At 71.9% G+C, this 57,671-nt stretch carries 46 protein-coding genes (2 of these 46 only partly in view); 26 read left to right on the top strand and 20 right to left on the bottom strand.

The annotated features are described in order from the left end of the window. On the top strand, positions 1-17 hold the 3' end of the coding sequence (locus tag BLA60_RS35550) for a DUF742 domain-containing protein (protein ID WP_075137460.1). 370 nt of this gene lie to the left of the window's left edge; 17 of the gene's 387 nt are visible here — the last part of the coding sequence; the start codon falls outside the window, past its left edge; the stop codon is at positions 15-17. Continuing rightward, positions 1-606: the 3' portion of a GTP-binding protein gene (locus BLA60_RS35545; RefSeq protein ID WP_075137459.1), read on the top strand. It extends 3 nt beyond the left edge of the window; 606 of the gene's 609 nt are visible here — the last part of the coding sequence; the start codon falls outside the window, past its left edge; it ends in the stop codon at positions 604-606. Before BLA60_RS35550 ends, BLA60_RS35545 begins: the two co-directional genes overlap by 20 nt. After that, positions 603-1,844, top strand: coding sequence for a cytochrome P450 (locus BLA60_RS35540; RefSeq protein WP_075137458.1), 1,242 nt, complete (start codon positions 603-605; stop codon positions 1,842-1,844). The genes BLA60_RS35545 and BLA60_RS35540 overlap by 4 nt, the downstream gene beginning before the upstream one ends. Then, on the top strand, positions 1,841-3,079 hold the full coding sequence (locus BLA60_RS35535; protein WP_075137457.1) for a cytochrome P450 family protein: 1,239 nt from the start codon (positions 1,841-1,843) through the stop codon (positions 3,077-3,079). Before BLA60_RS35540 ends, BLA60_RS35535 begins: the two co-directional genes overlap by 4 nt. A gap of 522 nt (positions 3,080-3,601) precedes the next feature. After that, positions 3,602-4,684: a multicopper oxidase domain-containing protein gene (locus BLA60_RS35530; RefSeq protein ID WP_084735803.1), complete on the top strand. Its 1,083-nt coding sequence runs from the start codon at positions 3,602-3,604 to the stop codon at positions 4,682-4,684. 133 nt (positions 4,685-4,817) lie between these two features. Then, the gene (locus BLA60_RS35525) at positions 4,818-8,732 is read left to right on the top strand and encodes a ThuA domain-containing protein (RefSeq protein WP_245812371.1); all 3,915 of its coding nucleotides are present in this window, start codon (positions 4,818-4,820) and stop codon (positions 8,730-8,732) included. A 70-nt stretch (positions 8,733-8,802) separates the two neighbouring features. Then, a complete protein-coding gene (locus tag BLA60_RS35520; protein WP_075137455.1) occupies positions 8,803-10,959 on the top strand; it encodes an OmpL47-type beta-barrel domain-containing protein in 2,157 nt (718 codons plus the stop codon). A gap of 54 nt (positions 10,960-11,013) precedes the next feature. Here BLA60_RS35520 and BLA60_RS35515 read toward each other — a convergent pair whose 3' ends face one another. Then, complete coding sequence (locus tag BLA60_RS35515; RefSeq protein ID WP_075137454.1) at positions 11,014-12,195, bottom strand: cytochrome P450 family protein; 1,182 nt, start codon at positions 12,193-12,195, stop codon at positions 11,014-11,016. Between the two features lie 46 nt (positions 12,196-12,241). Between BLA60_RS35515 and BLA60_RS35510 the strand changes: the two genes are divergently transcribed. Continuing rightward, a complete protein-coding gene (locus BLA60_RS35510) occupies positions 12,242-13,342 on the top strand; it encodes a TetR/AcrR family transcriptional regulator (RefSeq protein ID WP_075137453.1) in 1,101 nt (366 codons plus the stop codon). Here BLA60_RS35510 and BLA60_RS35505 read toward each other — a convergent pair. Continuing rightward, positions 13,313-13,711 carry a hypothetical protein gene (locus tag BLA60_RS35505; protein ID WP_075137452.1) on the bottom strand — a complete coding sequence of 133 codons (399 nt, stop codon included), beginning with the start codon at positions 13,709-13,711 and terminating at the stop codon, positions 13,313-13,315. The genes BLA60_RS35510 and BLA60_RS35505 overlap by 30 nt on opposite strands. A gap of 194 nt (positions 13,712-13,905) precedes the next feature. On the opposite strand from BLA60_RS35505, the gene BLA60_RS35500 reads away from it, so the two are divergent. From BLA60_RS35500 to BLA60_RS35490, 3 genes are read left to right on the top strand one after another with little or no spacing between them, the layout of a single operon-like run. Then, entirely contained in the window at positions 13,906-14,613 is a 708-nt protein-coding gene (locus BLA60_RS35500; protein WP_075137451.1) for a Crp/Fnr family transcriptional regulator, read from the top strand. A gap of 34 nt (positions 14,614-14,647) precedes the next feature. Then, positions 14,648-14,884 carry a hypothetical protein gene (locus tag BLA60_RS35495; RefSeq protein ID WP_075137450.1) on the top strand — a complete coding sequence of 79 codons (237 nt, stop codon included), beginning with the start codon at positions 14,648-14,650 and terminating at the stop codon, positions 14,882-14,884. Further along, entirely contained in the window at positions 14,884-16,701 is a 1,818-nt protein-coding gene (locus tag BLA60_RS35490; RefSeq protein WP_075137449.1) for an HEXXH motif domain-containing protein, read from the top strand. The genes BLA60_RS35495 and BLA60_RS35490 overlap by 1 nt, the downstream gene beginning before the upstream one ends. Here the strand turns inward: BLA60_RS35490 and fxsT are convergent. The 4 genes from fxsT to BLA60_RS35470 all read right to left on the bottom strand — a co-directional run bounded on the left by fxsT (position 16,694) and on the right by BLA60_RS35470 (position 25,279). After that, complete coding sequence (gene fxsT, locus BLA60_RS35485; RefSeq protein WP_154814825.1) at positions 16,694-21,082, bottom strand: FxSxx-COOH system tetratricopeptide repeat protein; 4,389 nt, start codon at positions 21,080-21,082, stop codon at positions 16,694-16,696. The two genes, BLA60_RS35490 and fxsT, sit on opposite strands and share 8 nt — an antisense overlap. Further along, on the bottom strand, positions 21,079-22,167 hold the full coding sequence (locus BLA60_RS35480) for an AAA family ATPase (RefSeq protein WP_075137448.1): 1,089 nt from the start codon (positions 22,165-22,167) through the stop codon (positions 21,079-21,081). The genes fxsT and BLA60_RS35480 overlap by 4 nt, the downstream gene beginning before the upstream one ends. 13 nt (positions 22,168-22,180) lie before the next feature. Then, on the bottom strand, positions 22,181-23,941 hold the full coding sequence (locus BLA60_RS35475) for a VMAP-C domain-containing protein (protein ID WP_075137447.1): 1,761 nt from the start codon (positions 23,939-23,941) through the stop codon (positions 22,181-22,183). A 117-nt stretch (positions 23,942-24,058) separates the two neighbouring features. After that, positions 24,059-25,279, bottom strand: coding sequence for a D-arabinono-1,4-lactone oxidase (locus BLA60_RS35470; protein ID WP_075137446.1), 1,221 nt, complete (start codon positions 25,277-25,279; stop codon positions 24,059-24,061). A gap of 99 nt (positions 25,280-25,378) precedes the next feature. On the opposite strand from BLA60_RS35470, the gene BLA60_RS35465 reads away from it, so the two are divergent. From BLA60_RS35465 to BLA60_RS35430, 8 genes are all read left to right on the top strand, one after another. Then, positions 25,379-26,140 carry a DeoR/GlpR family DNA-binding transcription regulator gene (locus BLA60_RS35465; RefSeq protein ID WP_075137445.1) on the top strand — a complete coding sequence of 254 codons (762 nt, stop codon included), beginning with the start codon at positions 25,379-25,381 and terminating at the stop codon, positions 26,138-26,140. Then, positions 26,137-27,108, top strand: a complete 972-nt coding sequence (gene pfkB / locus BLA60_RS35460) for a 1-phosphofructokinase (protein WP_075137444.1) — start codon at positions 26,137-26,139, stop codon at positions 27,106-27,108. The genes BLA60_RS35465 and pfkB overlap by 4 nt, the downstream gene beginning before the upstream one ends. Next, the gene (locus BLA60_RS35455; RefSeq protein ID WP_211288956.1) at positions 27,105-28,562 is read left to right on the top strand and encodes a PTS mannitol transporter subunit IIBC; all 1,458 of its coding nucleotides are present in this window, start codon (positions 27,105-27,107) and stop codon (positions 28,560-28,562) included. The genes pfkB and BLA60_RS35455 overlap by 4 nt, the downstream gene beginning before the upstream one ends. Further along, positions 28,555-29,007 carry a PTS mannitol transporter subunit IIA gene (locus BLA60_RS35450; protein ID WP_075137509.1) on the top strand — a complete coding sequence of 151 codons (453 nt, stop codon included), beginning with the start codon at positions 28,555-28,557 and terminating at the stop codon, positions 29,005-29,007. The genes BLA60_RS35455 and BLA60_RS35450 overlap by 8 nt, the downstream gene beginning before the upstream one ends. After that, positions 29,004-30,044, top strand: coding sequence for a zinc-dependent dehydrogenase (locus tag BLA60_RS35445; protein WP_075137443.1), 1,041 nt, complete (start codon positions 29,004-29,006; stop codon positions 30,042-30,044). Before BLA60_RS35450 ends, BLA60_RS35445 begins: the two co-directional genes overlap by 4 nt. Positions 30,045-30,089: 45 nt before the next feature. After that, positions 30,090-30,371, top strand: coding sequence for an HPr family phosphocarrier protein (locus BLA60_RS35440; RefSeq protein ID WP_075137442.1), 282 nt, complete (start codon positions 30,090-30,092; stop codon positions 30,369-30,371). After that, entirely contained in the window at positions 30,364-31,998 is a 1,635-nt protein-coding gene (ptsP, locus tag BLA60_RS35435; protein ID WP_075137441.1) for a phosphoenolpyruvate--protein phosphotransferase, read from the top strand. Before BLA60_RS35440 ends, ptsP begins: the two co-directional genes overlap by 8 nt. 81 nt (positions 31,999-32,079) lie before the next feature. Continuing rightward, positions 32,080-32,631: a hypothetical protein gene (locus BLA60_RS35430; RefSeq protein WP_075137440.1), complete on the top strand. Its 552-nt coding sequence runs from the start codon at positions 32,080-32,082 to the stop codon at positions 32,629-32,631. Here BLA60_RS35430 and BLA60_RS35425 read toward each other — a convergent pair. Together BLA60_RS35425 and BLA60_RS35420 are read right to left on the bottom strand one after the other, a co-directional pair. Further along, positions 32,628-33,548 (bottom strand): sulfite exporter TauE/SafE family protein, encoded by a 921-nt coding sequence (locus tag BLA60_RS35425; RefSeq protein WP_075137439.1) that lies wholly within the window; start codon positions 33,546-33,548, stop codon positions 32,628-32,630. The genes BLA60_RS35430 and BLA60_RS35425 overlap by 4 nt on opposite strands. A gap of 154 nt (positions 33,549-33,702) precedes the next feature. Further along, positions 33,703-34,638 carry a hypothetical protein gene (locus tag BLA60_RS35420; RefSeq protein ID WP_245812365.1) on the bottom strand — a complete coding sequence of 312 codons (936 nt, stop codon included), beginning with the start codon at positions 34,636-34,638 and terminating at the stop codon, positions 33,703-33,705. 176 nt (positions 34,639-34,814) lie between these two features. Between BLA60_RS35420 and BLA60_RS35415 the strand changes: the two genes are divergently transcribed. From BLA60_RS35415 to BLA60_RS35405, 3 genes are read left to right on the top strand one after another with little or no spacing between them, the layout of a single operon-like run. Further along, positions 34,815-35,810 (top strand): efflux RND transporter periplasmic adaptor subunit, encoded by a 996-nt coding sequence (locus BLA60_RS35415; RefSeq protein ID WP_075137438.1) that lies wholly within the window; start codon positions 34,815-34,817, stop codon positions 35,808-35,810. Then, positions 35,807-36,478, top strand: a complete 672-nt coding sequence (locus tag BLA60_RS35410) for an ABC transporter ATP-binding protein (RefSeq protein ID WP_075137437.1) — start codon at positions 35,807-35,809, stop codon at positions 36,476-36,478. The genes BLA60_RS35415 and BLA60_RS35410 overlap by 4 nt, the downstream gene beginning before the upstream one ends. Then, on the top strand, positions 36,475-37,788 hold the full coding sequence (locus tag BLA60_RS35405; RefSeq protein ID WP_075137436.1) for an ABC transporter permease: 1,314 nt from the start codon (positions 36,475-36,477) through the stop codon (positions 37,786-37,788). Before BLA60_RS35410 ends, BLA60_RS35405 begins: the two co-directional genes overlap by 4 nt. 50 nt (positions 37,789-37,838) lie before the next feature. Here BLA60_RS35405 and BLA60_RS35400 read toward each other — a convergent pair whose 3' ends face one another. From BLA60_RS35400 to pdxR, 7 genes are all read right to left on the bottom strand, one after another. Continuing rightward, the gene (locus BLA60_RS35400; protein ID WP_075137435.1) at positions 37,839-38,945 is read right to left on the bottom strand and encodes a serine hydrolase domain-containing protein; all 1,107 of its coding nucleotides are present in this window, start codon (positions 38,943-38,945) and stop codon (positions 37,839-37,841) included. A 123-nt stretch (positions 38,946-39,068) separates the two neighbouring features. Beyond that, positions 39,069-39,584 (bottom strand): RICIN domain-containing protein, encoded by a 516-nt coding sequence (locus BLA60_RS35395; protein ID WP_162293060.1) that lies wholly within the window; start codon positions 39,582-39,584, stop codon positions 39,069-39,071. 169 nt (positions 39,585-39,753) lie between these two features. Continuing rightward, the gene (locus BLA60_RS35390) at positions 39,754-40,713 is read right to left on the bottom strand and encodes an AraC-like ligand-binding domain-containing protein (RefSeq protein WP_162293059.1); all 960 of its coding nucleotides are present in this window, start codon (positions 40,711-40,713) and stop codon (positions 39,754-39,756) included. Between the two features lie 180 nt (positions 40,714-40,893). Next, entirely contained in the window at positions 40,894-44,958 is a 4,065-nt protein-coding gene (locus BLA60_RS35385; RefSeq protein WP_075137433.1) for a TIGR02680 family protein, read from the bottom strand. After that, entirely contained in the window at positions 44,955-46,136 is a 1,182-nt protein-coding gene (locus tag BLA60_RS35380) for a TIGR02678 family protein (RefSeq protein WP_075137432.1), read from the bottom strand. The genes BLA60_RS35385 and BLA60_RS35380 overlap by 4 nt, the downstream gene beginning before the upstream one ends. Positions 46,137-46,209: 73 nt before the next feature. Then, on the bottom strand, positions 46,210-47,718 hold the full coding sequence (locus tag BLA60_RS35375; protein ID WP_075137431.1) for a TIGR02677 family protein: 1,509 nt from the start codon (positions 47,716-47,718) through the stop codon (positions 46,210-46,212). An 18-nt stretch (positions 47,719-47,736) separates the two neighbouring features. Then, positions 47,737-49,098: a MocR-like pyridoxine biosynthesis transcription factor PdxR gene (gene pdxR / locus BLA60_RS35370; RefSeq protein WP_075137430.1), complete on the bottom strand. Its 1,362-nt coding sequence runs from the start codon at positions 49,096-49,098 to the stop codon at positions 47,737-47,739. 47 nt (positions 49,099-49,145) lie between these two features. On the opposite strand from pdxR, the gene BLA60_RS35365 reads away from it, so the two are divergent. Next, positions 49,146-49,622, top strand: a complete 477-nt coding sequence (locus BLA60_RS35365) for a carboxymuconolactone decarboxylase family protein (RefSeq protein ID WP_075137429.1) — start codon at positions 49,146-49,148, stop codon at positions 49,620-49,622. Continuing rightward, positions 49,619-50,365: an isocitrate lyase/PEP mutase family protein gene (locus tag BLA60_RS35360; protein ID WP_075137428.1), complete on the top strand. Its 747-nt coding sequence runs from the start codon at positions 49,619-49,621 to the stop codon at positions 50,363-50,365. The genes BLA60_RS35365 and BLA60_RS35360 overlap by 4 nt, the downstream gene beginning before the upstream one ends. On the opposite strand, the gene BLA60_RS35355 is transcribed toward BLA60_RS35360, so the two are convergent. From BLA60_RS35355 to BLA60_RS35335, 5 genes are all read right to left on the bottom strand, one after another. Then, a complete protein-coding gene (locus BLA60_RS35355; protein WP_075137427.1) occupies positions 50,362-51,399 on the bottom strand; it encodes a zinc-binding dehydrogenase in 1,038 nt (345 codons plus the stop codon). The genes BLA60_RS35360 and BLA60_RS35355 overlap by 4 nt on opposite strands. A 48-nt stretch (positions 51,400-51,447) precedes the next feature. After that, a complete protein-coding gene (locus tag BLA60_RS35350) occupies positions 51,448-52,221 on the bottom strand; it encodes a hypothetical protein (RefSeq protein ID WP_075137426.1) in 774 nt (257 codons plus the stop codon). 64 nt (positions 52,222-52,285) lie between these two features. Beyond that, the gene (locus BLA60_RS35345) at positions 52,286-53,515 is read right to left on the bottom strand and encodes a sialidase family protein (RefSeq protein WP_075137425.1); all 1,230 of its coding nucleotides are present in this window, start codon (positions 53,513-53,515) and stop codon (positions 52,286-52,288) included. 49 nt (positions 53,516-53,564) lie between these two features. Continuing rightward, positions 53,565-54,011, bottom strand: a complete 447-nt coding sequence (locus tag BLA60_RS35340; RefSeq protein WP_075137424.1) for a DUF6292 family protein — start codon at positions 54,009-54,011, stop codon at positions 53,565-53,567. A 174-nt stretch (positions 54,012-54,185) separates the two neighbouring features. Beyond that, entirely contained in the window at positions 54,186-55,892 is a 1,707-nt protein-coding gene (locus BLA60_RS35335; RefSeq protein WP_281257507.1) for an IlvD/Edd family dehydratase, read from the bottom strand. Positions 55,893-55,917: 25 nt separating this feature from the next. Here BLA60_RS35335 and BLA60_RS35330 point away from each other — a divergent pair, with 25 nt between their 5' ends. Together BLA60_RS35330 and BLA60_RS35325 are read left to right on the top strand one after the other, a co-directional pair. Beyond that, a complete protein-coding gene (locus BLA60_RS35330) occupies positions 55,918-56,934 on the top strand; it encodes a zinc-dependent alcohol dehydrogenase (RefSeq protein WP_245812363.1) in 1,017 nt (338 codons plus the stop codon). Positions 56,935-57,149: 215 nt separating this feature from the next. Then, positions 57,150-57,434 carry a hypothetical protein gene (locus BLA60_RS35325; RefSeq protein ID WP_075137421.1) on the top strand — a complete coding sequence of 95 codons (285 nt, stop codon included), beginning with the start codon at positions 57,150-57,152 and terminating at the stop codon, positions 57,432-57,434. Positions 57,435-57,671: the final 237 nt, after the last annotated feature.

Here is a 57,671-nt window from a genome sequence, read left to right as displayed (position 1 = left end):
GTCTCCGCAAGCTCTGAACCAACCCCGTACGTGCCGGCCACGGTCGCCCAGTCGGTGAAGATCCTGGTGGTCGGCGCGTTCGGCGTCGGCAAGACGACGCTGATCGGGTCGGTCAGCGAGATCCCGCCGCTGCGCACCGAGGAGACGATGACCGTCGCCAGCGTCGGCGTCGACTCGCTGGCCGGTCTGGACGCCAAGTCGACCACCACGGTCGCGATGGACTTCGGCCGGATCACCGTCAGCGAGGAAGTGGTGCTCTACCTGTTCGGCACGCCGGGCCAGCGCCGCTTCTGGGACCTGTGGGAGGGCCTGGCCGACGGCGCGGTCGGCGCCCTCGTGCTGGTCGACTCGCGCCGGCTGGAGGACAGCTTCGAGGTGTTCGACCAGTTGGAGCTGCGCACGGGCATGCCGTTCGCGGTGGCCATCAACGAGTTCCCGGGCGCCCCCCGCTACGCCACCGGCCAACTGCGCGAGGCGCTGGACCTGTTACCGGACACCCCGATCGTGACCTGTGACGCCCGGTCCCGTGAGTCCTGCGCCGCGGCGCTGAGCACGCTCGTCGACCACGCCATCCGTTTTCCCCTTCCCGCCAAGGCATCCGTATGACCACCACCCGCCGGCACCTGCTCGCCGAGCACACCGAACTGACCCCGCTGATCACCACGACCAACGTCGCCGACCCGCAGGCCGCCTACGGCGCGCTGCGCGAACGCTGGGGCGAGGTCGCGCCCGTCCAGCTTGAGCCGGGCATCAACGCCTGGCTCGTCCTGGGCCACCACGAGCTGTGCCAGGTGGTCCGCAACGAGCAGCTGTTCTCCCGCGACCCCAACAACTGGGGTCTGTTCCGCGACGGCAGGGTGCCGCCGGACTCGGGTCTTGGCCCGATGATGTTCCCCAGGGACAACGCCTACTTCGCCGACGGCGACAAGCACCGCCGGCTGCGCGGCCCGCTCGACGAGGGCCTGGCCGGGCTCGACGAGCACCGGATGAGCCGGTTCATCCGGCGCACCTGTGTCGACCTGGTCAACGGGTTCGCCGGGCAGGGCGAGGCGGACCTGGTCGCCGACTACGCGGCCGTGGTGCCGATGCTGACCGTCGCCGGTCTGTTCGGGCTGCCGACCGCGCAGGGCCACCAGTTGCGCGCGGCGCTGATCGCGCTGTTCTCCTCGGCGGAGGACTCCGCGCCGGCGGCCCAGGAGCTGGAACGGATCCTCACCGGGGTCATGCGTGCCCGCCGCCAGACCCCGGCCGACGACCTGACCACGGCGTTCCTCAACCACCCCAGCCTGCGCGACGACTTCGAGATCCAGCAGTCGATGGTGCTGATGATCTCCGCCGGCTACGAGACCACGACGTCGTGGATCGCGCAGACGCTGCGGCTGATGCTGGCCGACCCCCGGTTCGCCGGGCGGTTGCGCGGCGGGCGGCTGGGGCTGGACGACGCGCTGGACGAGGTGCTCTGGCGGGACCCGCCGATGGCGAACATGCCGGCCCGCTACGCGTTGGTCGACTGTGAGCTGGGCGGGCTGCCGATCCGGCGCGGCGACGCGCTGATCCTCGGCCTGGCCGCCGCGAACGCCGACCCGAGGGTGCACACCGACGACCCGTGGCTGGAGATCGGCAACCGGTCGCACCTGGCGTGGAGTGCCGGTCCGCACTCGTGTCCCGCCCAACGCGCGGGCCGAATGATCACACGGATAGCGGTCGACACGGCCCTGCACCGACTACATGATGTGACGTTGTCGATACCGGCTGACGCGGTGACGCTGCTGCCCTCGCCGTGGACGCGTTGCCCGGCAAGCCTTCCCGTCACGTTCACCAAACCAGGAGGCAGTTCCAGATGACCGACCAGGTCACCGCGCGGGTTCCCGTCATCCACCTCGACCCCATGGGCACCGACCACCACGGTGAGGCGGCGAGAATGCGGGAGCTGGGCCCGGTGGTCCGGGTGGTGCTGCCCGGTGACGTCGGGGTGTGGGCGGTGACCGACCACGCGCTGCTGGCCGACCTGGTGACCGACCCCCGCGTGTCGAAGAACTGGCGCAACTGGAACGCGATCATCTCCGGTGAGGTCACCGACGAGTGGCCGCTGGTCGGCATGATCAAGGTGACCAACATGGTCACCAGTGATGGCGAGTCCCACCAGCGGTTGCGCCGCCCGGTGACCAGGACGTTCACCCGGGGCCGGGTGGAGCGGCTGCGTCCCCGGCTGACCGAGATCGTGCGCGAGCTGCTGGACGCGTTGCCGGCCAACGCCGACGCCGACGGCGTGGTCGACCTGCGTCAGCACTTCGCCTACCCGGTGCCGATGTCGATGATCTGCGAGCTGACCGGGGTGCCGGTCGACTGGCGGCCCCGGCTGCGGGAGCTGGTGGACAGCATCTTCCGCACCAACACCACCGCCGAGGAGGTGGTGGCGACCCAGCGGGACCGCCACGAGCTGCTCAACCGCCTGGTCGACCTGCGGCGCGCGGAGCCGGGGGAGGACCTGACCAGCGCGTTGATCGAGGTCGGCGACCAGGATCACGAGGCGCTGACCACCGAGGAGCTGATCGACACGATCTGGCTGCTGCTGACCGCCGGTCACGAGACGACGTTGAGCCTGGTGGTCAACGGTGTCCGGGCGCTGCTGACCCACCCCGACCAGCTGGAGCTGGCGCGTGGCGGCGGCGAGGAGGTGTGGGCGCGGGTGGTCGAGGAGACGTTGCGCTGGGACGCGCCGATCGGCAACTTCCCCGCCCGGTACCCGTTCGAGGACATCGAGATCGCGGGGGTGCGGATCCCCAAGGGCGAGGCGATCCTGGCGCCCTACAGCGGGGTCGGCCGCGACCAGGCCCACCACGGTGCCGGCGCGGACACCTTCGACATCACCCGTCCCTCGGCCAGGCACCTGGCCTTCGGCGGCGGCCCGCACATCTGTCTGGGGGCGCACCTGGCGCGGTTGGAGGCGCAGGTCGCGCTGCCCGCGCTGTTCGAGCGGTACCCGAACGTCCGGTTGGCAACGGAGGCGGCGACGCTGCCGCCGGTCCCGTCGTTCTTCTCCAACTCCGCGGCGGTGCTCCCGGTTCACCTCGCCTGACTCGTCGCTCCACTGTAGACTTCTCACGAGTCCACAGTGGAGTTTGAGAACCAACGTCCGGTCCGGGGCCGTCATGGTCCTGGCCGGACGTTTTTCGTCTGTCCGGGCACGAGATCAACCCAGCGTGACCGGCTCCGGCGCGTCGGCCGGAATCGCCGGGCTCGCGCGAACACACGGTTACTGATTCGATCAGGGGTCGAACGAACAGCGGGAACAGCAGGGGTCAGGGGGCGGGGGCATGGGAGGTCCGTCACCCCATTGAGCCATTTGGCCCTTAACTTTTGTCGCTGAACGACATAAGTTCGACTCGTTTGATCAGAAGCGGGCTGAAGGGCGTGGCAAGCATGACGACGATGTCATCGCGGCAGGAGCACGGTCGCATTCGTTCTCCGTGCGAGCCGCGCGCATGGTGAGCCCACCCGGCCACGGCGCAATCCCCACCCGGCCCCGACCTGGCGCCCTCCCGGGGCCGACCGGCCATCACCCCCGCTCGCCTGCATTCCCGCCAACTGGAGATCCATGATGGACAATCGCGCACCCTCCCGTCTCACCCGCCGGTCCATGTTGGCCGGCGCCGCCGCCGTGGCCGCCGTCGCGCCGGTCGTGGTCGCCAGCACCGCCGGCTCGACGGCCACCGCCGCCGCCGGCCGCACCCGGCGGGTGACGATCTACGCCGAGGCGCTGCCCGGCGGCATGTTCGGCTACGGCCTGGCCCCCGGCCAGGCCACGATCCCCGGTCCACTGCTGGAGATCTACGAAGGCGACACCCTCGAGATCGAACTGGTCAACAGCACGTCCGAGCGGCTGTCCATCCACCCGCACGGCGTCAACTACGACACCAACTCCGACGGCTCACCGCTCAACAACTCGTTCAACCAACCGGGTGAGACGCGTACCTACGTCTGGCGTACCCAGACCCAGTACCGCACCGGCAGCGGCTTCTACATGCCAGGCAGCGCCGGCTACTGGCACTACCACGACCACGCGCTGGGCACCGACCACGGCACGGTGGGCATCGCGAAGGGCCTCTACGGCGGGCTGATCGTCCGCAAGGCCGGTGACCTGCTGCCCGACCGGCAGCACACCATCGTGTTCAACGAGATGACCATCAACAACAAGGTCGCGCCGGACACGCCGATGCTCGAGGCCCGCCACGGGGAACGGGTCGAGTTCGTCTGCATCGGGCACGGCAACCTGCCGCACACCTTCCACCTGCACGCCCACCGCTGGGCGGACACCCGCACCGGCATGCTGCGCGGCGACAACGACCACTCACCGGTCATCGACAACAAGAACCTCGACCCCGGATCGTCGTTCGGTTTCCAGGTCCTCGCCGGCGAGGCCGTCGGCCCCGGCGCGTGGATGTACCACTGCCACGTCCAGAGCCACTCCGACCCGATGTCCGGGATCTTCCTCGTGCGCAACGCCGACGGCAGCATGCCGGCCGGAGCACAGGAGTCCATCGACCGCTTCCACGGCCACAACCACGGCGCCACCCTGGTCAACCCCACCGGCGACCCGACGGAGAGCACGTCGGTCGACCCGTCGGTCCAGCCGCCGGCACCCGCCACGCCGCCGGCCCCCGGCGCGCACTCCGGCCACTGAGGACATCCAGAGCTATATCGGACAGAGCTGTTTCAGGCACCGGCCCCAACCACCGAAGAAGGAGCAAGGGATGGGACGAAGAGTTCCCACAGGCTTGTCCCGACGCCGTTCCTGGCGAAGCGCCGGGGTGGTGATGATCAGCGCGGCCATGTCCTTCGGGACACTGGTCGCGCCGTCGGTCGTCACCGCGACGGCACCCCAGGCCGCGGCGCAGACCGCGGCACCGGTCAACGTGCTGGTCTTCCACGGACCGGCCGCCGACCAGAAGGACCCCGTGATCCGGGCGACCGACGCGATCGCGGGCCTCGGCCAGAGCAACGGCATGAACGTGGCGGTCACCACCGACCCGGCCGCGTTCACCCCGGCCAACCTCGCCCGCTACCGGGGCGTCGTGATGCTCTCCGCCGAGGGACTCAAGCTCAGCGCCGACCAGGAAGCGGCGTTGCAGAGCTACATCAAGGCCGGCAACGGCTACCTCGGTGTCGCCGACGCCGCCAAGTTCCAGCCCGACTCGGAGTGGTTCACCGGCCTGGTCGGCACCCGTCCGGTCGGCGCGCTGACCCCGCCGCTGCCGGTGGCCGCGGTGACCGCCAGCGCGGAGAACGCGCCGAACGAGACCGCGGTCAAGCTCACCGACAACAAGTCCAACACCAAGTGGCTGGCGTTCGCGAGGACGGCGTGGATCAACTACCGCCTCGACGCCGCCCAGGTGGTGAACAAGTACTCGCTCACCTCCGCCAACGACTTCGAGGGCCGCGACCCCAAGAGCTGGACCCTGCAGGGCAGCGCCGACGGGACGAACTGGACCGATCTGGACACCCAGACCAACCAGGACTTCCCGGAGCGCTTCCAGGCCCGCGAGTTCGAGATCCCGAACACCACGGCCTACCCGCAGTACCGGCTCAACATCACGGCCAACGACGGCGAGCCAGCGACCCAGCTCGCCGACTGGGGCCTCTACACCGCGGAGTCGGCGCCCCCGCCCGAGCCGCAGCCGGTGGAGTCGGTGGTCAACCTGACCGACCGCAAGCACCCGGCCAACGCCGGCCTCGCGCCGACGCTGACCCGCACTGACAAGTGGATCAACTGGGCGCCCAACCCGGTCGGCACGGTGCACACCGTCGCCCAGGTCGAGGAGCGGCACTACAACCCCGGCCAGGGCGCGAACGGCCCGTTCCACCCGGTGTCCTGGTGCCGTGACTACGACGGCGGCCGGTCGTTCTACACCGGCATGGGCCACACCGACGGCAGCTACGGCGAGTCGGCGTTCCGCACCCACCTGCTCGGCGCCCTCAAGTGGACGACCGGCATGGTGCGCGCGGACTGCAAGGCCACGATCGCCGCCAACTACAAGATGGAGCGGCTGACCACGGCCAACCAGGCCGGTCAGCTCGACCAGATCGGTGAGTCGCACGGCCTGACCATCGCCCCCGACGGCAAGGTGTTCTACGTCGGCAAGGCCGCCTGTGCCGGCAACGTCGTCCCCACCCCCAACGACTGGACCAACCCGGACATCGGCAAGGGCTGCGGCACGCTGCACCAGTGGGACCCCGAGACCAAGAAGGTCAAGCTCCTGACCACCCTGGAGGTCATGGGCAACCGGGGCAGCGGCGACGAGCTGGTCAAGAACGAGGAAGGCCTGCTCGGCCTGGTGACCGACCCGAACTGGGCGGACAACGGCTGGCTGTACGTGTACTGGATGCCGCACGAGTCGATCGACCGGGACAACCGGATCGGCAAGCGCACGGTCTCCCGCTTCACCTACGACCACGCCGCCCAGACGCTGGACCTGTCCTCCCGCAAGGACCTGATCAGCTGGGACACCCAGATCCACAGCTGCTGCCACGCCGGTGGCGGCATGTCCTTCGACAAGGCCGGCAACCTCTACGTCGGCTCGGGTGACAGCAACTCCTCGCAGGGCTCCAGCGGCTACTCCGGCAACAACTGGACCGCCGAGTACAAGGGCACCTCGTTCCAGGACGCGCGGCGCACCTCCGGCAACACCAACGACCTCAACGGCAAGATCATCCGCATCCACCCGGAGACGGACGGCACGTACACCATCCCCGAGGGGAACCTGTTCCCCGAGGGCACGGCCAAGACCCGGCCGGAGATCTACGTGATGGGCGTGCGCAACATCTCGCGCCTGCAGGTCGACCCGGAGACCGACTGGCTCACCGCCGCGTGGGTCGGCCCGGACGCCGGCTCGCCGAACCCGGACCTTGGCCCGGCGAAGTACGAGACGGCGACCATCATCACCGAGGCCGGCAACCACGGCTGGCCGTACTGCATGGGTAACCGCCAGCCCTACCGCGACCGCAGCAACAACGACGCGACCGTGCTGACCGGCTGGTACGACTGCGACAACCCGATCAACTCCTCGCCGCGCAACACCGGCCTGGTGACGTTGCCCCCGATCAAGGACAACATGATCTGGTACTCGCCCGACGGTGGCGGCCCGGTGTTCCCGAACCGGCCCGGCTCCAACATCCCCACCTACAACGCCGCCGACGCCACCTACACCCAGCCGTACCTGACCGGCGGCGGGCAGGCGGTCATGACCGGTCCGACCTACCACTACGACCGCGTGGACACCGACAGCGGTGTCGCCTGGCCGGAGTACTGGGACGACAAGTGGTTCATCGGTGACCAGTCCAACGCCAGCAACCGGGTCGCGGTGACCGTCGACCCCGAGGGCGTGCCGACGGCGGAGCCCCCGCTGTTCGCCGAGACCATCCTGCCGATCGTGCGCAACGGTGCCGGCGACGACCGCCTGCAGAGCTGGATGGACGCCAAGTTCGGTCCCGACGGCGCGCTCTACCTGCTCGACTACGGCGGCGGGTTCTTCAGCGTGCACCCGAACCAGAAGCTGGTCCGGGTGACCTACACCGGCGGTGGCCCCACCCCGGCGACCACCACCTCGTCGGTGGCGGTGCAGGACAAGGCGCTGACCCACCGCTTCAACGGCCAGAAGGCCGGCGGCGTGTCCTGGGCGTGGGACTTCGGTGACGGCACCACCTCCACCGAGGCCAACCCGACGCACACCTACAAGCGGGTCGGCCCGTACACCGCCAAGCTGACCGTGACCTACGCGGACGGCGAGACGGCGGTCGTGCGGACCAACGTCAACGTCGGCTGTGTGGTGTCCGATCCGAACACCACGGTGACCTTCCTGGACGTCAACACCACCGTGGCGAACAAGAACGTCGGCGGCGGGTGCAAGGTCGACGACCTGATCGACGACGAGATCACCTGGGTGGGTCACACCAAGTTCGTCAACCACGTCAAGGCGGTCACCAAGCAGCTGCGGCAGTTGGGAATCCTCAACGCCAACCAGAAGGCCAAGCTGGACACCGCCGCGGCGGAGTCGAACATCGGCCGGGCCGGCGTGAAGGGCTACGACGCGCTGTACAACGGGATGCCGGAGTCGCTGCACGCGTGGCAGCAGGCGCCGGGCGGGTCGTTCTCGATCCAGTCCGACGGCTCGCTGCGCTCCAGCGGCGGCCTTGGCATGCTGTGGTACGCGGGTAAGCCGTTCGGTGACTTCTCGGTCAAGGCGCAGTTCCGGGACATATCGCCGGAAGGAAACCGCGCCAACAGCGGGATCTTCACCCGGTTCCCCGACCCGAGGACGCCGCTCGCACAGCGCCCGCCGGGAAGCTGTGGCACCGTCGGTTCGGCACGCACCTCGCAGGCGTGGGTCGCGATCTACTGTGGACAGGAGATCCAGATCTATGACGGGGACACCGGTGAGCCGCAGAAGACCGGGTCGGTCTACAACTTCGACCCGGTGGCACTCGACGGCGCCAACCCGACGGACAAGGGCGTCTGGAACGAGTACGAGGTCCGGGTCGTGGGTCAGCACTACACGATGACCCGCAACGGTGTGGTGATCAACGAGTTCGACAACACCCCGGGCAAGGAGTCCTCGCGCGCGGGTGACCCGCCGACGGATCTGCGGCAGTTCCTCAGTGGCTTCATCGGCCTGCAGAACCACGGCAACAACGATCTGATCGAGTTCCGCAACATCCGGGTGCGGGAGCTGTGACGCGTGGGCCGGCCGGTGCACCGCGCGCCGGCCGGCCCGCCTTCCCCCGCCCACTTGGAGGCACCCTGACATGTTCCGACCACTTGCCGCCGCGACCACCGCGGCGCTGATAATGCTGGGGCTGACCGCGCTGCCGGCCTCGGCGTCCCCGGAGGCGGCGCTGCCGGAGGCGGCGGCGCCCCGGCCCGCCAAGCCGGCGCCGAACGCCCCCCAGGTGGCGGCCGCGGCGCAGACGCTCACCTGGACGGCCGACGACCGCATCGACGCCTACGCCTCGGCGCCGACCACCGCGACGCCGGGCGAGACCACGATCGTGTTCGAGAACAGTGAGGCGACCGGCAACACCACGTTCATGACCCACACGTTGACCTTCGACACGTCGACGCCGGGTTACAACCACGACGTCCCGGTGAACATCACCGCCAACCCGCTGGACGCCAACGGCGGTCGGTGGGAGCAGACGGTCAACCTCACCCCGGGCAAGTACCTGTTCCACTGCACGGTTCCCGGCCACAGCACGATGAAGGGCGAGTTGATCGTCAGCGCCGGTGGGGACGACACCACCCCGCCGACGGTGACCGCGCGGATCACCGGCGAGCAGAACGCCGATGGCGCCTACCTCGGCTCGGCGACGGCCACCCTGGAGGCCACCGACGCCGGGTCAGGTGTGGGCACCGTCGAGTACCAGTTGGACGGTGGGGCGTGGACCGCTTACACCGCACCGGTCACGGTGAACACGGTCGGTGACCACATGCTGCACTACCGGGCGACCGACAACGCCGGCAACACCTCGCCGGAGGGCATGGAGTCGTTCACCGTCGTCGAGGACGGCGGCGGGGAGGACACCACGCCGCCGGAGGTCGGCGCGGAGATCACCGGTGAGCGGGACGCCGAGGGCAGATTCCTCGGCACCGCCACGATCACCGTGACCGCCACCGACGTCGGCTCCGGCGTGGAGCTGGTGGAGTACGAGATCGACGACACCGGCTTCAAGCCCTACACCGCCCCGGTCCAGGTCACCGCCGTGGGTGACCACGCGGTGCAGTACCGGGCGACCGACGCCGCCGGCAACGCCTCGGAGACCGGCTCGACGCCGTTCTCGATCGTCGAGGGTGGCGGTGGCGAGGACACCACGCCGCCGGAGGTGACCGCCGAGGTCACCGGTGAGCAGGACGGTGACGGCAACTACGTCGACGCCGCCGTGGTGACCGTCTCGGCCACCGACGCGGGGTCCGGTGTGGACTCCGTGGAGTACAAATTAGACAGCGGCGAGTGGACCGCCTACAGCGCTCCGGTCACGGTGAACGCGCCGGGTGACCACGTGCTGGCCTACCGGGCGACCGACGTCGCCGGCAACACCTCGCCGGAGGGCTCGGAGTCGTTCTCCGTGGTGGAGCAGGACACCACCGCGCCGACCGCGTCCGCCACGGTCGTCGGTGAGCAGGACCCCGACGGCAACTTCCTCGGCAGTGCGGTGGTCACCGTCACCGCCGAGGACGAGGGGTCCGGCGTGGACACCATCGAGTACTCGTTGGACGGTGGCGAGTGGACCGTCTACACGGCGGCGGTCCAGGTCCGGGAGCCGGGCGAGCACACCTTCGCCTACCGGGCGAGTGACCTGGCCGGCAACGTGTCCGAGGAGGGCTCGGAGTCGTTCACGGTGGTGGCCGACCCCGACCAGGACGTCACGCCGCCGAGCGTGTCGGCCATGGTGACCGGCAACCAGGACTCTGGCTGGAACTACCTGGACAACGCGACGGTCACGCTCACCGCGCTCGACCTCGACTCCGGGGTCGCGCTCGTCGAGTACAAGCTGGACGACGGGGACTGGGCCGAGTACACCGCGCCGTTGCAGGTCGGGGCCGGTGAGCACACGGTCTGGTACCGGGCGACCGACAACGCCGGCAACACCTCGGTGGAGCAGTCCGGTTCGTTCCGGGTGATCGAGGTCAGCACCGACCAGTGCCCGGACTCCGACACCCGCGACACGGTGTGGATCGGCTCGGAGAACACCTACGTGCCCAACAAGGACACCGGTGACGGCTGCACGATCAGCGACCTGATCGCGCAGGACGACGACTACCCGACGCACACCGCGTTCGTCCGGCACGTCCGACAGGTGACCAACGGGTTGGTGACCGAGGGGCTGTTGACCTCGACGCAGCGGGACATCATCGTCCGCGCCGCCACCAGATCGGACGTCGGCATCAGCAGCGCCGCCGTCTGACCCCGGTCAGCGAAGGGGCCCCCGGCACACGCCGGGGGCCCCTTGTCGTCGTGCTCAGCGGGACACGGGTAACGCCGACAGCCGCCAGGTGCCCGGGTCCGGCGCCCGCAGCGCGGCCAGGTCCCCGGCCAGCGCCAGCCGGGGAAACCGGTCGAGCAGCGCGCCGATCGCCACCTCGGTCTGCGTGCGCGCGAGCGCCGCGCCGAGGCAGAAGTGCGGCCCGTGCCCGAAACCGAGGTGGCCGGGTGGGCCGGCCGGGCGGCGCGGGTCGAACCGGTCGGGGTCGGCGTAGGCCCTCGGGTCGCGGTGCGCGGCGGCCACCGACACACAGACCGCCTCGCCCTTGGCGACCGGCGTGCCGTGCAGGTCGAGGTCCTCGGTGGCGTAGCGGGGGATGGTCAGCAGCGTCGGCCCGCACCAGCGGATCAGTTCCTCGACCGCGCCCGGCAGCAGCCCGGGGTCGGCGCGCAGCGCGGCGAGCGCGTCGGGGTCGGTGAGCAGGTGGCCCACGGCGTTGGCGATCAGGTTCGTGGGGGTCTGGCCGGCCAGCATCAGGTTCCAGACCAGCATCACCAGGTCGGTCTCGGCGAGGTCCTCGGTGCCGACCAGGGTGCCCAACACGTCGTCGCCGGGGTCGGCACGGGCCCGTTCGACGGCGGCGATCGCGTCGGCGATGAACCGGGGGACGGCCTCGGCGAAGGCCGGGCCGGCGCCGGAGGCGACCGACGCGCCGTACTCGTGCCAGCGCGGGCGGTCGGCCTCCGGGATGCCGACCAGTTCGCAGATCACCTCGATCGGTAGCGGCCGGGTCAGGTGTGGCACGAGGTCGACCGGGTCACCGTCGGGCAGCGCGTCCAGCAGCCGCCCGACGATCCGCTCGATGACCGGCGCGAGCGAGCGGGCGTGGCGCACCGAGAACGCGGGGCTGACCGTGCGGCGCAGGCGTTTGTGCTCGGCGCCGTTCATCTCGGCCATCGAGCGCATGTAGCGCAGGCAGTGCTCTGGCACGTCCGGGCGCAGGAAGCTGGCCGAAGTCAGCGCGAAGCGCGGGTCGCCGAGCATGGCGCGGGCGTCCTCGTGCCTGGTCAGCACCCACACCGTGCCGATGCCGGGCATCGGCAGCCTGGCGACCGGGCCGGCTTCCCTGGCCCGGCCGTAGGCGGTGAACGGGTCCGCCAGCACCTCGGGGTCGGCAAGGTCGATCTCGTGCACGCGTCCTCCAGATGGTCTGAACATATGATCTCATCATCTGAATGGTGACGGTATCTTGTCAGTGGACCGAATGGCAACGCGAGGGGAGGGCGGGGTGCGACTCACCAGGGCGGAACTGCGCGAACACAACCGGGCGCGGGTGCTGGCCGCCGCCGCCGACGAGTTCGCCGACCGCGGCTTCCGCGCGGCGAAGATCGACGACATCGCCGAGCGCGCCGAGCTGACCCGGGGCGCGGTCTACTCCAACTTCCCCGGCAAACGCGCGCTCTACTTCGCCGTGCTCGCCGACCAGACCCGCCGCCCCGCCACGGTCACCGACCCCGGCGACACCCCCGCCGCCGCCCTGGGCGCCCTGGCCCGCGAATGGGTCGCCCGCCTGCCGCTGGCCACCGACGAGCGCCACGGCCGCCTGACCCGCGACCTGCTGCCCGAGATCCTCGCCGACGAGACCACCCGCCGGCCCTTCGCCCAGCTCATGACGCTCAACGCCACCCTGCTGGGGCTCTCGCTGGAACGGTTGGGCCGGGGCGGCGGACGCGGTGTGCGGGTGGCGGAGGCTGTGTTGACCACCCTGCACGGCGCGGCTCAGCTGGCGGCCGCCGCCCCGGGGTTCGGGGAACCGTTCGGCGTCGTCCGCGCCTGCGAACGGCTCGCGGACCTCGACCTGGACGACCACCTGCTGGCCACCGGCCTGCACCCGGACGCCCGGTCGGTCGACGAGCCGTGGCGCCCGCCCGCCCCGGTGACCGGCCTGGTGGCCGACGAGCCGGTCGACCTGGCCGCCGACGGCGTGCTGACCGTGCTGGGCCTGAACCGGCTCTCGGCGGCCGAGGACGCCGCCCGCGCGGTCGCCCCCGGCACCCGGGTGACCGTCGTGATGGTCACCGGCGACCCCGCGGAACTGGCACCGCTGGCCCGCCTGGCGGTGGCCGACCTGACGGCCTGCCTGCGCCAGGCGGTCCCGCGGCCTTCCTGGCCCCACCTGGAAGTCGTGTGCGACGAGACCGGCGCCGTCGCGGCGGCGGCCGGCGTCGAGACGGTGACCGACACGACCGAGACCGCGATCCGGGTGGCTGGCGGCCGGATCGTCACCCGCGCGACCGGTATCGGCGCCGGCCACACCATGACATCGGCACCGACGTCAGTGCCGGTTGGCCGTCGCGATCACTGAGACCACCATCGCCAGCGGCCAGAGCACGGCCAGCGCCCCCACGCCGGCCACGACCAGCAGGCCGACGCTGGCCGCCCCGGCCAGCACCCCGGCCGCCCTCGACAGGTAGCCCAGCCCGAGCGGGCCGAACAGCAGCGTCAACAGCAACGCGGCCACCGCGGACCTGTCGGCCGGGGCGCCCAGCGGCACCCGCCCGGCGCCGGCGGTCTCCTGGCCGGTGCCGCTGTACCAGCCGCCGGAGGCCAGCGGCGGGTGCGGCGCGAAGACGGCCGGCGTCCGGCTGAACGATTTCGGTGCCCACGGGGTCGGGGCCGCGCTCGGGCGCCGCCGGTCCTCCACCCGCCAGAGCACGTTCTCCGCACTTCGCATGGTGTCCTCCCCAAGTACCGTTCGCCAGGGCCGTGCTGGTGATACGGCCTTTTGCCTGGCACAATTGATGATTGCGGTGGCAACAGTTGGTTTCGTACCTACTGACTATGCTGGCGGCCTGGGGGAGCGAGTGATGCGTCAAATGAAACATCGGGCGAAACCGTGCCCGTCCGTTCAACCGGGGAGGCCGCGAGATGGGCTTCTCGGCCGATGAGAATGGCGAACGCCGAGCCTGGCACCGCCTCACGGCCGCCGAACGCGCGGAGCTGACCGACGCCGGTCACGTCCGGGTGTGGCGGCCCGGCGAGATCCTCGCGCTCCAGGGCAGCCCGCCCGCCAGCATGTTCGTCGTCCTGCGAGGCTGGGTGAAGATCAGCGCCACCAACTACCGGGGCGACGACGCCCCCCTCGCGGCCCGTGGCCCTCACGAGATCGTCGGCGAGATGGCCCCGATCAGCGGCCTGCCAAGAACCGCGACCATCGAGGCCATCGACGAGGTGCACACCCTCGTCGTGGCCCGCGAGAAACTTCTCGGCGTCCTGCGCCGCCGCCCGCACATCGCCGAGGAACTCCTGCGCACCGTGGCGATCCGCCTCCAGCAGTCCGACCGCCTCCGTCTGGAGGCCGGCGGCCCCGACTTCCCCCAACGCCTGGCGGCGGTCCTGCTCGAACTGGCCCTCCAGTACGCCCCGGACTGGGACGAGGGCCACCAGGTCGATCTGCACTTCAACCAGAGCGAGCTGGCCAGCTTCGCCAGGGTCTCCCGCAGCACCCTCGGTCGCGGCCTGGACGAACTGCGCCGCCTCGGCGTGGTCGCCACGGCCCGCCAACGCATCACGATCATGCACCCGGAGACCCTGCGCGAACTCGCCGCCGGCCGCTCACCATCCCCCGGACCCTGATTGGTCTGAACCAGATGGGATCGGGTCGGCTATCATGGAATGTCTGCTCACGGCGGAGGGAATGGATGGCATGAATTCGTTCTCGGCGGATATCGAACCAGGCATCGAATCCGAACTGATCGACCTGGACGCCGTCCCCTTCACCAGGCTCCGTGAACTGGACAGCGAACCGTTGCGCCGCTCCCTGGGCCACGTCGTCGACCGCACCCGCCGCGTCGCCGCCCGCTACCGAAGCTCTAACCAAGGCGGTGGTGGTGAGCGGATCGACTGATGCCCCAGGACGGAGCGGAACGCCCGGCGTTCCATCGCCTGTCCTGGCGGGATCTCGACGATCTGGCTCGGCTCGACGGCAACGCGGGAGTGTTGCGACGGTTGCGCCGTGCCGAACGGAGCCGGCGCAAGTTGTTGCTCCGCGCGCTGATGGAGGAGTCGGCGAAGTCGCCGCGACGGCTGGGACCGTTGCCCCCGCTGGACATCGCCTGGGAACTGCTGGCACGGGTGGAGTCCCGCTCGCCCAAGGCGTTCGACCGGATCCTCACCCACCCCTACACCGGTAGCTGGGCCGGCTACACGACCCGCCTGTGCCGCAACGGAACCGACGGTATCGGTCCACTGTGGATGCACCTCGGTCACTGGCACGCCCTGGCCGCGACGGCCGCCATCCGCGCCGGCCTCGACTTCGCGGCCGAGGTGCCCGCCTGGAACGGTAACGTCATCCTGCCGTCGCTGGGCATGGCCCGGCTGGCCACGACCGAACCCTTCTCGGTCGCCGTCGTGCGCGGCGACCGCGGCCGGTTCACCGTCAGCGACGACACCAGTTCCGTTGTCCTGCCGGAGTCCCCCGGCCTGGACGCCCCCGGCTGGTGGGCCGTGCGGAAGGTGCGGGTGCGGGTCGGTGCCCGCCGCTTCACGGTGCGCCTGGACGATCTCGACCCGTACCGGGGGCTCTACGAGCCGATCCCGCCCCAGCGCCTGCCGGTCGCCGAGGTGCGGGAGTGGCAGCGCCTGATCGACGAGGCCTGCCAGCTGATCGTCACCCACCTGCCGGGGTTCGCCGAGACCATGCCGATCGGCCTCAGTTCGCTCGTTCCCAAACCCCAGGTGCTCTACCGCAACCCGAGTGCCTCGACCGGTGAGGCGTTCGGCAGCGCCGTGGTCGGGCGGCCAACGGACGGTACGTCCCTGGCCAGCACGCTGATCCACGAGTTCCAGCACATCGTGCTCGGTGGCCTGCTGCACCTGATCCGGTTGCACGACAACGACCCGCGCGAACGGTTCTACGTTCCCTGGCGGGACGACCCGCGCCCGGTCAGCGGCGCCGTCCAGGGCCTCTACGCCTTCCTCGGGGTCGTGGCGTTCTGGCGCTCCCTCGCCGCCACCGGTGACCGGCGGGCCGCCTTCGAGTTCGCCTACTGGCGTCAGCAGACCTGGTTCGCGCTGCACGCGCTGGGCGGCGACAGCGCCCTGACCGTTGCCGGGCAACGGTTTCTCGACGGCATGGCCGAGCGGCTCGGCCGCTGGCAGGGGGAGCCGGTCCCCCCGGACGTGGCCGAACTCGCCGACGCGGCGGCGAAGGACCACCGCGCGGGGTGGCGGGTCCGGCACCTGCGCCCGGATCCGGCGGACATCGCCAGGATGGCGGCCGCCTGGACGGCCGGGCGACCACGGCCGCCGGCCATGATCGACGCGAGCGCCACGCCCCCGACCCCGGTCCCCGACGGCCTGTGGTCACCGGCCCGCACGGACCTCGTCCAGCTCCGGACCGGTGGCGTCGGCCTGCCGGAGCTGGACGAGCTGTGGCCGACCGTCCCGGACGCCACCCCGGCCGACCTGGCCTACGCCAGCGGCCGGTTCGCCGACGCCGTCCGGGGATACCGCGCGGAACTGGTCGACGACCCCGATCGGCCGACGTCCCTCGTGGGACTGGGGCTGGCATTGGCGGCGAGCGGCCCTGACCCGGCCGCCCGCGCCCTGCTGGGCTGCCCGGAGGTCGTGCGCGCGGTCCACCGGACACTGCGCCAGAGCCGGACCGCACCCACCCCGGAGGGCCTGGCGGCCTGGATCGGGCAACTCGTCCCCGCTACATGAGGATCGCGTCGATGTCACAGTCGGCTCGGGTGCCGCGCACGGCCGCCTGGGTTCCCGGATGCGCCTCGCCGAGCACCTTGCGGTACCTGGCGACGGTCGGTGCCAGGAAAGGCTTCGCCTCCTCGGCCCGACCGGACGCGTCCAGGTCGAGCCCGAGGTTGAACGCGGCCGCCAGCATGGTCGGGTGGTCGGCCCCGAGTACCCGGGTGCCCCGTTCCAGGGCGTCGCGACCCAGGTCGATCGCCTTGTCGTACTCGCCGAGGGCGGACAGGTCGCTGGCCAGGTTGATCATGGCGACCAATGCGTACGGATGGTCGGGTCCGATCCCGATCCGGTAGTGCTCCAGCGCGCGTTCGTCGAGCACCCGAGCCTGGGACGGCTCACCCATCAGCCGCAGGGTCACCGCGAGGTCGACCGTGGCCGCCAGCGTGTGTGGGTGGTGCTCGCCGAGCGTGTTCCGGTACTTTCCGAACGCGTTCTCGCCCAGTTCCTTCGCGTCGGTGAACTTGCCCGCGTGGCGCAGGTCGATCGAGTGGGCGAGCGAGCAGACGATGGTGTTCGCGTGGTCGTCGCCGTAGCGGAGCCGGGACCGCTCCAGGGCGTCCTTCGACAGCGGCAGAGCCCCGGCGTGGTCGCCGTCCTTGCGGCGGGTCAGGGACAGGATGATGTCCACCATGATCGAGTCCGGGGTCTCGCCGTAGCGGATCCGGAAGGACTCGGCGTGGTTCTCCTGCATGACCCGCGCCTGGCCGTACTCACCGGCCTCCCGGAGGTCGACGATCAGGGCCGCGCGCGTGTTGCTGGTGTGCGGGTGATCGGGGCCGAGAACCTCGACGCGGCGACGGTAGGTCTCCTCGTCCAGTTCGGCGGCGGCCCGGTAGTCGCCGGCCAGACGCAGGCTGATGCCGTGCTGGAAGGCGGCGGCGAGCGCCTCCGGGTCGTCGTTGCCGAACATGCGCCGGGCCTTGTGCAGGACCTCCTCGCTCAGCTTCCCGGCCGCGGCGAAGTCGCCCTGGGCGCGCAGGTCGATGACGATGTTGCGCTGGAGGGCGAAGGTCTCCTCGTTCTCCTCGCCGGAGACCTGCATGCGCAGCGCGAGGGTGCGCTGGTTGAGCTCGGCGGCCTCCGAGTACCTGCCGATCGCCCACAGGTACAGGCCCAGGCGCGACGACACGTCGAGGGTCTGGGGGTGGGTCGGGCCCAGCGTTCGGGTGAAGTGCTCCTTGGCGGTGGTGGCGAGTTTCGCCGCCTCCTCGTGGTCGCGGTACTCGAACAGGTAGCGCATGAGGTTGATGATGAGTTGGCGGGGCCAGTCGTCGTCGCAGTCCATGACGTTGGCGGCGTAGGCGTGGGGGAGCAGCTCGCGGTAGCGGGGCCAGTGGCGGCTCTGCTCGGGGTCGTTGGGGTCGAGGCTGGCGAGCAGTTGGTGGGCGCCGTGTTGCATCTGGGCGTGGATCTGGGGGGCCATGACCCGGTTGCGGAGCACCAACTGGACCAGGCGGTGCAGTTGGAGGGTGTTGTTGCCGTGGTCGATCTTGGCCAGGCCGTAGCGGTTGATGTCGCGGATGGCGCGGGCGAGTTTGATCGGGTCGCGCAGGGCGGCGTCGAGTTCGGGGGAGATCGACACGCGGCTGACGCCGGTGAGCAGGTCGCGGGAAATGGGTTCGGGGGAGAAGAACGCGCAGATGTGCAGGATCTGGTGGGCCGCCGGGTTGCGGTTCTTCAGCTCGTCGAACGACACGTTCCAGGCGGCGGCGACCGACACCTCGTGGTTCGGGGCGGTGGCGGCGTCCAGGATTTCCGCGACGGACTCGTCGAACAGGCGCAGGTACTCCCGGACGGGCATTCCGGTGACCGCGCGCCAGGCCGCCGCCTGTTCGATCGCCAGGGGGAGGTCGCCGAGTTTCTCGGCCAGTTCCTCGGCTTCCGCCACAGTGATTTCCGGGCCGCGTTTGCCGAGCAGCGCGATGCTTTCCTCGCGTTTGAACACGGCCAGTTCCAGCGGCCTGGCTATTCCCGCCCAGTCGGAGTTGCGGGAGGTCACCAGAATCTCACCGGGGCCGTTGCGGGGGAAGAACGGCAGCACCGACTCGGGGCTGTCGGCCGCGTCGAACACCAGCAGCCAGCGGCGGAACGGGCGGCCGGTGCGCAGCGACTCCAGCACCGCCGGCACGGCGACGGTGGTCTCGGCGGCGCCCGGCAGGTTGAGCACCCTGGCCAGGTCGGTCAGGCCCGCCCGGATCTGGGTGACGTGGGCGGCGTCGATCCACCACACCAGGTCGTAGTTCTGCAGGTGCCGGTAGATGTACTCGGCGGCCATCTGGGTCTTGCCGATACCGCCCATGCCGTGCAGCGCCGAGGGCAGCACGGCGGTGGTTCCGCTGGTCAGGCGCTTGCCCAGCTGCTCAAGGAGTTCGCCGCGGCCGGTGAAGTTCGGGTTGCGCGGCGGGACGTTCCCCCACACGGGTGGCGGGTCGTCCGGCTGGCGCCTCGGGTACGGGCGCGGGCCCGGATGGGTCAGCGGTGTGGTGACCGGATCGACCGGATCGGGTTGGCGTTGGCTGCCCGGCCGGCTGTCCGCCGACGCGTAGGTGTCGGAGGTGGGAACGGCCTGCTCGGGCAGCTTCGGCATCGTGGGGCTCGCATGTCGGCTCGTGGCGGGTTCTGGTAGGCCAGCCGGGTGGCTGGCCTGCGCGAGGACGGTGCGCAGCCGGTCCGCCCGACTGAGATAGGGCCCGGAAAGCGCGCGCATGACGGCGCTTTCGAGCTCGACATCGGTTCTGGAATCGGGGGTGAGCTCCAGGTCCGGTGTGTTGTGCGGGTCGGCGATGGCTGCTCGGAGGTGACCGAGAACCGGAATCCGTTCACCGAAGTACTCGGCCGCGACCCCGACGACGCTGGCGGTCTCCGATCGCCGGGCACCGATGAGGAGCAGTTCACGGACTGCCTCAGGAAATGCCAGTTCCCCACCCTTGTCCGAAGTGGACGACCGGCCCCTGGGACCGGGAGCGTACATGATCCCCGAGAGCAGGATCTCGGCGACGTACTCCGGTCCTCCGTCGGGTAGGAAATGCTGCTGGACGAGTTCCGCGAGGTCCAGTCTCGCCGGGAGCGCGGCCAGCAGTGTGGCCAGGCGAAATGCCGGCGGAGATGCGTTGCCGCGGAACCTGGCGACTCTTTCCTGACCGGTGAGGGACTCGTTCGTGGAGATCACCGCGTTGGGCGTGTCGGCGGCGAGAACCACCGTCGCGTCCACTGAACTGGATTCGCCCATGACCAGTCTTGCCCACCAGCTCAACCACCGGGGTTGCAGTTCCAGTACGGGCACCGGGACGGCGCCGGGTGGGGCCACCCGGTCGGGGTCGCGCGCCAGCCACGCCTCCGGCAGCTGGAAGGTCCAGTGCCGGTTGGGTTTCACCGTGCCGCGCGGGTTGAGCGTGGCCCGGTGCAGCTCCAGGCCACCGCGCTGCCACAGCCACTGCGGCACGAGGTTGACGATGCTGACCGGCATCGACCGGCTCCACTGGGCCAACACGGGGTGCAGCAGTTGCCGGCGCCACGGCTCGCCGATGCCGTCGGTGAGCAGCAGTACCACCCTGCGGTGGGAGTGGTCGAGGATCTCGGCCGGGTCGCGGGGCGCGGCGTTCGGTGTCCCGCCACGCAGCACCGCCCGGTCCCCGTCGACCTCCAGCAGCCTGATCTGAATGGACCGGAAAGCACCGAGCTGTTCCAGGAGGGCGGCGAAGTTCGCTATCTTGGACCGCCACAGCCCCATTGTCGGACCGTTGTCGAGAACCAGCGTGAGGTCGAGCCAGCGCTCTTTCCTGGCCCGCACGACCGGCCACCACAATCCGGTTTCGGTGGCCTGCTCGGCGGTCGCCTCCTCGTCCAGGACGACGTCCTCCGGTCGCCGCGAACGGATTTTTCGTTTCAACGGGCGCAGTGCGCGGAAATAGTCCAGGGAATCCCGGACCGCGACCTTCGCGGCACTGCCGCCCTCGCCGGCCAGCATGCGCAGGCCGCGCCACCGGGTGGGCGCCGCCTCGGCCTGCTTCGCCTCGGTCTGCTTCGCCTCGGGGAGCGGTGGCGGCTCGGCGGCCTCAGCGGTCTCGGTGGCCGGCGGGTCCGGCGGCCTCGGTCCGGTCGACGCGAGGGTGGCCTCGGAGTCGTCGAAGGTCGGCACGTCGCGGTCCTCCTCCACTGCCGGCGGTGGTGGCGGTGGGGCGCCGGGACGTTCGATGGCCGAGGCCAGCCAGATGATGTCGCCGACGTCGGTCCAGGTCAGGTCGTCGAGGCGCAGGTGGCGCCGACCGGCGGCCGACGGCTCCGCCCGGGGGGCGGCGGGGTCGGGGGCATCGGCCGGCCGGGCCACGTCACTCACACCGTCAGCCGGCGCCAGAGCGCGTCGACCAGTCGGGGCCAGGCGACCTGGTCCGGTTGGTAGGCGCCCGAGGTGGCCAGGAACACGGCGTCGAGCAGTCGGTCGGCCGGCAGCCCGCCCTCGGCCCGGCTGCGTTCGGCGAACTCGCGGACCAGCCGTTCGCGGTGTTCGCCGGCGGGGTCGAGCAGGTGGTTGGCGACCATCGCGGCGAGCTGTTCGAGGGTGGGTTCGCGGATCTCCAGTTGCAGGCAGCGGCGCAGGAACGCCGGCGGGAACTCGCGTTCGCCGTTGCTGGTCATCACCACGACCGGGAAGGCGTGGCAGGCGACCCGCCCGTCGACCACTCGCGCGGTGCCGTTGGGGTCGGCGGTGTGCACGGTGACCTCGGGGACCCGGCCGCGCACCCTGGCCAGTTCGTGGATCGGGAACTCGCCTTCCTCGAAGATCGACAGCAGGTCGTTGGGCAGGTCGGCCTCGCTCTTGTCCAGCTCGTCGACCAGCAGGACGCGGGGGCGGCGGGTCGGGAGGAACGCGGTGCCCAGGGGGCCGAGCCGCACGAAGTCCCCGATGGGCGGCTCCTCGGCCGGCTCGCCGCCCCGGGTGGCCTGGGCGGTCGCGGCGGCCTGGGCGCGCCCGATGGCGTCGTAGCTGTAGAGGCCGGACTGCAACGTGGTGTGGCTGGTGATCGCCCAGCGCAGCACCCGGCCAAGGCCCAGTTCCCTGGCCAGGCGGTAGGCGGTGCTGGACTTGCCGGTGCCCGGTTTGCCGGTGACCAGCAGCGGGCGGCGCAGGTAGAGCGCGGCGTTGACCAGGTTCAGCTCGTGGAAGTCGATGTCGCGGTCGGACAGGTGGAACTCGGTGCCCAGGCGCCGGTCGGCCTCGCCGTCGTCCGGTGGCGAGGTGTCGGTGCTCTCGTCGGGCAGTGGGCCTCCCCGGAACGCCCGCCACGGCGGAGGCGGCGGCAGTAGCGTGATCGGGTCCAGGTCGTGGGTGGGCCGGCCGCTGCCACGGTAGATCCACCAGGCCGGCGGTTCGACGTGCGCCGCCCGGTCGGTGGGTTCCGTGTCCTGTTCGTTCACGCTCATCCGTGAAAACCCCTTACGGTTCCGTCGGGTCCACCGGTTGATCGAGAACTATTACTCTTTTCGGGTCGTCCCACATTACCACCAAATCGCGAACGAGTGAGTTGTTGTTGACCGTTCCAGAATCGTGCAGCTTTTGTTTCCTCAGGCGGTCCATCAATCCACTTCCGTCGGGCAGCACCTCGGCGATCAACTTCCGGAGATCCTCGGGGCCGGCGTCGGGGTGCCAGAAGATCACCGGCAGCCCGCTGCGGAGCGCGGACATCAGCTCATCCGGCGCGGCGCCCGGTTCTGGTTGGGGGGACGGCGGTTTCGCCATCACCAGCCCAACCCAGTGCGGGTCGCTCAGTACGGCGTCGATGGGATGCTCCTTCGCCGAACCGGAATAGTGCATCCGGTCGGAGGTGGGGTTTTCCAGCATGGAGTCCCATCGTACGTGCCAGGCACGGTGCCAGTGCCTCGTGCGCATCCGCTCGAGCGACCTTATACTGACGCGATAATCGAACGACAGTGGCCGCGGTTTGCCCGAACCGTGCTCCTTGCTCCACCGGCCGACCGGCAGGCTCAGCAATGTGCGGGGCAGCAGGAATTCCACGGCCGCGGAGATGCCCTTGTCGGCCCACGCGCCCTCGGCGTCCAGGATGATCTCGTCGACCCGGTACTCCAACTCGTCCATCTCCACCTCGCGCACCGGGCCGCGCACCGGCGGCCAGCTCAGCGGGTCGTCCTGGCGCCAGGAGGACAGCAGGCAGCGGCTGGGGTCGATCGAGTCCGGCTCGACCATGATCGTCAGGTGCAGGTGCGGTTCGTCGGGCACCGGCGTGCGGGTGACCGGGTGGTCGGCCAACTCCCGGCCGCGCCGTAATCGCCGTGACTGGTCGGCGATCCAGGCGCGCAGCCGCTCGCCGGTGTCGTCGTCGAGTTCGGCCGCGATCAGCTGCAGGAACAGCATCGAGGGCGGAATGCCGTCCACGTCGGCGTTGAAGTCGGACAGGAACTGGAACGCCGCCCAGGCGTCGGGCACGGTCTCGTGGCGGGGCAGCGGAATCACCCCCTGGGCGGCGCGGCCGAGCAGCGTGCTCATCCTGGGCGGGTTCTGGTCATGCAGCAGCGGGCGCAGCGCCTGTTCGTCGGCGGGCCGGACGACGCCGAGGACCTCGGGGCGCGCGGTGGGTTCGGTGGCCGGCCGCGCGGTGACGTCGTGGCCGAGCAGGCGCAGCCACGCGGGTTTGCTGAAGTTCTTGGTGACGGCCTGGACGTGGGTGTAGGACTCGGGCACGGTGCCCGGGTCGCCCTGGATGACGTCGGTGTAGAAGTGGTCGGAGACGATCAGTGCGATCATCCGGTCGGACTCGCGCAGCGCGGTCTTCACGGCGTCGGCGTCGATGATCCGGAAGGTGTCGATGACCGGCTGGCCGGCCCAGCCGGCGCCGTCGCGGCGGATGTCGCCGGAGTGCATCGCCACCCGCAGCCGGAACCGGGAGGTCGGCACCCGGGTGGAGTTGTAGCGGCGCAGCGCGGCGACCAGCCGGTCGGGCAGGCGGTCGGCGATCACGCTCTTGGACACCGTCGGCGGCACCAGCACGAGCACGCCGTCGCCCCGGTCCTCGTGCTCGCAGGAGTCGAAGTCGATGGCCGAGTCGGTGAACGCGGTATTCAGGACGTCGTACATTCCCCCGCGCACGGCGAGGTGGTCGACGCCCAGACGTCCCGAGTCGGTGAATCCCTCGACGTCGACGACGACGATTGTTCGATGGACCGCCGGCGGCAGTGTCACTGGCCATCCTTCCCACGGCACCGACGACGAGGCGGTGCCGTCCGACACTGTCGATTATGCGTCGCCGGAGAAATCCCGGTGCGTCAGATAGGACAGATTGTCGGCGCGGGAAGAACGTCAGACCAGACCCAGCCGGGTCAGGAAGGGATTGGTGAACCGGCCGTCGGGGTCGCGATCGCGGCGCAGCGCGCGGAATTCCGACCAGCGCGGATACCGCCCGGCGAGGTCGCCGGTGGCGAAGACCTTTCCCCAGTGGGGCCGCGCGTCCAGCGTCAGCAGCGCGGCCTCGACCGCCGGCAGCAGGGCGGCGACCTGGGCGGGCAGGTTGCGCCAGGTGAAGTGCACGGCGATCGTCTCGCGGCCGTGGGCGCCGCTGAGCCACAGGTCGTCGGCGGCGACCGAGCGGATCTCGGTCACGTGCAGGACCGGGGCGATCCGGCCGGCCAGGGCGCGCAGCCGGCGCAGCGCCTCGGGGGCGCGGTCGCGGGGCAGCAGGTACTCACTCTGCAGTTCGTCGCCGCTGCTGGGTTTGTGGTCGAGGCGGAAGTGCGGCAGGCGGTCCAGCCACGGCCCCGGCACGCCCAGCTGCGCGGTGACCGCGTCGGTCGACTCGCCGGGGATCATGTGCAGCGCGGTGGTGGCCGGTGCGACGCCGAACAGGTCGGCGGGCGGCTCGCCGGTGGACTTGACCCAGATCTGGCGCAGGTTCTCCCCGGCCCAGTCGGTGAACAGGGAGACGCTGTGGCCGGCGGCCATCAGCTCGTCGAACCCGGCGAGTACGGCCCGCCACGGCACCCTCGGGTACACGGTCTGGCGCAGGTCGAAGGCCGGCACGGTGTCCAGCACGACCGAGACGACCACGCCCAGCGCGCCGAGGGCGACCACCGAGCCGGCGAACTCCGGGTCGTCGCGGGAGATCCTGGTCAGCCGCCCGTCGGCGCCGACGACGTCCAGCGCGGCGACCGAGGTGGCCAGACAGCCGTTGCGGTCGCCGGAGCCGTGGGTGCCGGTGGCGACCCCGCCGGCGACGCTGATGTGCGGCAGCGACGCCAGGTTGGGCAGGGCGCGGCCGTGGGTGTGCAGGGTCGCGGCCAGGTCGCCGTAGCTGGTGGCGGCCGGCACGGTGACCCGGTCGCCGTCGACGGTGACGGTGCCGGGCAGTTCGGCCAGTGACACGAGTACGGCTGGAGTGTCGGCCACGTCGCTGAAGGAGTGGCGCGAGCCGAGGGCGCGGATCCTCGGTGTTTCGGCGACCAGTTGGCGCAGCTCGTCGATGCTGGTCGGGGTCTCGAGGCGGGTCGCGCGGTAGGTGAGGTTGCCGGCCCAGTTGCGTTCCACCGGCCCAGTATCCGCCTCCGCGCTCGGAAATCAGGTGTTGACTCGTCACAGCTGTGACGGTAAATACAGAGGAACACAGAGAAACGGCGGCAAATCAACATGTATGCGGAAGAGCGGCAGCAGCACATCGTCGACCGCGCCCGCCGCGACGGACGGGTGGACGTCGCGGAGTTGTCGGCCGAACTGTCGGTGACCGGTGAGACCATCCGCCGGGACCTGTCGGTGCTCGAACGGCACGGGCTGCTCCGCCGGGTCCACGGCGGCGCGATCCCGGTGGAGCGTCTGGGTTTCGAGCCGGCGCTCGCCGCGCGGGACGCCCTGCTCACCGCCGAGAAGGACCGGATCGCCAAGGCGGCGCTGGCCGAGTTGCCCGACGAGGGCTCGATCCTGCTCGACGCCGGCTCCACCACCGCCAGGCTGGCCGCGATCCTGCCGGTGGACCGCCAGTTCACCGTGTTGACCAACTCCCTGCCGGCCGCCCAGGCGCTGGCCACGCGGACCAACATCACCGTGCTGTTCATCGGCGGCCGGGTACGCGCCCGCACGCTGGCCTGCGTCGACCCGTGGGCCATCGAGGCCCTGGCCCAGAGCTACGTCGACGTCGCCTTCATCGCCACCAACGGCGTGTCCGTGCAGCGCGGGCTGACCACCCCCGACCAGGCCGAGGCCGCGGTGAAGCGCGCGATGATCGCCGCCGCGCGCCGCACGGTCCTGCTCGCCGACCACACCAAGCTCAGCACCGACCACCTGGCCCGGTTCGGCCGGCTCGCCGAGATCGACACGTTCATCACCGACACCGGGCTCGACGAGCGCACCGCGGCCGAGATCGAGTCGCGGGGACCGAGGGTGGTGCGCGTGTGATCGTCACCCTGACGCTCAACCCCAGTCTGGACCGCACGATCGAGGTGGCCAGGCTGTCGCGCGGCGAGCTGAACCGGGCCAGCGCCGCCCGCCTCGACCCCGGCGGCAAGGGCGTCAACGTCTCCCGGGCGCTGGCCGCGCACGGCGTGGCGACGCGCGCGGTGGTGCCCTGCGGTGGGCCGGAGGGCGAGCAGTTGACCGCGCTGCTGCGCCAGGAGGGCATCGACGTCGTCGCGGTCGCGGTCGCCGGGCACACCCGGTCCAACGTCAGCCTGGTCGAGCCGGACGGCACGGTCACCAAGATCAACGAGCCGGGCGGGTCGCTGCTGCCCGACGACCTCGCGCGGGTCGAGGAGGCGGTGCTGGACGCCGCCGCCGGCGCGGACTGGGTGGTGGCCTCGGGCAGCCTGCCGCCGGGCGTGCCGGACGGCTCCTACGCCGGGCTCGGCCGCCGGCTGGGCGAGTTGGGCGTGCGGTTCGCCGTCGACAGCTCGGGCCCGGCGTTGGGCGCGGCGCTGGCGGCGCGGCCGGCGCTGGTGAAGCCCAACCGGGAGGAGTTGGCCGAGTCGGTCGGCTTCGGGATCCACACGGTCGCCGACGCGATCGAGGCGGCGCACCGGATGCGCGCGGCGGGGGCGGCGACGGTGCTGGCCAGCCTGGGGGCCGACGGCGCCGTGCTGGTCGACGGGCGCGGGGTGCGCTGGGGTGAGTCGCCCGTCGACCGGGGCCGCAGCACGGTCGGCGCGGGTGACGCGATGCTCGCCGGGTTCCTCGCGGCCGGCGAGACCGGCGCGGACGACCTGACCGAGGCGTTGTCCTGGGGCGCGGCGGCGGTGCGGCTGCCCGGCAGCCGCATGCCCGGACCGTCCGATGTGGACAGAACGGCCGTGCTCGTGCCGGCGACCCCAGACCGCACGCGGCACCTGCGTGGGCCGCTCCAGGATGACCGGACGGAGCAGAGTCGATGACCAACGTGTCCATGACGGAGCTGAAGAACTTATCCGGCAACGGTTTCCGCGCGAGAGTGCAGCGGTTCGGCGGCCACCTCGCCGGCATGATCATGCCCAATATCGGCGCGTTCATCGCCTGGGGCCTGATCACCGCGATGTTCATCCCGACCGGCTGGACGCCCAACGCGACGCTCGCCGGCCTGGTCGACCCGATGATCAAGGTCCTGCTCCCGGTGCTGATCGGCTACACCGGCGGCCGGATGGTCCACGGCCAGCGCGGCGCGGTCGTCGGCGCGGTGGCCACCATGGGCGTGGTCGTCGGCGCCGACCAGCCGATGTTCCTCGGCGCGATGATCATGGGCCCGCTGGCCGCGTTGGCGCTCAAGGGGTTCGACCGGCTGGTGGCCGGGAAGATCAGGTCCGGCTTCGAGATGCTGGTGGACAACTTCTCCGCCGGCATCATCGGCGGCGCGATCGCGCTGGTCGGCGTGCTGGGCATCGGCCCGGTCATGGAGGGCCTGACCACCGCCGCCGGCAACGCCGTGGACTTCCTGGTGGACAACGGTCTGCTGCCACTGGTGTCGATCATCGTCGAGCCGGCCAAGGCGTTGTTCCTGAACAACGCCATCAACCACGGGGTGTTCGGCCCGATCGGCGCCGACCAGTCGGCCGAGGTCGGCCAGTCGCTGATGTTCATGATCGAGACCAACCCCGGGCCTGGCCTGGGCGTGCTGGTCGCGATGTTCCTGTTCGGCCCCCGCAAGATCCGGCCGACCGTGCCGGGCGCGATGATCATCCAGTTCCTCGGCGGCATCCACGAGATCTACTTCCCGTACCTGCTGATGAAGCCGAAGATGATCATCGCGGCGATCGCCGGCGGGATGGCCGGGGTCGGCACCGCCATGATCACCAACTCCGGCCTGGTGTCCACCCCCGCGCCGGGCAGCATCTTCGCCTACCTGGCGGTCACCCCGCGGGGCGGGCACCTGAGCGTGCTGGCCTCGATCGCCGTCGCGGCCGGCGTGGCGTTCGTCGTCGGCGCGGTACTGCTGCGCTTCGGCCGGGGAGCCGACGCCGACGACGCGGCACCGCCGCCGGCCACCCCCGAGGCGACCGACGCCGGCACTGACACCGCCACCGACACCCCCGGGCCGGTGGCGACGCGGCACTCGGTCCTGGCCAGTGAGGTCGACACCCTGCTGGTGGCCTGTGACGCCGGCATGGGCAGCAGCGTCATGCTGGCCAGCCAGCTGCGCACCAGGCTCGAACCGTACGGGGTGACGGTCAAGCACCTGCCGATCAACGAGCTGCCGGCCGACGCGCGGCTCGTGCTGACCCACGCCGACCTGGTGGCGCGGGCGCGGTCGGTGGTTCCCGGCGCGGTGGTCGTCCCGTTCCGGATGTTCCTGGGTGATCCGGTGTTCGACGAGGTCGAGCAGGCGTTCAAGGAAGGTGGCGAGCTCCGTGGCTGAGTCCGGTGTGCTGTCGTTGGAGGCGATCCGGCTGGGCCGGCGCGCCACCGACAAGTGGGACGCGGTGCGCCAGTCCGGCGCGCTGCTCGACGAACTGGGCGCGGTCGAACCCGGCTACGCGGACAGCATGCTCGACCGCGAACGCAGCGTGTCCACCTACATCGGCGAGGGCGTCGCGATCCCGCACGGCACCGACGCGAGCCGCGCGCTGGTGCGGCGCACCACGCTGGGCGTGCTCCAGTTCCCCGACGGCGTCGACTGGGACGGCCAGCGGGTGACCATCTGCGTGGCCATCGCCGCCAAGGGCGACGAGCACGTCTCGGTGCTCTCCGCGCTCGCCCAGATCCTCATGGAACCGGCCCAGGCGGAGCGGCTGCGCTCCTCCGAGGACCCCGGCGAGGTGCACGCACTGCTCGCCACGATCGGAAAGGGAATCGAGGGATGAGGGTCGCGCGTTTCTACGCCCCTGGTGACCTGCGGCTGGAGGACGCCGAGGAGCCCAAGGCCGGGCCGGAGGAGGTGAAGATCCGGGTCCGCAACTGCTCCACCTGCGGCACGGACGTGAAGATCTTCAACCACGGCCACCACCACCTGGTGCCGCCGAGGGTGATCGGTCACGAGATCGCCGGCGAGATCGTCGGAGTCGGCGCGGACGTGTCGGGCTGGTCGCCGGGCGAGCGGGTGCAGGTGATCGCGGCCGTGCCGTGCGGGACGTGCCAGGAGTGCACCACCGGGCACCGCACCGTGTGCCCGAACCAGACCTCGGTCGGCTACCACTACGACGGCGGGTTCGCCGAGTACCTGGTGGTGCCCCGGGCCGTGCTGGCTGTCGACGGGCTCAACCGGGTGCCCGACAACGTCGGGTTCGCCGAGGCGTCGGTCGCCGAGCCGCTCGCGTGTGTCCTCAACGGGCAGGAGCTGGCCAGGGTCGGTGAGGGCGACGACGTGGTCGTGGTCGGCGCCGGGCCGATCGGCTGCCTGCACGTGCGGCTGGCCCGCGCCCGGGGCGCGCGGCGGGTGTTCCTGGTCGAGCTCAACCGCGCCCGGCTGGACATGGCCTCGGCGCTGGTCGCCCCGGACGCGGCGATCTGCGGGGCGGAGACCGACGCGGTCGAGCAGGTCCTGGCGTTGACCGGCGGCCGGGGCGTGGACGTGGTGATCACCGCCGCCGCGTCCGGCGCCGCCCAGGAGGACGGGCTGCGGATGGCCGCGCGGGCCGGGCGGATCAGCTTGTTCGGCGGGTTGCCGAAGGACCGGCCGACGATCACCCTGGACGCGAACCTGGTGCACTACCGGGAGCTGACGGTCGTCGGCGCGAACGGGTCCAGCCCGGACCACAACAAGCGGGCGCTGGAGCTGATCGCGTCCGGACGGGTGCCGGTGACCGACCTGATCACCCACCGGCTGCCGCTGGCGGAGCTGCCCGACGCGATCGAGCTGGTCGCGAGCGGGCGGGCGATCAAGGTGACCATAGAACCGTGACGACAGAACCGTGACCACCGAAACGTGACGAGTGCGGGAGGACCCATGCCGAGCAGGGATGTCGTCGTCGGCTCGAGGATCGGACTGCACGGGCGCCCGGCGGCGACCGTCGTGCGGGTCGCCGCGGCCCAGCCGGTGCTGGTGCGCATCGGGGTCGCCGGCAGACCGCCGGTCGACGCGTCCAGCATCATCGCGGTGCTCTCGCTGGGCGCCAAGGGCGGCGACACGGTCACCGTCGAGGCCGACGGCGAGGGCGCGCAGGCCGCCCTGGACGCCATGGTCGAGGTCCTGGCCACCGACCTGGACGCCGAGCCGGCCGATGCCTGAGCTGGTGGGGATCGGGGTCAGCCCCGGCCGTAGCGCCGGCCCGGTGTTCCGGCTGGCCCCGCCGCCGGCCCTGCCGGAGGTGGCGCCGCCGGTCACCGACCCCGACGCCGAGGTCGCCGCCGCCCGGTCCGCGCTGGCCGGGGTGGCCGCCGCGCTCCGGGCGCGGGCCGCGTCGGTGAGCGGCGCGGCGGCCGAGGTGCTGGAGACCCAGGCGATGATGGCCGCCGACTCGACCCTGGCCACGGCCGTCGCCGCGCGGGTGGCGCGGGGGTCGGCGGCGGCGTGGGCGATCACCGAGGCGATCGCCGAGCAGCGGGAGACCTTCGCCCAGCTCGGCGGGTACTTCGCCGAGCGGGCGGCCGACCTGGCCGACATCGGCGACCGCGCGGTCGCCGACCTGCTTGGCGAGCCGATGCCCGGCCTGCCCAGCCCCGGCGAGCCGTTCGTGTTGACCGCCGAGGACCTCTCGCCGGCCGACACGGCCGTGCTGGACCCGGCCGACGTGCTGGCGATCGTCACCCGGCGCGGCGGCCCGACCAGCCACACCGCCATCCTGGCCAGGGCCATGGGCCTGCCGGCGGTGGTCGGCTGCCCGGACGTGGTCACCCTGGCCGACGCGACGGTGGTGTCCGTCGACGGCACCACCGGCCAGGTCACCGTGATCGACCCGGGCGAGGCCGCCGGGATCCGCGAGCGGGCAGCCGCCGACCGCGCCCGGCTCGCCGCGCTGACCGGTCCCGGCCGCACGGCCGACGGCCACCCGGTCCCGCTGCTGCTCAACGTCGGCGGCGCCGCCGACCTGACCGACGACGCCGAGGGCGTCGGCCTGTTCCGCACCGAGTTCCTGTTCCTCGGCCGCACCTCGGCGCCGACGGTCGCCGAGCAGCAGGCCGCCTACACCGAGCTGTTCGCCGCGCTCGGGCAGCGCCGCGTCGTCGTGCGGACCCTGGACGCCGGCGCCGACAAACCCCTGCCCTACCTGGGGTTGGCGCAGGAGGAGAACCCGGCGCTGGGCGTGCGCGGGCTGCGGGTCGCGCGCGCCAACCCGACGGTGCTCACCGACCAGCTCACCGCCATCGCCGGCGCCGCCTCGGCCACCGACGCCCAGGTCTGGGTGATGGCCCCGATGGTCGCCACCCCGGCCGAGGCCGCCGGGTTCGCCCAGGCGGTGCGGGCCGCCGGGCTGGCGGTGGCCGGCGCGATGGTCGAGGTCCCGGCGGCCGCGCTGCACGCCCGGCGGCTGCTCGACCACGTCGACTTCGTCAGCATCGGCACCAACGACCTCAGCCAGTACACGCTGGCCGCCGACCGGATGAGCAGCGACCTGGCCGACCTGCTCGACCCGTGGCAGCCGGCCGTCCTGGACCTGGTCGCCACCTGCGCGGCCGCCGGCCGTGAGGCCGGCAAACCCGTCGGTGTCTGCGGCGAGGCGGCCGGGGACCCGCTGCTGGCGCTGGTGTTCGTCGGCCTGGGCGTCACCAGCCTGTCCATGTCGGCGCCGAGCGTGCCGGCGGTGCGGGCCAGCCTCGCGGGCGTCACGCTCGAACGGTGCGCCGAGCTGGCCAGGATCGCCGTCGACGCGCCGGACGCCCGAACCGCGCGTCAGGCGGTGGCCGCCACGATCTGAGTACGGTCCGGGTTCGGCCGAACCGGCCCACTCCCGGCCCGCGCCGGCCTACCCTCCCGGAACGGAGCACGGGAGGCGGCTGTGGACGGGAAGACCGACGAGGACCGGGTCAAGGAACTGCGGCACCAGCTGTACGCGCTGGCCGACCGGGTGCACCGGCTGGAGGTGGGCGTGTTCCGGGCGGTGGTGTCGGTCGGCGCGGTCGCCATCGTGCTCGGCTACGTCCTGCCGTTCCTGGTGGCCACCACCGACGAGCCCGACGACTCGATCGCGCTGCTCCCGGCCGCCGTGAGCCTGCGCGAGGGCGGCAACGGCCCGTTCCGCGACGAGGCCGCGATGGCCGCGCTGGTGACGGCGACCTTCGCGCTGGTCATCCTGGTCGCGCTGGTCGCCCTGCTGCGGCTGTTCGCCTCGGACGTCGGGCCGGGCCCGGTGCGCTTCGCCCGGATCTGCGGGACCGTGCTGCTGGTGCTGTGCGCGGTGGCCTGGCTGATGATCCTGGTCCTGGCCGGGCACTTCGATGGCCGGATGAGCGCGTTCTCCCCGGCCACGTTCGCCTTCACCGTCGGCGGGGTGGCCGCCCTGCTCGCGGCCCGGCTGCACCCGGCCGACTGGCGCGGCCAGCCGCGCTAGGCGACACCCTCCGGCTCGGTCTCCTTGTCGCTGGTCGCCGCCCGCTCCTCGCGGCGCTCGGCCAGGTACGCGCGGATCGAGTAGGCCAGCGCCGCCGCCCAGACCAGGAAGATCACGATGTAGAAGATGTTGCGCACGCCGTCGGAGGCGTCGATCCAGTCGCTGCGCAGCAGGGTCCGGGTGTTGGTCAGGATGATGATCCCGCCGACCGCCGACCCGAGGACGCGCGGCGGGACGTGGCGCACCAGCCACGCGGCGATCGGCGCGGCGATCACCCCGCCGATCAGCAGCGCGAACACCCAGCCGGCGTCGATGCCCTCGGACCCCAGTCCGACGAAGAACCCGATGCTCGCGGCGACCGCGACCAGGAACTCGCTGGTGTCGATGGACCCGATGGTCTTGCGCGGCTCCAGCCGGCCGCTGGCCAGGATCGCCGGGGTGCCCACCGGGCCCCAGCCGCCGCCCCCGGTGGAGTCGACGAAGCCGGCGACCAGGCCCAGCGGGGCGAGGAAGCGCTTGCGCAGCGGCTTGCCCAGGTTGTGCTTGGGCAGGCCGAAGCTGGTGAACCGGACCAGGATGTAGAGCCCGAGGCTGAGCAGGATGATCGACATCACCGGGGCGGCGGTCTCGGTCGAGAGCCCGGACAGGAACGTCGCCCCGGCGAACGCCCCGACCGCCCCCGGGATGCCGATCTTGGCGACCACCTTCCAGTCGACGTTGCCGAAGCGCCAGTGGGCCAGGCCGGAGACCAGCGTGGTGCCGATCTCGGCCAGGTGCACCGTCGCGGACGCGGCGGCGGGGTTGGTCCCGATCGCCAGCAGCAGGGTTGTCGATGTCACGCCGTAGGCCATGCCGAGGGCGCCGTCGACGAGCTGGGCGCCGAGGCCCACCAGGGCCAGCAGGACGAGCTGTCGCATCGCTCCACCTTGTCGGGGTCGGGTCGGATCCGGGTTCACCAGATCGTGCACCTTTTTCACGCTGTGGCAAAGGGAGACCACATTGCGGAACGCCTCGGTGGAAGCGTAACCCCGAACTAGCTGAAAGTGAGCAACGATGTGCGTACGGTGTCGCTCAGCGCCACAGCCTCGGATACCAGATGAGGTCGCGGTTGGCCAGCAGCCGCACGTCCCAGTACAGGAACGTGAACACCCCGGCGACGATCAGCCCGGCGGCGGTCAGCACCACCGCGCGATGCGGCCGCGCCCCCAGCCAGCGGGCGATCCGGCCGCCGAACACCGCGGCGACCAGCACCAGCAGCAGCGCCATCACCACCACGTTGCCCACCGACTGGAGGACGAACGCGCCCGCCCCGTACAGCGGGTCACCGCGCTCGGCGGCGTCGCGGAACATGTGCCGGAACAGCGGGAACGGCCGGCCGATCAGGAAACCGCCGACCAGCACGCCCAGGAAGATCATCCGCGCCCGGTCCCGCCCGTCGAACGGGTCGGGCACGATCTTGAGCGCCGCCAGACCCAGGTAGAGCATCGCCAGCCCGATCAGCCCGAACACGATCATCGACTGGACGCTGCGCGCCGACAGCTCACCCGGCACGTTCTGCGCGGTGGAGAACTGCGGCATCGAGGTCCCGACGAACCCGACGATCGCGCCGTAGACCGCCGAGACCGTCACCAGCCCGACGGTCAGCCACAGCAGCGGCCCCATCGTCGCCCGCGTGCGGTCGCGCCACCCCGGTGCCCTGCCCAGGATCGGCGCCATCGTGCCGAACACGGCGATGTTGCACGCGGTGAACGTGCCGGCCAGGCCGGTCACGAACGCGAACGCGATCCCGGCGGCGACCCCGGTGATCTCGGTGTTCTCCGCGTCGTGGCCCAGCAGCGTGTTCGCCACGTTGTCGCCGATCACGCCGTCGACGAACTTCGCCGACCACAGAATGGTCAGCAGGAAACCGGCCAGTGAGGCCAGTCCGACGACCAGCCAACGCCGCGGCGGAACCGTCGGGTCCACACCGGATTTGTCCGGACGCGACTGAATGCTCGATGTGCTCACGCATTTCTCCCGTGGCAGCAGGGAAGGGAAAGCCGGCACCGGTGACCTCGACACTAACCGCCGATTCGGCAGGAGGAGACTCCGTCTGTGCGAAGTCTGCGCAAACAGGCAACGCCTGGTCGGGGCCGGCGTCCTAACGGTCAACACAACTCCTGAGAGATCAGCGGAGGTCTGGGGTGGAGAAACGCGTCCTCGTCCGGTTAGGTGTGGCGGCACTGTGCGCCGTCACCGTGAGTTCCTGTACGTCGCCGGGGCCAGAAGCACAGAACCCGGAGCTCGCGCCGCGCGGCACGGCGATGACCACGGTCCAGCCGAGCCGCCAGGACCTCGCCAACTCGATCACCCTCGACGGCGTGGTGACGATGAACCCGGTCGTCGGCCTGGTCGCCCCCGCCGCCGGCCAGGTCCGGTTCCTCAGCCGCATCGCCGAGCCCGAGCCGCCGACCAAGGCGTTCCGCGTCGGCTCGGTGTGGAAGGACGGCGAGCCGCACTGGTTCGAGGCACCGGCCGGCTCCACGTTCGCCGGGCGGCTGGTCGAGGACAAGGACACGGTCACCGCCGGGATGCCGGTGGCCACCGTCGAACTCGTCGGCTACGGCATCGTCGCCGACATCGACGGCTCGCAGGCCTACCGGATCACCGACGGGCTGGCCTCGGTGCGCGCGCAGATCAAGAACGGCCCCGGGCCGTTCCCCTGCACGGCGCTGGGCACGATCGCCGCCCTGCCCGCCGGCACCGTCCCCGCCCCGCCCGCCCCGCCGGAGCCACCGGCCGGCGAACAACCCGATCCGGGTGCCGGCCCGACCACGTTGCCGCCGCCCGAGCAGGAGCAGGACCCGGGCGCCACCGGCTCGGAGCCGACCGGGATGCGCCTGGTGTGCACCGCGCCGCCCAAGGTCAAGCTGATCAACGGCGCGGCGGTCACCCTCGACGTGGTCACCCAGCAGGCCAAGGACGCGCTCGTCGTCCCGGTCGAGGCGGTCGCCGGCGGACAGGGCAGCGGGCAGGTCGAGGTCGTCGAGGACGACGGCAGCCGCCGGATCGTCGAGGTCGAACTGGGACTCACCGACGGCAAGGTCGTGCAGATCCGCTCGGGCCTGACCGGCACCGAGACCATCACGGTTCCCGGCCCCGACCTGCCGCCCGCGCCGGCCCAGGGGGAGCAGAAGTGACCCTCATCCAGCTCACCGGCGTCACCAAGACGTTGCGGGGCCAGGACGAGGCGCGCACCATCCTGTCCGGGGTCGACCTGACGCTGGAGCCGGGGGAGAGCGTCGCGGTGCTGGGCCGCTCCGGGTCGGGCAAGAGCACGCTGCTGAGCCTGATCGGCCTGTTCGACCGCCCTGACGGCGGCCAGTACCTGTTGGGCGGCAAGGACATCACCCGTGTCCCGGAGCGGCGGGCGGCCGCGCTGCGCAGCGCCGAGTTCGGGTTCGTGTTCCAGCGATTCTTCCTGCTCAAGCACCTCACCGCGCTGCAGAACGTGTCGATGGCACTGGTCAACGGCCAGGGCTGGCTGCCACGTCGCAAACGCCGCACCACCGCGATGGAGGCGTTGGAGCGACTGGAGATCGGCCACCTGGCCCGGCACAAACCGCCGCGCCTGTCCGGCGGGGAGCAGCAGCGGGTGGCGATCGCCCGCGCGCTGGTCCGCCGCCCGAAGATCCTGCTGGCCGACGAGCCGACCGGCGCGCTGGACACCGACACCGGCAACCTCGTGGTGGAGGCGTTGCGCGCCACCACCGACGAGGGCTGCGCGCTGGTGCTGGTCACCCACGACCGGGACCACGCGGCCAAGATGAGCCGGGTCGCCCGGCTGACCGACGGGGTGCTCGCGTGATCCGGCTCTCCGGGCGGCTGCGGTCCTCGCTGATCATCGGCCTGCAGGGCATCCGGGCCCGCAAGCTGCGCACGCTGTTGTCGATGGTCAGCCTGTTCCTCGGGGTGCTCGCGGTGGTGACCGTGCAGGCCGGGTCGGTGATCGCGCAGCGCGCGCTGCTGGCCGACCTGGAGTTGCAGCGCGGCAAGGACGGCACGCTGCTGATGTACCTGCCGTCCGAGCAGGGCGCCTCGGCGATCACCCTGGACGCGGTCGCCGGCCGCGACGACGCGGTCGCCATGACCCGTGCCCAGGCGATCATCGGCGAGCCGGGGCTGCGGCCGGTCAACGAGGGCGGCGTGCCGATCGACCAGGCCGGCTACGGCCCCCCGCCCCAGATGGTCTGCGACGACCACGGCAACTGCGTCGAACAGTCCGAGCAGGACGACGAGCCCAAGCCGGTCGGGCAGGCGGTCGAGCTGAGCCTGATCGGGATCACCGGCGACGTACGCGAGTTCCGGCCCTTCCGGTTGGAGTCCGGCGAGTTCGTCGACTTCGACTCGGCGCCGTCGCTCGCCCCCCGGCTGGTGATCAACAAGCACGCGGCGGAGGCGTTCGCCGCCTACAGCGTGCCGGCGGAGATGCGGATCACCGGGGCGTCGGCCAACCCGACCCCGCTGATCGTCGGCGTGGTCGACGACGGCGGCTGGGGCCCGACGGCCTACGTGCGCGCCGACGAACTGCTGAACTGGACCGAGCCGGCCGGCCTGTCCGACCCGAACTACGGCGGCGGGATCGAACTGCTGGCCTCGCCGACCGCGACCGACCTGGAGCAGATCCTCAGGTCGCGCTTCGCCGCCAACGACATCCCGACCGAGTTCCAGGTCGAGACGATCGACTCGCTCGAACAGATGGGCAGCCAGATCTCGTTGATGCGCTGGATCTTCCTCGGCATGGCGGCGTTGGTGCTGCTGATCGGCGTGGCCGGCATCCTCAACGTCGGGCTGGCCACGGTGGGGGAGCGGGTCGAGGAGTTCGCGCTGCGCCGCGCGGTCGGCACCCCGAGGTTCCTGCTGGCCGGCATCGTGCTGGCCGAGACCCTGCTGACCGGCCTGCTGACCGCCGCGGCGGCGATCGGCGCCGGCGTGGTCGGCCTGGAGGCCGCCAGCCGGCTGTTCGCGTCCCGGGAACCGTTCCTGGCCAACGTCGCCTTCCCGTGGGAGGCGGGCGTGGCCGGGGTGATCGCCGGGCTGGTCGCTGGGATCCTCGGCGGGCTGATCCCGGCGATCCGGGCGGCGCGGATCCCGATCGCCACGGTCATGCGCGCGTGAGCGGGTGGGGCCCTCCCTCCCGAGGGCCCCACCCGTTTCCCCCTTCTTTCTCAGCACAGGGCCGAGTTGACCGCCTCCCGCAGGTCAACCGCGTCACCGGCGGTGTCCCGTCCGTTGGCCACCGCGAAGGCCGACCGGCCGTCCTCGGTGGCGGCGGTGAACGAGTCGTAGCCGACGATGTTGCCGCTGTGCCCCCACGCCTGCTCCCCGCAGGGCGTGGTGTAGCTGACCAGGCCAAGGCCGTACTCGCCGTACTCCACCGGGATGGTGGCCCGCATCTCCTTGAGCAGCTCCGGCGCGAGCACCCTGCCCTCGACCAGCGCCCGCACGAACCGGGTCATGTCCAGCCCGGAGGACACCATGCTGCCGGAGAAGCTGGCCATGCTGGGTTCGAAGTCGGTGATGTCCATGACCGGCTGGCCGGGGAAGGCGAAGTAGCCGTGGGCGTGCGGGCCGCTGATGTGCACGTCGCCGGAGCGGGGCAGTTCGGTCTGGAACAGCCAGTGCGGCTTGACGATCCGGTCGTCGATCTCGTCGCGGGTGCTGTTGCCGGTGATCTTCTCGATCAGCAGGCCGAGCACGACGTAGCCGGTGTTGGAGTAGGCCCAGTCGGTGCCCGGCTCGAACAGCGGCGGGTGGGACAGGCCGAGCGCCACCAGCTCCTCCGGCGCCCACGGCCGGTTGTTGCCGACGGGGTCGGCCATCAGGTCCGCGACGTAGTCGTCCATCCCGCTGGTGTGCTGGAGCAGCTGCCGGACGGTGATCCGGTTGCCGTCGTACCCGTTGCCCGACACCAGGCCGGGCAGGTACCGCTCGATCGGCGCGTCCAGCTCGATCTTCCCCTCGCCGACGAGCTGCAACGTCACCACCGACACGAACATCTTGGTGTTGCTGGCCACCCGCACCCGGTCCCACGGCCGGATCGGGTCGTCGACCCCGAGCCGGCTGGTCCCGCTGGTGACCGACCACGACCGGCGCCCGTCCCTGGCGAACACCATCGCCCCCGGCACGCCCCGGTCGACGTAGCCGTCGATGAGCGCCTGGGTGTCGGCGTGGTCGTCGCGTGGCTGCGCGGCCACGGTCCCGGCACTCACACACCCGAGTCCGATCGCCAACGCCACCGAGCCCGCGACCATCCGGGTCTTCCTCGCACGCATCCGTCATCTCCTTACCTGGTGGGGATCCGGCAAGAAGTTTTCTTCAACGCGGCGGTGCGGAACATCCGGCGCGCCACCGGAAGGGGGGTGGGGCCAGCCCCACCCCCCGCGGCGATCAGCAGGTCACCACTTCTGGTTGTCGCCGCCGTAGCAGCCCCACTGACCGACGGGGGCCCCGTCGGCGGTGGAGTAGTTGAGGATCTCCAGGCACTTGCCGCTGTGCACGTTGATCAGCGCGAAGTAGCCGTCGTCCCACTGCCCGAGAAGCCACCTCTGGTTGTTGCCGCCGTAGCAGTCCCACTGGCCGGCGGGAGCACCGTCGGCCGCGGAGTAGTTGAGGATCTCCAGACATTTGCCGCTGTTGCCGTTGATCAGCGCGAGCGTGCCGTCCGACCACTCGCCGATGACCCAGTGCTGGTTGCCGCCGCCGTAGCAGCCCCACTGACCGGCGGGAGCGCCGTTGGCCGCGGAGTAGTTGAGGATTTCCAGGCACTTGCCGCTGAACTTGTTCACCAGAATGCCTTCGGCGTTCGCGCCGAACAGCGTGTCCGCCGCCGCGGCCACGGGCACGGGCACGGGTTCGTTGGTCGACGCCTGGGCCGCGCCGGGTGCGGCCATCATCGTTGCCATCAACAGCATTCCGAGAACGATCGCCACCCGGCGGCCGGGTCTGGCTCCACGGAGGGAAAGACGCATCGTTGTCTGCCTTTCGTCATGGTTTGACGATCACTGACCAGGACCATGCTTCCGGCCGGCCCACGGTGCTGTCGTTAGCGGGGAGCGCGCCGATTCTTGGGTTCTGGTGCGGTCACCCGTCCCGGCCGACCGCCCGACGGGCCTCGCTGGGCGTGCGGCCGTAGGCGGCGCGAAAAGCCCGGCTGAAGTCCGGCAGGTTCCGGAAACCCCATCGGGCGGCGATCGCGCCGATCGAGCGCTGCCGCAGCCGGGGGTCGGTCAGGTCGGTGTGGCACCCCTCCAGGCGGCGCCGGCGGATCGAGGCGCTCACCGTCTCCCCCTGCTGCCGGTGGAGCGCGTGCAGCGAACGCAGGGAGATGTGGTGGTGGGCCGCGATGGTCGCCGGTTTCAGGTCCGGGTCACCGATGTTGTGGTCGATGAAGGCGTTGACGCGGGCGAGCAGCGCCTGCTGGCGGCTCTCGGCCGGCAGGTCGGCGTAGCAGCCGAGGTGCTGGGCCAGGCAGGCGCCCGCCAGGTCGAGCGCGATCGTGCCCAGACTGGCCAGGTCGCGCTGGTCGCAGTCGGGCCCGTGGGAGTGCAGCGAGCGCAGGAACTGGGCGAGGATCGCGCCCATGCCGGTGTTGGCCGACAGGGGTTGGGCGAGCAGGCGGTGGACCTTGTCGGGGTGCAGCGGCATCTCGGCCCGCGGAATCTGCAGGATGACCACGTCCGCCGGACCCCGGTCCGGCACCCCGCCCTCGAACGGGTAGGACAGGTCGAACAGCACCATGTCCCCGCCGACGAACCCCGAGTCCTGGCGCCGCTGGGAAACCCACAGCTCGCTCCCGGTGACGAAGGCCAACTGGTAGGTGCCGGGGTCGGACCGCCGGATGTCGGCCCAGGTGCGGTCCAGGTCGACGGGCGGGCTGGTGAACCCGCCGACCCGCACGGAACCGAGGTCCAGCACCGAGGCCGACGCGGGGAAGCCCACCGCGCCCGTGCTCTCGTTGAGGGACAGCGGTGCCAGCGCGTCGGCGATCAGCTCACGCCAGAACGGCAGCTGGTCGGCCGGCGGTAGATCGTGGTTGGACACCGTCTGCCACATTCCGCGCCCCCCGCACGAAACGGCCGCCGCGGTGCGCCGGCACCGAAACGGCGGGACCACCGCCCGCCGCACCGCCATCAAAGCAGGCCGACGGCGGCCCGAACAAGACATGCCGGACCGGATCGGCCTTACGGGCCAACGGGTTCGTCCACCGGCCGGTGGACGCGATCAGCCTTGCTCGGCCAGGGTGTTGCCGCTCCAGATGGCGTGGGTGCAGGCGATTCCCCGGCCACCCTTGGGACGCAGCACGTCGTAGATGTGCATCCGGGGGATCTTCTCCGACAGGCCCCAGCCGCTGGGCCAGGTGATGATCCAGTCCATGTCCAGGTCAACCAGCAGGCCCAGCATCCGCGCGATCGTCGGCTCGTCGAGGCGTTCGAAGGCCTCGTCGAGCAGGACCAGGCGAACCGGCGGGCGTTGTGCCCCGGCGCTGACCGCGTCGTAGAACGCCGACGCGGCGGCGAACAGGGTCACGTAGGAGATCAGGCGGGTCTCACCGGAGGACAGCTGGCGCATGCGCCTGGTCCTGGGCGCGCCGTCGGGGCCGTCGTCGCGCACCCGGACGGTGAAGCGGTACCAGGAGCGGTAGTCCAGGGCCCGACCAAGCACCTGCGCGTAGTCGCCGGACTGGCCGTCGCGTTCGGTGGTGATCCGGTCGGTGAGGGCCTGGCGCAGCCGCTCGTCCTCGCCGGGGCCGCGTTTGGCGAACGGGGTGCGGATCAGGGTCAGTGCCTGGCGCATGTCCTCGTCGAGGTCCGGGGCGGGTTGCCACTCCAGCTGGACGTGCACGCCCTGGCTGGAGCGGGCCACGTCCAGGGTGTCGTTCATGCGGCGGCACAGGTCGTCGGCCACCGCCAGCTGGGTGGCGAGCTTGTCGGCCAGGTCGCGCAGCATGAACGCGTCGAAGATCGACTGGTACTCCTCGGACAGCAGGTTCCGTTGCGTGGCAAGGCGTTGCGCCACGTCCCGGGCGGCCTGGGCGACCGGCTGGTGGCCGTGCGCGCCGGTCACCGTGACCGTCAGGATGTCGGCGCCGCGCTGCGCGACGATGTCGTGGCTGCCGGCCAGCGCCGCCTGCAACGCCTGAAGCGTGCCCAGCACGGTGTCCTCGCCGACGACCTCACGCGGGGTCGCGGTCAGCGCGGTGAACGCCTCGGCCGGGTCGGCGGGCGGTTCGGCCGGCTCGGCGACCGCCGCCGCCCACACCCCGTCGGCCGCCAGGGCGTCCTGGAACCGTTGGTGGGCAACGGCCTCACGCTCGGCCAGCTCGGTGGTCCTGGTCTCGCGGGTGTCGATCTGGGTCTGGGTCTTGCCGGCCTTCACCCGCGCGTCGGTCGCCTTGGCCCGGGCGGCCGGCAGGCGTTCACGCACCCCGGCGCGTTCCTGCTCGGCCGCCGCCAGGTCCCGTTGCAGCTGCTCGGCCGCGCCGCCGACGGCCCGCACCCGGTCCTCGTAGCCGGCCGCCTCGTTGGCGTGGTCCAGGCACGCCCGCTCGGTGCCGGCCGCCACCTCCGCCAGCTCCTCGGCCGCCCGCGCGTGGTTGGCGACCGCCTTCGCCAGCGTGTCCACCGCCCCCGCGCAGCGCCGGGTCAGCGCGGTGACCAGGCCCTCGGCGGCGGTCCGCGCCTCCAGCGCGGCCGTTCTGGCCTGCTGCAACGACTCCGGTGACGAGTCAAGGCCGGCGGCGCGCGCGTCGGCGACCAGCTCGTCGGCGCGGGACCGGTGGCGGTCGGCGGCGGCGCTGTGCGTGTCGCGGGTGGCGTAGGCGCGGCCGGCGGCGTCGTCGGCGGTCTGGCCGGCGCCGCGCAGGGTGACGTGCGCGGTCAGCAGCGCCCGGTCGTCGGGGTGGTCGTCGACGTGGCGTTCCCACGCGGCCGCCCGTTCGCGGGCGGCGGCCAGCGCGGCCTCGGCCACGTCCCGTTCGCCGGTGAGCCGGTCGACGGTCTCGGTCAGCTCGCCGATGCGGCGCTGCCGCGCGGACTCGCGCGCCCCGGCGCCGACGAACTCCGCCGCCGGTTTGGCCGACGCGCCGGACAGCACCCCGGCCCGCCAGCGCCCGTCGACCGACACCGCGAGGCCGGTTCCGTTCCCGCCCAACGAGATCCGCGCCAGCAGCCGGTCGACCACCTCGGGGGTGACCGGCGAGTCCGGGGGCACCGCGGCGACCAGGACACCGCTCAGCGCCGGACCGTCGGGCACCGGGCCGTCGGCGAGCGCGGTGAGGTCGGGGTGCGCCGGGTCGGCCAGCGTGCCGTCCGAGCTCACCCACGCGGTCAGCAGCCCGCAGGACTCCAGCGCCGCCTCACAGCCCGCGCGCGCCTCGTCGTCCACATCGGACACGAAGTCGACCAGCCGGTAGAACGCCGCGCCGGCCGACGGGTCCCGCCGTGCGGTGGCGAAGGCCGGCCGGTCGGGCTGGGTGTCCACACCGGACCGCAGGGCGGTCAGCTCGCCGGTGGCGGCGGCGATCCGCCGGTCCAGGTCGGCGACCAGGTCCTTGCCGCGGCCGGCCTCGGCGTGCAGCGCCGGCAGCTGGCCACGCAGCCACGCGTGCGCCCGCTCGGTCGCCGCGCGGGACGCCTCCTGGTCGGCCACCAGCTCGGCCACCGGCGGTGGCGCCAGCTCGGCGGGGGAGTCCGGGACCTGCGCGGCCCAGCGGGTCACCGCGTCGAACCAGGTGTGCGCCACGTCGTCGAGCTGCTGGGCGGCCTCGTTGCGCCGCCCGGCGGCCTCGGTCGCCGCGAGCTGCGCGGCCCGCGCCTCCTGCTGGCGGCGGCCGATGTCGCCGCGTTCGGTCTCCAGCTCGCGGGCGCGTTCCAGCAGCGACAGAGTCTCCGCGCACCGCCGCGCCAGCGCGGCCGCCCCGCGCGTGGCCTGCTCGGCGGCCACCGCCAGCTCGGCGCGCAGCGCGTCGGGGTCCAGCGGCGGCGGCACCCGGCGGGTCAGCTCCACCGGCGCGGCCTCCGGGTCGAGCGTGCCCCGGCCGGTCTCGTGCACCTCGCCGGCCTCGCCCAGCGGCGCGGGCGGCACGCTCGGCGCGAGCCGGGGATCCAGGCCGGCGGCCCGCATCCGCTCGGCGATCGTCACGGCCAGGTCCACCGCCTGGGCGGTGTCGTCGGCGAACCGGGCCAGCTCGGCGGTCACCGAGTCGACCAGCTGCCCGGTGTGCTCGCGCTGGGTGCGCAACTGGCGCAGGGCGCTGACCGCCGCCTGCCGCGCGGCCGACACGACCCGCTTGCGGTCGGCCAGGTCGCGCACGCTGTCGTAGAGCGGGCTGGACTTCAGGTCGTCGATGCGCGACTCCAGCGTGGTCTCCCGCTCCTCCAGCTGGGCGACCTCGGTCTCGGCCTTCTCGGCCGCCGCCTCGTCGTCACGCAGCCGGGTGACCAGCTTGGCGATCTCGGCCCTGGCCGAGGCCAGCTCCCGGGTCGCGTCGGCACTACGGCGCCCGGTGGTGCGCAGCGACCCGTAGGCGTAACCGGCGTAACCGGTGAGGAACCGGCGCAGGGCGGCGTCGGCCGACGCGAGACCCCGGATGTTGTCCCGAATGGACTCCAGGTCCTCGAACGAGCGGGCCAGCTGCTCGACCACCGACGGGTCCAGCGGCGGCAGCGAGTCGGACAGGATCTGCTCCAGCTGCCCCTCCAGGACCTTCAGGCCGACGTCGGGGTTGCGCAGGGTGCGTTGCAGGTGCAGCAGGTCGGCGTAGCGGGCGGCCGGGATCCCGTACACCAGCTCGGAGATCCTGGCGCGGAACGGTTCCTCGTCGTGCAGACAGTCGGCGCCGATCAGCTCGCGCAGCGCGGTCGCGGAGACCGGGGTGCCGTCGAACACCAGCTCGAAGTCGTGCCCGACCCGGCGGTCGGTGACGAACCGCCACGAGTCGTTGATCTGCTGGGAGGTCGCCGAGGCCTTCACCCCGATGCCGCTGGTCAGGTACTCGGCGACGCCGTCGACCTCGCGCCGCAGCTCGATCCACGCGTAGCCGATGCGGTTGGGGCCGCCGGCGTAGTCGTCGAGCATCAGCCGGCGCATGCTGACCGTGTCGTAGCCCTTGGAGCCGATGTGGTGCAGGTCCCCGTCCAGACACAGCGGCGCCAGCAGCTCCAGCGTGCGCGACTTGCCGGAACCGTTGGTGCCCTGGAAGATCGCGCGCCCACCCGACAGGTCGAACACCTCGACCGAGTACTGCCAGATGTTGACGATCCCACCCCGGTGCAGCTGCCATCTCATGTGGGAACCCCCTCGTCGAACAGTGACCAGCGCTCCACCGGCTCCGGCGCCTCCTCCGGCTCACCCTGCCGGGGCGTCGCGTCGGCCGACGGCTGCCAGCGGTGCGCGGCCGGGCTGAGCAGCCAGCCGTCCTCGCCGCGCCTGGCCAGCCCCAGCGCGGCCAGCAGGTGCAGCACGTCGTCGACCAGCCTCGGCACGCTGGTCTGCTTGGACCACGCCGCCGGGTAGGCCTCGAACAGCTCGGCGCACACGGCCGCGACCCGCTCCACGGTCACCGCCACCCAGCCCCGCTCGTCGGCCTGGCCCGACAGCAGCTCCGGCAGGGCCAGCAGCGCGATCCGCGCGACCGTCGACTGCCCGGGGAAGGACAGGTCGGTCAGGTAGTCCTGCGGGTCGGTGACCGCCACGCCCTCCAGCCGGGTCTCGGTGACCAGCCCGAAGCAGCGTTCCAGCAGCCGCGCCTCGGCGCGGGCGCGGCGCCGCAGCCACGCGGCCTGCTCGTCGGTGAGGTCGGCGTAGTGGGTGACCGGGTTCTCCACCAGCCGCCGGCGCACCACGTGCTCGACCCCGCGCGGCCCCGGCCGGGCCGCCAGCCCGACCAGCTCGGTGGCGGTGGTCGCCGTGCCGATCGGGCCCGCGACGAGCTGGCCGAGCAGCGTGGTGTCCACGGTCAGCAACGCCTCGGCGCTCGACTCGGTCGACACGGTCCCCTCGGTCTCGGTCAACACCCCGATGGCCACCAGGTGCCGCAGCGCGGACGCGATGGCCCGCAGGTCGGACAGGTCGTCGCTGACCGCCACCCCGGCCTGCGTCCCGGCGGCGCGGATGTCGGTCACCAGCCGCGACAACAACGTCTGCTGGCCGACGGTGGTCAACGCGGCCAGGGCGAGCGCCAGGTAGGCGTACCCGCGCGGGGTCAGCGTGGGCTCGCCCCGCGTGGGGTCCTGGCCCGGCCCGGTCTTGTAGAGACGGGCGAAGCGCCGCTCCACCACCAGCCGGTACCCCAACAGCCCGGCGAACAGGTCGATCAGCACGGCCCGGTGGCGGTGGACCAGCGGAAGCAGCTCACCGTCCTGACCACCCACCCGCAGCAACGGCCGCCGCAACAACACCCGCGCACACCGCACGACGTCCGCCTGGTCGATCTCCCCCAACTGGTCCAGGGCATCGGCACTCACCGCGCCACCCCGCCAACGGAAGCCTCGACGTGCCGGTGTCGCGGTGGCCCGCTCCGCAGGAGTCCCTGGCCGCTCACCGTGCGCTCACCTCGACCGTGGTGTCGGCGAGGTGCAGGGTGCCGGCGGTGGTGTGGATGGTCTGGGTGTGGCCGGGTTCGGGGCGCACGGTCAGGCGCAGTCCGCCGACCGGGTCGCCGGCCTCGCCCGGGTCGGTGGTGCGTTCGCGCTGGGCCATGGCGTCGGTGAGCAGTCCACAGAGGGTGCCCAGGGCGTCGGGGGACAGGGTCACCCGGTCGAGGCGGCCCCGGGCGGCGGCGAGTTCGGCGAGGGCGTCGGCGTGGCGGGCGTCGGCGTGGCGGGCCTGGGCCAGCAGCTGTTCGCGGCCGAGCGGGTCGTCGAGGATGCGGGAGGTGCGTCCGCGCGCGCCCCGGTCGCCCCGGCCGCGCACGCTGACCGTCACGTCGATCACCGGGCCGTCGGCCCACGGGGTGCGCTCGTCGTCGCCGCCGTCGTGTTCGGGGGCGGGCAGCAGGTTGCGGGCGGAGTAGAGGCCGAAGGCCGCGGCGGCGAGGGTGTGCGCCTGGTCGGGGGTGGACTCGTCGAACCACTTGGCGAGCGTCAGCAGTTCGGCGCGGCGGCCGGGTTCGGGGCCGCCGCCGGAGGTCGCGCGTTTCACCGTCGCCAGCAGGGTGCCGATGGCGCGGGCGGTGGCCTCGCGCAGCGCGGTGACCTGGCTGGGGCGGCCGGGGCGGTCGACGAACCAGTCGGTCAGCTCCACCCAGTCCTCGGCGCGGCGCCCGCGCGCGCGTTCGATGTCCGCGCCGAGCGACTCCGGCGTCAGGATGCGCAGCAGCTCGGTCACCGCGCCGGCGAACTCGTGCCTGGTGAGGATCTCGGCGATCGTCGGCGTGTAGCGCAGCACGTCCTCGACGACCTTCTGGATGTACTCCACCAGCAGGTTGCGGAACCCGGAGATCTCCTCGGCCATCAGGTGGTAGCGGGTGACGACCTGGCCAAGGTAGGCGTAGAAGTCGCGCACGGTCGCCGCCAGCTCGCCGTGTTGCAGGAACAGCGTGGTGACCTGTTCGGCGAGCCGTTCGGTCGCCCGCCGGCCGCCCTGCTCGGTTCCGGCCAGCCGCAGCCGGCGCAGCAGCTCGTCGAGGCCGTTGACGATCGCCGGCAGCAGCTCGCGGGACACCTCGCGCGCGCCCTCGGCGGTGGCCAGCAGCTCGTCGGCCGCGCGCTGCACCCGCACCCCGAGCTTGCTGACCTGGTACCGCACGCTGCCGTGCTGGAACTCGGCGATGCTCGCGGCCACCACCTCACGCCGCCCGGCGACCAGGTTGCCCCACTCGACGAGCTGCTTGAGCCGCACGATCACCGTCTCCACCCGCGCCTCGCCCGGCGGGATCTCGCCGAGGCGCTCGGCGCGGGCCAGCGCGGCGGTGACCTCACCGGCCGACAGGTCGGCGAGCAGCGTCGAGGCGAACAACCGCATGATCGCCAGGTAGGTACGGCGGTGCTCCCGCGCGTCCAGGTAGGCGTACAGCTTGAGCCGACGCGCCTCGTCCGTGGCCGACATGGAACGCCACCCTACCGGTCAGGCCAGGTCGGCCAGCAGCGACGACAGGGCCGACAGCGCTCCGCCGAAGGCGTTGCCGGTGGACGCGCCGTAGCCGATGACCAGCCCGCCGGGCGCGTCGTCGTCGCGCAGCCACAGCGGGCTGAGCCGGGCGATGTCCAGCGAGTGCCGGCGGGCGAGCTCGGGCACCCGCTCCTCGGCCGCCCGGTCCAGGCCGACCACCAGGTGCAGCCCGGCGGAGATGCCGCGCGGGCGCAGCCGCTCCGGCAGGGCGATGACCAGGCGGTCCCGGCGGGAGCGGTACTCCAGGCGGGCGCGGCGCACGTGCCGGTCGTAGGCGCCGGAGCTGATCAGGTCGGCCAGCACCAGCTGCGGCAGCGTCGGCGGGTAGGTGCCGGTGGTTTCCAGCGCGGCCAGCACCGGGTCGACCAGGAACCGGGGCAGGACCAGCCAGGCCAGCCGCAGCGACGGCGACAGGGTCTTGCTGACCGTGCCCGCATAAACCACCCGTTCGGGGTCGAGGGCCTGGAGGGCGCCGACCTGCTGGCGGTCGTAGCGGAACTCCCCGTCGTAGTCGTCCTCGATCACCACGGCGCCGGAGTCGACCAGCGCGGTGCGCCGGGCGGGGGCCAGCGTGTCGCCGACGGGGAACTGGTGGGCCGGTGTGACCACCACCGCCGGACTGTCCAGTTCGGACACGACAATGCCTCGCGAGTCGACCCGGACGCCGGTGATCCGTTGGCCCGCTTGCGACATGATGTCGCGGAAGCGGTCCATCGACGGGTCCTCGAAGGCGGTCGTGGTGATTCCGACCGAGCGCAGCGCGTGGCCGAGCAGGCTGATCCCGTGGCTGAAGCCGGCACACACGACGATCCGCGCCGGGTCGGCCAGCACCCCCCTGGTGCGGCCGACGTAGGCGCTCAGGGTGGCCCGCAGCACCGACGAGCCCTGTGGCTCTCCGTAGTTGAAGACGTCGTTCGGGGCGTGTTGCATCACCCGCCGGGTGGCCGCGAGCCAGGCCCCACGCGGGAACAGTGACGGGTCGGGCCGTCCCGGCGCCAGCGTCCAGCGGTAGGGCGGCGCGTGCGCGGACAGCGGCGGCGCGGACAGCGGTGAGACACCGGCCGTGGCCACCCTGGTCGGCGCGCCCTGGCTGGTCGACAGGTACCCCTCGGCGGCCAGGTCGGCGTACACCCTGGTCACCGTGCCCCTGGCGATCCCCAGGTCGCGGGCCAGCGCGCGGGTCGAGGGCACCATCTCGCCGGCCTTCCACCGCCCGTCGCGGATGGCCGCCCGGATCGCCGAGGCCAGGCCCGCGCGCCCGGACCCCGGGGTCCACCCGAGGTGCGCGTCGAGCGAACTGGACCACGAATCCGTCACGCCACTGGACCATACCCGTGGACAGGTTTGGCGCTAGCGTCGATCACATGACATCCGCGACACTGACGCGTATCCAACCCGGGCCGGCCGTTCCGGCCGCCTACCAGGCGATGCTGTCCCTGGCGGCCGTGGTCGAGAAGGCCGCGACCGACGCCGGCCTTGACCGCCTGCTGGTCAAGCTGGTGAAGCTGCGGGCCTCCCAGCTCAACGGGTGCGCGTTCTGCCTCGACATGCACAGCGCCGAGGCGCTCAAGGCCGGCGAGGACCCGCGCCGGATCTTCGTCCTGGAGGCCTGGCGGGAGACCGACCTGTACTCCGAGCAGGAACGCGCCGCGCTGGACCTGACCGAAGCGATGACCGCCCTCACCGACACCCACGGCGTGTCCGACGAGGTGTACGAGCGGGCCATGGGGGCGTTCACCGAGGCCCAGTACGCGGCCGTGCACTGGGTGATCGTCACGATCAACTCGTGGAACCGGCTGGCGATCCCCGGCCGGCCCGAGCTGCCGGGGTCGGCCCGATGACCGCCGAGACCGTGGCCCGCCTGCGCTCGCTGCACGTGCCGGGCGACCCGCTGATCCTGCCCAACGCCTGGGACGCGGCCAGCGCCAAGGCCGTCGTCAAGGCCGGTTTTCCTGTCGTGGCAACGGGTTCGGCCGCCGTGGCCGACGTCCTGGGCTACCCCGACCACCAGGGGGCCCCGGCGGAGGAGATGTTCGCCGCGATCGCCAGGATGGTCCGCGTGGTCGACGTCCCGGTCACCGCCGACATCGAGGCCGGCTACGGCCTGCCCGCCGGGGAACTGGCCGAGCGGCTGGCCGCGGTCGGCGTCGCCGGCGTCAACCTCGAGGACACCGACCACGCGGGCACCGGCCTGGTCGACACCGCCGAGCAGGCCGGGTACCTCGCCGCCCTGCGTGCCGCGACCGACCTGGTGATCAACGCCAGGGTCGACTCGTTCATCGGCGCGTCGGACCCGCGCGCGGTGCTGCCCGACGCGATCGCCCGCGCCCGCGCCTATCTCGACGCCGGTGCCGACTGCGTCTACCCGATCCTGCTGGCCGACCAGGAGCTGCTCGGCGAGTTCGTCGAGGCCGTCCGCCCGGCCCCGGTCAACGCCGTCTACATGCCCGGCGGTCTGTCGCTGGAGGTGTTGCGCGCCGCCGGTGTCGCCCGGGTCTCCTTCGGGCCAGGCCTGTTCCGGCTCGGCCAGAGCCAGCTGGACAGGACGCTGGCCGACCTGGCGCAGGGCACGACTCCCTACTAGAACGGCCGCAGGATCAACCGGATCGGGTTGTCCCGCTTGGCCTGGAGCTGGGCGACGGCCTGCGCGGCGTCGGCCAGCGGGTAGGTCCCCGAGATCGAGCGGGACAGGTCCAGGCGCCCGTAGCGGGTCAGGTCGACCAGTTGCTCCACCGCGCGCGGCGACGAGCCGTAGTGGCCGATGATCCGCTGGCCACGGAAACTCAGCGGAATGCTGTTCTCGATGGTCAGCGGGTCGGGGGTCAGGCCGACCAGCACCAGCCGCCCGCCCAGGCCGAGGCAGCGCACCGCCTGGTCGCGGACCTGGGCCACGCCGGCCATGTCGAACGCCACGTCCAGGCCGCCGCCGGTCAGCGCCAGCACCTTCGACCGCAGCTCCGGGTCGGCGGAGTCGAACGCGGCGTCGGCACCGAACTCCAGCGCCCGGTCACGGGCAGCGGGCAACGGATCGACGGCCACGATCGGGGCTGCCCCGACCAGGCGAAGCAACTGCACGGCGTGAGCACCGAGGCCGCCGGCTCCCCACACGCCGGCCGCCCGGGCCGGGGCTGTCTGGGCGGTCTCGGTGACCGCGCCCCAGGGCGTGGACACCGCGTCCGGCACGATCGCCGCCTGGTCGTACGGCAACCCGTCGGGGATGGCCACCAGGGTGTGCTGGCTGGCCAGGGCGTACTCGGCCCAGCCGCCGTCGTAGTCGACGCCGCGGGTACGCACGGCAAGGCACGGGTCGCGGAAACGCCGGCAGTTCTGGCAGACGCCACAGCGTTCGCCGGCCTGCAACAGGACCCGGTCGCCCGGCTGCCAGCCCTCGACACCGGGCCCCAGGAGGTCGATCTCACCGGCCACCTCGTGACCGAGGGTGACCTCGGGGGCGTCGAGGAACAGCGGGCTGAGGCTGCCGTCGATCAGGTGCACGTCCGACAGGCACACCCCGGCCGCGCGGACCCGGATCCGGACCTGGCCGGGACCGGGCTCGGGCACCGGTACCTCGCGCACGGCGAACTTCCTGGTCGCGATCTCCAACCGTCCGGCCAGCATCGTGGCGTCCTCCAGCGATCGTGCGTGCTCGTCAGTGCTGTTCGGTGATCATCGTTCTTCGGTGATCATCGTCGGTTCCGTGCGCCCGTGGCGGATCCCCACCTGCCCCGCCCGCAGGGTGATGGTCACCGACCGGACGGCCGCCGTGATCATCAGCAGCACACCGAGGTTCTCACCGAGTTCCTCGGCGTGCAGCACGAGCACGTAGACTGGGCCGCTCTCGCCGGCGGCGACCAGCAGGCCCTGCACCATCTCCATGCCCATCGCCGAGCCGAGCAGCAGCGCCAGCCCGCCGATCATGCACCAGCGGGTCAGCCCGGACAGCCGCCACGCCAGCAGCCCCATGGCCACCGCGATCACCAGGCCGGCGATGATCCCGGGCACCAGCCAGTAGCCGGGGAAGCGTTCGAAGCTCACCCAGCTCTTGCCGATGCGCTCCAGGCGTTCGTGCAGCGAGGTGTGGTCGTCCAGCGACAGCGCGCCGAGCACCGCGGCGCTGACGAACCACGCCCACGCGCCGCGCGTGCGGGCCGCCACCGCCAGCGCGCCGACCACGGCGTGGCTCACCGCCGCCAGCACCAGCAGCGCGACGCTCCACCAGGTCGGCAGGTTGCCCTCGGAGAACACGTCGAAGTAGACCCGGATCTCGCCGCGTTCGGTGGTCAGCGGATGGTCGATGAGCGCGGGGATCGCCATGCTCAGCACGTTGAGCAGCACGCTCACGCCGAGCACCCACCAGCCCAGCTTGCGCAGGCTCACCGCCCGCTCGACCGGCCCGGGGGCCGCCTCGGGTCTGTGAATGTCCTCGATGCCGGCAACCACTGGCCCACCCCCATGCTCGAACGACTGGTGGCGAGCACATTAAGCCATGGCGAACAACCGCGCCTCAGCCGGCGCAGCCGGGTTCCCGCACACCGCCCTGGATCCACGGCAGGTTGACCTTGCGGAAGGCGATCGAGCGGTGCGAGGTCGAGTTGGACCCGGTGTTCTCGTTCACCTCGACCAGGGCGCCGACGTGGTAGTCGGCGGTCTTGGCGATGCTGGCGTAGCCGCCCTCGCGGTAGCCGCCGCCCTCCAGCGGCAGTGGGGCGTCGGCGAAGGGCCGGCTGTAGCTCCAGGTGCGGCCCTCGTCCTCGCTCAGCCGGATCCGCATCTTCGTCCGGGTCTCGGTGCTGGCGGAGTTGACGAACGCCAGCCGCGCGGGGGCGTCGGCGTTGTAGCGCATGGTGGCCGCCTCGTTCTTCGGGTCGAGCAGGCAGCTGGCCGGGGCGAACGGGGTGAAGCCGCCCTCGATGGTGCCGCGCGCGACCCAGCGGCGCTTTCCGTTCTCCCACACCGGGGTGGTGGCCCGGTCGTTGCGGTAGAGGGCGCCGTCGGCCAGTTCCAGCACGGTCGACTCGCCGGTCTGTTCCATGGCCGCGCCGGCCGTGGTGCGCAGCGGCGCCACCTTCCAGGTGGTGCCGTGGTCGTCGCTGTAGATGGTGCGGTGTTGGGCGGGAATCACCAACCGGCCAGGGTTGCGGTAGGTGGTCTGGATGCCGACGCCGGGGCCGACGGCGTCCCAGTTCCAGCTCGACCCGTTGGCCAGCGTGCGCGGCTTGAGGGTGGCCGACAGGTTCACCGGTGCCGTCCAGCTCACGCCGTCGTCGGCGCTGGAGGACACCCAGACCTGGCGGTCGTCCCACGAGTTCACCGTGCCCGAGCCGGGCGGCTGGTGGTTCATGAACAGCCAGATCCGCCCGGTGGTCCGGTCGACGACCGAGGTCGGGTTGCCCCAGGTGCCCTGGCCGGAGCCGATCACCTCCGAGAGCCGCGACCAGGTGGCGCCGTTGTCGGTGGACCGCTTGTACAGCAGGTTGATGTTGCCGAAGTCGGCGTTGTTGGCCGCGCGGCCCTCGACGAACGCGATCAGCGTGTCGTCGGTGGTGCGGACCAGCGACGGGATCCGGTAGGAGTGGTAGCGCAGGCCGTTGAGCTCCTCGCTGCCGCCACCGTCGAAGATGATCTTCTCGGAGTGCGACTGGGCCGCCGCGACGGCTGGCGGGGCGACGGTTCCCGCGACACCGGTCGCGATGGTCAGTCCGATGAGGAGCCCGAGGGTTCGCAACCGGCGCACGGCACACTCGCTTCCAGCCGAGGAAAACCGATTGCGAACCTACCGGGTTTTAGGTGACTTGGTAACCCTTCGTGGGGGTGGTGAGCCAGGACGGCGCGTACCGCGCGATCCGGTCCACCAGGTCGTCCAGGTCGTCCACCTCGCGGAATCCCGGGGGATCGGGCTGACCCGTCCCCCGGCCGGCGACCAGGTCGATGGCGAACCTGGCGACCGTGGGTGGCGGCGGAAGAATGTCCTTGCCGAGATAGGAGACGACGATCAGGTCCTCACCGGAGGCCGTCTCGATCGCGGCGGACCAGCCGTGGCGTTCGTCCCACAGCAACGCGAGATCTCGACTGGGGAAGCCGGGCGCGCGGTCGTCCAACGGGATGTAGCCCGTGGTCGGTGACTCTGTGTGCACCCAGAAGGTGTCCCCGGTCAGGCCGAGCGCCTCGCTGACCAGGCCGGTGTACCGGCGCAGGGCACGCGTGGTGCGGCTCCGAGGGTCCAGCTCCATGGGGTGATCTCCATTCGTGTCAACCGGCCCCGAACGGGGCCGCCCACGAGTACCCGGACCTAAACCTCCGCAGGAAACCACCACATCGGACGGATTCCAGCCCGTAACAGGTCACGCGACCGGCCAGAAACCTGGCTCTCGGTGACGGCTACCCGGTGCTCAGTGCGCCGGCGCTCAGTGCGACTCCCTGGCCACGGCGTGCCCGCTCGACCCGACCAGGAAGTCCAGGTCCGCGCCGGTGTCCGCGCCCCGGACCGTCCGCACGTACAGCTGCTCCCACCCGCGCCGGGGACTGGCGAGGCCCTCGGTCATCGCCGGCGCCGGCTCGCGCGCGGCCAGTTCCTCGGCCGGCACCTCCACGTCCAGCCGCCGCCCCGGCACGTCCAGGCTGATCCAGTCACCGCTGCGCACCCGCGCCAGCGGCCCGCCGGCCGCCGCCTCCGGTGCGACGTGCAGCACGACCGTGCCGTAGGCCGTGCCGCTCATCCGCCCGTCGCACACCCGGACCATGTCGCGCACCCCGGCGCGCAGCAGCTTGGCCGGCAGCGGCAGGTTCGCGACCTCCGGCATGCCCGGATAGCCCCGGGGGCCGCAGCCGCGCAGCACCAGCACCGAGTCGGCGTCCACGTCCAGGTCCTCGTCGTCGATGCGGGCGTGCAGGTCCTCCACCGAGTCGAACACCACCGCCCGGCCACGGTGGGTGAGCAGTTCCGGGGACGCGGCGGCCGGCTTGACGATCGCGCCGTCGGGCGCCAGGTTCCCGCGCAGCACGGCGATGCCCGCGTCCTGGCGCAGCGGGTCCGACCGGGTGCGGATGACCTCACCGTCCCAGATCGGCGTGCCGTCGACGCCCTCGACCAGCGGCCGGCCGGTGACCGTGATCGCCTCAGGGGCGAGCAGGTCCAGGACCTGGGCGAGCACGGCGTGCAGGCCGCCGGCGCGGTGCAGGTCCTCCATCAGGAACCGGCCGGCCGGTTGCAGGTCGACCAGCAGCGGCACCCCGGCGCCGATCCGGTCGAAGTCGGCCAGCGTCAACGGAATCCCGAGCCGCCCGGCGATCGCCAGCAGGTGCACGACGGCGTTGGTGGAGCCGCCGATCGCGGCCAGCGTGACGATCGCGTTGTGGAACGAGGCCGGCGTGAGAACCTGGCTTGGCCGGCGCCCGGCGGCGACCATCTCGACGATCGTGCGGCCGGACTCGTGGGCCTTGGCGAGCAGGCGGCTGTCGGCGGCCGGGATGCCGGCCAGACCGGGCAGGGTCGTGCCGAGGGCCTCGGCGAGCAGCCCCATCGTGGAGGCGGTGCCCATGGTGTTGCAGTGGCCCCGGCTGCGGATCATGGAGGACTCGGACTCCAGGAACGCCTCGCGGGACAGCGTGCCGGCGCGGACCTCCTCCGACAGGCGCCACACGTCGGTGCCGCAGCCCAGCGGCGTGCCCCGGAACGTGCCGGTGAGCATCGGCCCGCCGGGCACGACCAGCGCCGGCAGGTCGACCGAGGCGGCGGCCATCAGCAGGGCGGGGATCGTCTTGTCGCAGCCGCCGAGCAGCACGACGCCGTCGATCGGGTTGGCGCGTAACAGTTCCTCGGTGGCCATCGCGGCGAGGTTGCGCCATAACATGGCGGTCGGCCGGACGTTGGTCTCACCGAGGGAGACGACCGGCAGGTTCAGCGGCACGCCGCCGGCCTCCCAGACGCCGTGCCGCACGCTGTCGGCGACCTCGTTGAGGTGCGCGTTGCACGGGGTGAGGTCGGAGGCGGTGTTGGCGATGGCGATCTGCGGGCGGCCGGTGAAGGCGTCGCCGGGCACGCCGCGGCGCATCCAGGCGCGGTGGATGTAGGCGTTGCGGTCGTCGCCGCTGTACCAGGCGGAACTGCGCACGGGCCCTCCGATCTAGGATCCGGAAATGATGGGCAACGCTACCTCCGCCGCGACCATGCGAGCCTTCGTCGTGACGGGTCCCGCACGGGCCGGGGTGGTCCGGGTGCCGGTGCCGGTGGCCGGGCCGGGGGAGGTCGTGGTCGCGGTCGAGCGGGCCGGGGTGTGCGGCACGGACGCGGAGATCTTCACCGGCGAGATGTCCTACCTGCACACCGGCCAGGCCGCGTACCCGATGCGGATCGGCCACGAGTGGTCCGGTGTGGTGTCGGCCGTCGGCCCCGGCGTCGACGAGACGTGGCGTGGCCGCCGGGTCACCGGCGACACGATGCTCGGCTGCGGTCACTGCGCGCGCTGCGTCGGCGGAAGGCAGCACCTGTGCGCCGACCGGTACGAGATCGGTATCCGCAACGGCTGGCCGGGTGCGCTGGCGGAGTACCTGCCGGTCCCGGTGCGCGCCCTGCACCCCCTTCCGTCCACTGTGGACTTCGTGGCCGGGGCGCTGGTGGAGCCGGCGGCCAACGCGGTGCGTGCCGTCCGGGCCGCCGCCGTCACCGGACGCCTGCTGGTCATCGGCCCCGGCACGATCGGCCTGCTGTGCGCCATGCTCGCCACCGCCGACGGCGTCGACGTGCACGTCCTCGGCGTCGACGAGCCGTCCCTCGCGTTCGCCCGGTCACTGGGGCTCGCCGCCACCAGCGCGCCGCCCGAAGGCCTGTTCGACGCCGTGATCGACGCCTCCGGCGCCGCGTCGGTGCCCGCCAGGGCCGTGGAACTGGTCGAGCCAGGGCGTCGGGTCGTGTTCATCGGCCTCTCCGGCGAGCCGAGCCTGATCGACAGCCGCCAGCTGGTCTTCCGGGACGTCACCGCCGTCGGTGTGCTCAGCGGCTCCGGCGGCCTGACCGGCGCGATCGAGAGCTTCGCCACCATCGACCCCCGCCCCCTGGTCGCCGCGACCGTCGGCCTGGCCGACGTCGCCGATGTTCTGGCTGGCACCGGGCGGTACGGCCCGGCCCCCAAGGTCCAGGTGGATCCCCGCCGCTGACCAGCGTCGCGTGCACAGCGTGACCCTCACCGCCCCGACAGAGCGAACCGGCACCCTAACGAGAGCCATTCCCGGGCCCCCGGAGAAGGGTTCATCCGCTGGGCCTCCGGTGATCATCACTCGATGGGGCGCTGTTCACCGAGTGGCGTTTTGGTGATCCACTGTGGAGGCACTCCGCCGCTATCGATCGACGCTTCAACGGAGAGGCTTGGATCATGGCAATCAAGGACGCGGTTCCGGACATTCGTCCCAGAGCCGGCCACGACCTCCTGGTCGGCATCGACGGCGTACTGCCCAGAATCGGCCAACCGGACGCGGACGGGGACCTGGCCGCCGAAGACCTCATGACAGCCCTGGTTCGCTGCGCCACCTGCGGCGACATCTCGCGAATCCGCGAACAGGCCGCGGCGGTACGGTTGGCCGCCGCGCAACTGCGGGCAGGACTGTTCGAACGCGCGGCCGCCGAACTGCGTCTGGTCCGGGCGGATCTGTTGCCCTGACCCAGGTTGTCGACTCGGGGGGTCTGCCAACGGCGGCAGACCCCCCGAGTTTTCTTTCGCTTCCAACCACACCCCCAAGTTGTCCACAGCCCCCCGCCGACCCCCCTTTTCCCAGCCACCCTCGGATAGAATGGCGCTGAGGGGTGCCCCCGGAGTGGGCCAGGGGGTCGGCAAAGTCGTTGGTTTGTTAGGTGGGGATGCCGAGGAGGGTGAGTGGTCGGGTGGGGTTGCGTGCCA

Source organism: Actinophytocola xinjiangensis, from assembly GCF_001921215.1.
Taxonomy (GTDB): domain Bacteria; phylum Actinomycetota; class Actinomycetes; order Mycobacteriales; family Pseudonocardiaceae; genus Actinophytocola; species Actinophytocola xinjiangensis.
Note: the sequence above shows the minus strand (reverse complement) of the source record. Positions and strands in the feature narration are given on the sequence as shown.

Excerpts from the sequence above, each read along its gene's own strand:
- BLA60_RS35540 (WP_075137458.1), top strand. The coding sequence starts at position 603 with ATGACCACCACCCGCCGGCACCTGCTCGCCGAGCACACCGAACTGACC.
- BLA60_RS35535 (WP_075137457.1), top strand. The coding sequence starts at position 1,841 with ATGACCGACCAGGTCACCGCGCGGGTTCCCGTCATCCACCTCGACCCC.
- BLA60_RS35530 (WP_084735803.1), top strand. The coding sequence starts at position 3,602 with ATGGACAATCGCGCACCCTCCCGTCTCACCCGCCGGTCCATGTTGGCC.
- BLA60_RS35525 (WP_245812371.1), top strand. The coding sequence starts at position 4,818 with ATGATCAGCGCGGCCATGTCCTTCGGGACACTGGTCGCGCCGTCGGTC.
- BLA60_RS35520 (WP_075137455.1), top strand. The coding sequence starts at position 8,803 with ATGTTCCGACCACTTGCCGCCGCGACCACCGCGGCGCTGATAATGCTG.
- BLA60_RS35515 (WP_075137454.1), bottom strand. The coding sequence starts at position 12,195 with ATGTTCAGACCATCTGGAGGACGCGTGCACGAGATCGACCTTGCCGAC.
- BLA60_RS35510 (WP_075137453.1), top strand. The coding sequence starts at position 12,242 with ATGGCAACGCGAGGGGAGGGCGGGGTGCGACTCACCAGGGCGGAACTG.
- BLA60_RS35505 (WP_075137452.1), bottom strand. The coding sequence starts at position 13,711 with ATGCGAAGTGCGGAGAACGTGCTCTGGCGGGTGGAGGACCGGCGGCGC.
- BLA60_RS35500 (WP_075137451.1), top strand. The coding sequence starts at position 13,906 with ATGGGCTTCTCGGCCGATGAGAATGGCGAACGCCGAGCCTGGCACCGC.
- BLA60_RS35495 (WP_075137450.1), top strand. The coding sequence starts at position 14,648 with ATGGAATGTCTGCTCACGGCGGAGGGAATGGATGGCATGAATTCGTTC.
- BLA60_RS35490 (WP_075137449.1), top strand. The coding sequence starts at position 14,884 with ATGCCCCAGGACGGAGCGGAACGCCCGGCGTTCCATCGCCTGTCCTGG.
- BLA60_RS35480 (WP_075137448.1), bottom strand. The coding sequence starts at position 22,167 with ATGAGCGTGAACGAACAGGACACGGAACCCACCGACCGGGCGGCGCAC.
- BLA60_RS35465 (WP_075137445.1), top strand. The coding sequence starts at position 25,379 with ATGTATGCGGAAGAGCGGCAGCAGCACATCGTCGACCGCGCCCGCCGC.
- BLA60_RS35455 (WP_211288956.1), top strand. The coding sequence starts at position 27,105 with ATGACCAACGTGTCCATGACGGAGCTGAAGAACTTATCCGGCAACGGT.
- BLA60_RS35445 (WP_075137443.1), top strand. The coding sequence starts at position 29,004 with ATGAGGGTCGCGCGTTTCTACGCCCCTGGTGACCTGCGGCTGGAGGAC.
- BLA60_RS35440 (WP_075137442.1), top strand. The coding sequence starts at position 30,090 with ATGCCGAGCAGGGATGTCGTCGTCGGCTCGAGGATCGGACTGCACGGG.
- ptsP (WP_075137441.1), top strand. The coding sequence starts at position 30,364 with ATGCCTGAGCTGGTGGGGATCGGGGTCAGCCCCGGCCGTAGCGCCGGC.
- BLA60_RS35425 (WP_075137439.1), bottom strand. The coding sequence starts at position 33,548 with ATGCGACAGCTCGTCCTGCTGGCCCTGGTGGGCCTCGGCGCCCAGCTC.
- BLA60_RS35400 (WP_075137435.1), bottom strand. The coding sequence starts at position 38,945 with ATGCGTGCGAGGAAGACCCGGATGGTCGCGGGCTCGGTGGCGTTGGCG.
- BLA60_RS35395 (WP_162293060.1), bottom strand. The coding sequence starts at position 39,584 with ATGCTGTTGATGGCAACGATGATGGCCGCACCCGGCGCGGCCCAGGCG.
- BLA60_RS35385 (WP_075137433.1), bottom strand. The coding sequence starts at position 44,958 with ATGAGATGGCAGCTGCACCGGGGTGGGATCGTCAACATCTGGCAGTAC.
- BLA60_RS35375 (WP_075137431.1), bottom strand. The coding sequence starts at position 47,718 with ATGTCGGCCACGGACGAGGCGCGTCGGCTCAAGCTGTACGCCTACCTG.
- BLA60_RS35365 (WP_075137429.1), top strand. The coding sequence starts at position 49,146 with ATGACATCCGCGACACTGACGCGTATCCAACCCGGGCCGGCCGTTCCG.
- BLA60_RS35360 (WP_075137428.1), top strand. The coding sequence starts at position 49,619 with ATGACCGCCGAGACCGTGGCCCGCCTGCGCTCGCTGCACGTGCCGGGC.
- BLA60_RS35355 (WP_075137427.1), bottom strand. The coding sequence starts at position 51,399 with ATGCTGGCCGGACGGTTGGAGATCGCGACCAGGAAGTTCGCCGTGCGC.
- BLA60_RS35340 (WP_075137424.1), bottom strand. The coding sequence starts at position 54,011 with ATGGAGCTGGACCCTCGGAGCCGCACCACGCGTGCCCTGCGCCGGTAC.
- BLA60_RS35330 (WP_245812363.1), top strand. The coding sequence starts at position 55,918 with ATGATGGGCAACGCTACCTCCGCCGCGACCATGCGAGCCTTCGTCGTG.
- BLA60_RS35325 (WP_075137421.1), top strand. The coding sequence starts at position 57,150 with ATGGCAATCAAGGACGCGGTTCCGGACATTCGTCCCAGAGCCGGCCAC.